General features: G+C 41.7%; 57 protein-coding genes and 1 other RNA gene (1 of these 58 running past the window's edge). 49 read left to right on the top strand and 9 right to left on the bottom strand.

The features are described 5' to 3' along the window. The 3 genes in view from smc to ilvA are tightly spaced (at most 36 nt apart) and all read left to right on the top strand, a layout consistent with a single transcriptional unit that may run on beyond the window. Positions 1-684: the 3' portion of a chromosome segregation protein SMC gene (smc, locus tag RCH61_RS03035; RefSeq protein ID WP_306479839.1), read on the top strand. Its footprint begins 2877 nt before the window's first position; only the last 684 of its 3561 coding nucleotides appear in the window; the start codon falls outside the window, past its left edge; it ends in the stop codon at positions 682-684. 36 nt (positions 685-720) lie between these two features. After that, positions 721-1659, top strand: coding sequence for a signal recognition particle-docking protein FtsY (gene ftsY / locus RCH61_RS03030; protein ID WP_178007421.1), 939 nt, complete (start codon positions 721-723; stop codon positions 1657-1659). After that, positions 1656-2870 (top strand): threonine ammonia-lyase, encoded by a 1215-nt coding sequence (gene ilvA, locus RCH61_RS03025; RefSeq protein ID WP_178007423.1) that lies wholly within the window; start codon positions 1656-1658, stop codon positions 2868-2870. The genes ftsY and ilvA overlap by 4 nt, the downstream gene beginning before the upstream one ends. Positions 2871-3034: 164 nt before the next feature. On the opposite strand, the gene RCH61_RS03020 is transcribed toward ilvA, so the two are convergent. Beyond that, the gene (locus tag RCH61_RS03020) at positions 3035-4216 is read right to left on the bottom strand and encodes a ribose-phosphate pyrophosphokinase (RefSeq protein ID WP_178007426.1); all 1182 of its coding nucleotides are present in this window, start codon (positions 4214-4216) and stop codon (positions 3035-3037) included. A gap of 219 nt (positions 4217-4435) precedes the next feature. Between RCH61_RS03020 and RCH61_RS03015 the strand changes: the two genes are divergently transcribed. The 12 genes from RCH61_RS03015 to RCH61_RS02960 all read left to right on the top strand — a co-directional run bounded on the left by RCH61_RS03015 (position 4436) and on the right by RCH61_RS02960 (position 15818). Next, complete coding sequence (locus tag RCH61_RS03015; protein WP_306479838.1) at positions 4436-5758, top strand: DUF512 domain-containing protein; 1323 nt, start codon at positions 4436-4438, stop codon at positions 5756-5758. A gap of 80 nt (positions 5759-5838) precedes the next feature. Continuing rightward, positions 5839-7164, top strand: coding sequence for a ribosome biogenesis GTPase Der (gene der, locus RCH61_RS03010; RefSeq protein ID WP_306479837.1), 1326 nt, complete (start codon positions 5839-5841; stop codon positions 7162-7164). Between the two features lie 5 nt (positions 7165-7169). Beyond that, on the top strand, positions 7170-7829 hold the full coding sequence (gene plsY / locus RCH61_RS03005) for a glycerol-3-phosphate 1-O-acyltransferase PlsY (protein WP_178007799.1): 660 nt from the start codon (positions 7170-7172) through the stop codon (positions 7827-7829). A gap of 3 nt (positions 7830-7832) precedes the next feature. After that, positions 7833-8846 (top strand): NAD(P)H-dependent glycerol-3-phosphate dehydrogenase, encoded by a 1014-nt coding sequence (locus RCH61_RS03000; RefSeq protein ID WP_178007801.1) that lies wholly within the window; start codon positions 7833-7835, stop codon positions 8844-8846. 58 nt (positions 8847-8904) lie between these two features. After that, on the top strand, positions 8905-10377 hold the full coding sequence (gene spoIVA, locus RCH61_RS02995) for a stage IV sporulation protein A (RefSeq protein WP_178007803.1): 1473 nt from the start codon (positions 8905-8907) through the stop codon (positions 10375-10377). 74 nt (positions 10378-10451) lie between these two features. After that, positions 10452-11279, top strand: a complete 828-nt coding sequence (locus RCH61_RS02990; protein WP_178007805.1) for a purine-nucleoside phosphorylase — start codon at positions 10452-10454, stop codon at positions 11277-11279. 24 nt (positions 11280-11303) lie between these two features. Further along, positions 11304-12614, top strand: a complete 1311-nt coding sequence (locus tag RCH61_RS02985; RefSeq protein ID WP_306479836.1) for an amidohydrolase family protein — start codon at positions 11304-11306, stop codon at positions 12612-12614. A gap of 54 nt (positions 12615-12668) precedes the next feature. Continuing rightward, positions 12669-13133, top strand: coding sequence for a MogA/MoaB family molybdenum cofactor biosynthesis protein (locus tag RCH61_RS02980; RefSeq protein WP_306479835.1), 465 nt, complete (start codon positions 12669-12671; stop codon positions 13131-13133). Beyond that, complete coding sequence (locus tag RCH61_RS02975; RefSeq protein ID WP_178006610.1) at positions 13130-13831, top strand: MBL fold metallo-hydrolase; 702 nt, start codon at positions 13130-13132, stop codon at positions 13829-13831. The genes RCH61_RS02980 and RCH61_RS02975 overlap by 4 nt, the downstream gene beginning before the upstream one ends. Beyond that, entirely contained in the window at positions 13822-14301 is a 480-nt protein-coding gene (gene rnhA / locus RCH61_RS02970; RefSeq protein ID WP_178006609.1) for a ribonuclease HI, read from the top strand. The genes RCH61_RS02975 and rnhA overlap by 10 nt, the downstream gene beginning before the upstream one ends. Before the next feature lie 18 nt (positions 14302-14319). Then, positions 14320-14680: RNase P RNA component class A (rnpB, locus tag RCH61_RS02965), an RNA gene on the top strand. Positions 14681-14786: 106 nt separating this feature from the next. Continuing rightward, complete coding sequence (locus tag RCH61_RS02960; protein ID WP_306479834.1) at positions 14787-15818, top strand: 3-deoxy-7-phosphoheptulonate synthase; 1032 nt, start codon at positions 14787-14789, stop codon at positions 15816-15818. A 113-nt stretch (positions 15819-15931) separates the two neighbouring features. On the opposite strand, the gene RCH61_RS02955 is transcribed toward RCH61_RS02960, so the two are convergent. Then, entirely contained in the window at positions 15932-16375 is a 444-nt protein-coding gene (locus RCH61_RS02955; protein ID WP_306479833.1) for an aspartate carbamoyltransferase regulatory subunit, read from the bottom strand. Between the two features lie 20 nt (positions 16376-16395). Next, positions 16396-17316: an aspartate carbamoyltransferase gene (gene pyrB, locus RCH61_RS02950; RefSeq protein ID WP_306479832.1), complete on the bottom strand. Its 921-nt coding sequence runs from the start codon at positions 17314-17316 to the stop codon at positions 16396-16398. A gap of 233 nt (positions 17317-17549) precedes the next feature. Between pyrB and RCH61_RS02945 the strand changes: the two genes are divergently transcribed. Together RCH61_RS02945 and RCH61_RS02940 are read left to right on the top strand one after the other, a co-directional pair. Continuing rightward, on the top strand, positions 17550-18680 hold the full coding sequence (locus tag RCH61_RS02945; protein WP_306479831.1) for a bifunctional chorismate mutase/prephenate dehydratase: 1131 nt from the start codon (positions 17550-17552) through the stop codon (positions 18678-18680). Between the two features lie 43 nt (positions 18681-18723). Continuing rightward, the gene (locus RCH61_RS02940; RefSeq protein WP_306479830.1) at positions 18724-20016 is read left to right on the top strand and encodes an ATP-binding protein; all 1293 of its coding nucleotides are present in this window, start codon (positions 18724-18726) and stop codon (positions 20014-20016) included. Between the two features lie 135 nt (positions 20017-20151). On the opposite strand, the gene RCH61_RS02935 is transcribed toward RCH61_RS02940, so the two are convergent. Next, positions 20152-21894 carry an Rqc2 family fibronectin-binding protein gene (locus RCH61_RS02935; RefSeq protein WP_306479829.1) on the bottom strand — a complete coding sequence of 581 codons (1743 nt, stop codon included), beginning with the start codon at positions 21892-21894 and terminating at the stop codon, positions 20152-20154. A 227-nt stretch (positions 21895-22121) separates the two neighbouring features. Here RCH61_RS02935 and RCH61_RS02930 point away from each other — a divergent pair, with 227 nt between their 5' ends. The 8 genes from RCH61_RS02930 (at position 22122) to RCH61_RS02895 (ending at position 28349) form a co-directional block, all read left to right on the top strand. Beyond that, positions 22122-23000 (top strand): YicC/YloC family endoribonuclease, encoded by an 879-nt coding sequence (locus RCH61_RS02930; protein ID WP_306479828.1) that lies wholly within the window; start codon positions 22122-22124, stop codon positions 22998-23000. An 11-nt stretch (positions 23001-23011) separates the two neighbouring features. After that, entirely contained in the window at positions 23012-23647 is a 636-nt protein-coding gene (gene gmk, locus RCH61_RS02925) for a guanylate kinase (RefSeq protein ID WP_306479827.1), read from the top strand. Positions 23648-23649: 2 nt separating this feature from the next. Beyond that, positions 23650-23898, top strand: coding sequence for a DNA-directed RNA polymerase subunit omega (gene rpoZ, locus RCH61_RS02920; protein ID WP_306479826.1), 249 nt, complete (start codon positions 23650-23652; stop codon positions 23896-23898). A 142-nt stretch (positions 23899-24040) separates the two neighbouring features. Then, a complete protein-coding gene (gene rimO / locus RCH61_RS02915; RefSeq protein WP_306479880.1) occupies positions 24041-25363 on the top strand; it encodes a 30S ribosomal protein S12 methylthiotransferase RimO in 1323 nt (440 codons plus the stop codon). After that, positions 25360-25902: a CDP-diacylglycerol--glycerol-3-phosphate 3-phosphatidyltransferase gene (gene pgsA / locus RCH61_RS02910; RefSeq protein WP_306479825.1), complete on the top strand. Its 543-nt coding sequence runs from the start codon at positions 25360-25362 to the stop codon at positions 25900-25902. The genes rimO and pgsA overlap by 4 nt, the downstream gene beginning before the upstream one ends. A gap of 2 nt (positions 25903-25904) precedes the next feature. Continuing rightward, positions 25905-26420 (top strand): CinA family protein, encoded by a 516-nt coding sequence (locus RCH61_RS02905; protein WP_306479824.1) that lies wholly within the window; start codon positions 25905-25907, stop codon positions 26418-26420. 177 nt (positions 26421-26597) lie between these two features. Then, positions 26598-27290, top strand: coding sequence for an iron-sulfur cluster assembly scaffold protein (locus tag RCH61_RS02900; RefSeq protein WP_306479823.1), 693 nt, complete (start codon positions 26598-26600; stop codon positions 27288-27290). A 48-nt stretch (positions 27291-27338) separates the two neighbouring features. Continuing rightward, positions 27339-28349 (top strand): GGGtGRT protein, encoded by a 1011-nt coding sequence (locus RCH61_RS02895; protein WP_306479822.1) that lies wholly within the window; start codon positions 27339-27341, stop codon positions 28347-28349. A gap of 82 nt (positions 28350-28431) precedes the next feature. Here the strand turns inward: RCH61_RS02895 and RCH61_RS02890 are convergent, their stop codons facing one another. Genes RCH61_RS02890 through RCH61_RS02880 form a run of 3 tightly spaced genes read right to left on the bottom strand, consistent with a single transcriptional unit; the run spans position 28432 to position 30380 of the window. Next, on the bottom strand, positions 28432-29154 hold the full coding sequence (locus RCH61_RS02890; RefSeq protein WP_306479821.1) for a hypothetical protein: 723 nt from the start codon (positions 29152-29154) through the stop codon (positions 28432-28434). 1 nt (position 29155) lies between these two features. After that, positions 29156-30016 carry an ABC transporter ATP-binding protein gene (locus tag RCH61_RS02885; protein WP_306479820.1) on the bottom strand — a complete coding sequence of 287 codons (861 nt, stop codon included), beginning with the start codon at positions 30014-30016 and terminating at the stop codon, positions 29156-29158. Further along, positions 29997-30380, bottom strand: a complete 384-nt coding sequence (locus tag RCH61_RS02880; RefSeq protein ID WP_306479819.1) for a GntR family transcriptional regulator — start codon at positions 30378-30380, stop codon at positions 29997-29999. Before RCH61_RS02880 ends, RCH61_RS02885 begins: the two co-directional genes overlap by 20 nt. A 190-nt stretch (positions 30381-30570) precedes the next feature. On the opposite strand from RCH61_RS02880, the gene RCH61_RS02875 reads away from it, so the two are divergent. The 4 genes from RCH61_RS02875 to RCH61_RS02860 all read left to right on the top strand — a co-directional run bounded on the left by RCH61_RS02875 (position 30571) and on the right by RCH61_RS02860 (position 33257). Then, on the top strand, positions 30571-31587 hold the full coding sequence (locus tag RCH61_RS02875) for an SPFH domain-containing protein (RefSeq protein ID WP_306479818.1): 1017 nt from the start codon (positions 30571-30573) through the stop codon (positions 31585-31587). Positions 31588-31589: 2 nt separating this feature from the next. Further along, positions 31590-31793 (top strand): PTS ascorbate transporter subunit IIC, encoded by a 204-nt coding sequence (locus RCH61_RS02870; RefSeq protein WP_306479817.1) that lies wholly within the window; start codon positions 31590-31592, stop codon positions 31791-31793. A gap of 172 nt (positions 31794-31965) precedes the next feature. Next, on the top strand, positions 31966-32196 hold the full coding sequence (locus RCH61_RS02865) for a hypothetical protein (protein WP_306479816.1): 231 nt from the start codon (positions 31966-31968) through the stop codon (positions 32194-32196). Between the two features lie 104 nt (positions 32197-32300). Continuing rightward, positions 32301-33257, top strand: coding sequence for a tyrosine-type recombinase/integrase (locus RCH61_RS02860; RefSeq protein ID WP_306479815.1), 957 nt, complete (start codon positions 32301-32303; stop codon positions 33255-33257). A gap of 21 nt (positions 33258-33278) precedes the next feature. On the opposite strand, the gene RCH61_RS02855 is transcribed toward RCH61_RS02860, so the two are convergent. Further along, positions 33279-34052, bottom strand: coding sequence for a hypothetical protein (locus RCH61_RS02855; protein WP_306479814.1), 774 nt, complete (start codon positions 34050-34052; stop codon positions 33279-33281). Between the two features lie 471 nt (positions 34053-34523). Between RCH61_RS02855 and RCH61_RS02850 the strand changes: the two genes are divergently transcribed. The 6 genes from RCH61_RS02850 to ilvC all read left to right on the top strand — a co-directional run bounded on the left by RCH61_RS02850 (position 34524) and on the right by ilvC (position 40999). Continuing rightward, complete coding sequence (locus RCH61_RS02850) at positions 34524-35540, top strand: glycosyltransferase family 2 protein (protein ID WP_306479813.1); 1017 nt, start codon at positions 34524-34526, stop codon at positions 35538-35540. 100 nt (positions 35541-35640) lie between these two features. Then, positions 35641-36318, top strand: a complete 678-nt coding sequence (locus RCH61_RS02845; RefSeq protein ID WP_306479812.1) for a hypothetical protein — start codon at positions 35641-35643, stop codon at positions 36316-36318. After that, positions 36308-37345 (top strand): lysylphosphatidylglycerol synthase transmembrane domain-containing protein, encoded by a 1038-nt coding sequence (locus RCH61_RS02840; protein ID WP_306479811.1) that lies wholly within the window; start codon positions 36308-36310, stop codon positions 37343-37345. The genes RCH61_RS02845 and RCH61_RS02840 overlap by 11 nt, the downstream gene beginning before the upstream one ends. Before the next feature lie 97 nt (positions 37346-37442). Next, positions 37443-39251 (top strand): ABC-F family ATP-binding cassette domain-containing protein, encoded by a 1809-nt coding sequence (locus RCH61_RS02835; protein ID WP_178006431.1) that lies wholly within the window; start codon positions 37443-37445, stop codon positions 39249-39251. Positions 39252-39458: 207 nt separating this feature from the next. Continuing rightward, the gene (gene ilvN, locus RCH61_RS02830; protein WP_178006430.1) at positions 39459-39956 is read left to right on the top strand and encodes an acetolactate synthase small subunit; all 498 of its coding nucleotides are present in this window, start codon (positions 39459-39461) and stop codon (positions 39954-39956) included. A 23-nt stretch (positions 39957-39979) separates the two neighbouring features. Beyond that, a complete protein-coding gene (gene ilvC / locus RCH61_RS02825) occupies positions 39980-40999 on the top strand; it encodes a ketol-acid reductoisomerase (RefSeq protein WP_178006429.1) in 1020 nt (339 codons plus the stop codon). 237 nt (positions 41000-41236) lie between these two features. Here the strand turns inward: ilvC and rpsT are convergent, their stop codons facing one another. Further along, a complete protein-coding gene (rpsT, locus tag RCH61_RS02820) occupies positions 41237-41500 on the bottom strand; it encodes a 30S ribosomal protein S20 (RefSeq protein ID WP_178006428.1) in 264 nt (87 codons plus the stop codon). Positions 41501-41731: 231 nt separating this feature from the next. Here rpsT and gpr point away from each other — a divergent pair, with 231 nt between their 5' ends. The 14 genes from gpr to rpsO all read left to right on the top strand — a co-directional run bounded on the left by gpr (position 41732) and on the right by rpsO (position 57526). Then, complete coding sequence (gpr, locus tag RCH61_RS02815) at positions 41732-42718, top strand: GPR endopeptidase (RefSeq protein ID WP_178006427.1); 987 nt, start codon at positions 41732-41734, stop codon at positions 42716-42718. Positions 42719-42775: 57 nt separating this feature from the next. Further along, positions 42776-43984: a stage II sporulation protein P gene (locus tag RCH61_RS02810; protein ID WP_178006426.1), complete on the top strand. Its 1209-nt coding sequence runs from the start codon at positions 42776-42778 to the stop codon at positions 43982-43984. A gap of 238 nt (positions 43985-44222) precedes the next feature. Further along, positions 44223-46145: a DNA gyrase/topoisomerase IV subunit B gene (locus RCH61_RS02805; protein ID WP_178006425.1), complete on the top strand. Its 1923-nt coding sequence runs from the start codon at positions 44223-44225 to the stop codon at positions 46143-46145. Between the two features lie 51 nt (positions 46146-46196). Further along, positions 46197-48440 carry a DNA gyrase/topoisomerase IV subunit A gene (locus tag RCH61_RS02800; RefSeq protein WP_178006424.1) on the top strand — a complete coding sequence of 748 codons (2244 nt, stop codon included), beginning with the start codon at positions 46197-46199 and terminating at the stop codon, positions 48438-48440. 219 nt (positions 48441-48659) lie between these two features. Then, the gene (gene rimP, locus RCH61_RS02795) at positions 48660-49127 is read left to right on the top strand and encodes a ribosome maturation factor RimP (RefSeq protein ID WP_178006423.1); all 468 of its coding nucleotides are present in this window, start codon (positions 48660-48662) and stop codon (positions 49125-49127) included. Positions 49128-49148: 21 nt separating this feature from the next. Then, the gene (gene nusA / locus RCH61_RS02790; protein ID WP_306479810.1) at positions 49149-50363 is read left to right on the top strand and encodes a transcription termination factor NusA; all 1215 of its coding nucleotides are present in this window, start codon (positions 49149-49151) and stop codon (positions 50361-50363) included. 44 nt (positions 50364-50407) lie between these two features. Then, on the top strand, positions 50408-50656 hold the full coding sequence (rnpM, locus tag RCH61_RS02785) for an RNase P modulator RnpM (protein ID WP_442920443.1): 249 nt from the start codon (positions 50408-50410) through the stop codon (positions 50654-50656). Further along, positions 50649-50972 (top strand): L7Ae/L30e/S12e/Gadd45 family ribosomal protein, encoded by a 324-nt coding sequence (locus tag RCH61_RS02780; protein WP_178006420.1) that lies wholly within the window; start codon positions 50649-50651, stop codon positions 50970-50972. Before rnpM ends, RCH61_RS02780 begins: the two co-directional genes overlap by 8 nt. Positions 50973-50987: 15 nt before the next feature. Further along, positions 50988-53750, top strand: coding sequence for a translation initiation factor IF-2 (gene infB / locus RCH61_RS02775; protein ID WP_178006419.1), 2763 nt, complete (start codon positions 50988-50990; stop codon positions 53748-53750). Positions 53751-53803: 53 nt separating this feature from the next. Continuing rightward, positions 53804-54190: a 30S ribosome-binding factor RbfA gene (rbfA, locus tag RCH61_RS02770; RefSeq protein ID WP_178006418.1), complete on the top strand. Its 387-nt coding sequence runs from the start codon at positions 53804-53806 to the stop codon at positions 54188-54190. Beyond that, a complete protein-coding gene (locus RCH61_RS02765) occupies positions 54180-55196 on the top strand; it encodes a DHH family phosphoesterase (RefSeq protein WP_306479809.1) in 1017 nt (338 codons plus the stop codon). Before rbfA ends, RCH61_RS02765 begins: the two co-directional genes overlap by 11 nt. Positions 55197-55200: 4 nt before the next feature. Next, positions 55201-56133, top strand: coding sequence for a tRNA pseudouridine(55) synthase TruB (gene truB / locus RCH61_RS02760; protein WP_306479808.1), 933 nt, complete (start codon positions 55201-55203; stop codon positions 56131-56133). A gap of 51 nt (positions 56134-56184) precedes the next feature. Next, positions 56185-57087, top strand: coding sequence for a bifunctional riboflavin kinase/FAD synthetase (locus tag RCH61_RS02755; RefSeq protein ID WP_306479807.1), 903 nt, complete (start codon positions 56185-56187; stop codon positions 57085-57087). A 172-nt stretch (positions 57088-57259) separates the two neighbouring features. Next, positions 57260-57526 carry a 30S ribosomal protein S15 gene (rpsO, locus tag RCH61_RS02750; protein WP_306479806.1) on the top strand — a complete coding sequence of 89 codons (267 nt, stop codon included), beginning with the start codon at positions 57260-57262 and terminating at the stop codon, positions 57524-57526. Positions 57527-57671 lie beyond the last annotated feature (145 nt).

The following is a 57671-nucleotide window of genomic DNA, read 5'->3' as shown; positions in this document are numbered from 1 at the left end:
CGAGATGTGAACTTAACAGATCTTGCTTATATGAAGCGTCAGATACAGGAATTGAAAAATGAGATCCGAAAACTTGGAACGGTCAATGTGAACGCTATTGAGGATTTTAAAAGTGTTTCCGAAAGATACACTTTTTTGAAAAATCAGCATGATGATCTTGTTGAAGCGGAACAGACGCTTGTTCAAATTATAGAAGAATTAGACGCTGCAATGCGCAAACAGTTTGCCGAGCAGTTCGGAAAAATAAAAGAAGAGTTTAATACGGTGTTCAGACAGTTGTTCGGAGGCGGAAAAGGAACGCTGGAATTGATGGAAGATGAGGATATTTTGGAGGCAGGAATTCGGATTATTGCGCAGCCTCCAGGGAAAAAGCTTCAAAATATGATGCAGCTTTCAGGCGGAGAAAAAGCACTGACAGCGATTTCCTTGTTGTTTGCAATTCAGAACTTAAAGCCTTCTCCGTTCTGTCTTCTTGATGAGATTGAGGCGGCGCTGGATGACAATAATGTAACTAGATTTGCGCAGTACCTTCATAAATTGACCGAGAATACGCAGTTTATTGTAATTACGCACCGAAGAGGAACGATGACGGCGGCGGACAGGCTGTATGGAATTACGATGCAGGAGAAAGGTGTCTCAACACTTGTGTCAGTTGATCTTTTAGAAGATAAGCTGGATAATTAAATGAAAAAGGGATCAGAGAAAGGAAGTGGAAGATAAATGGAAGAAAAAAAGGGGTTTTTCAGACGTCTGGTATCAGGATTGGCAAAGACGAGAGATAATATTGTATCCGGGATGGACAGTATTTTTCATGGATTTTCCAAGATTGACGAGGACTTTTATGAGGAATTGGAAGAGACATTGATCATGGGAGATCTTGGTGTTCGTGCGACAATGGAAATATTAGAAGACCTTCGGACGAAAGTAAAAGAAAACCATATTAAAGAGCCGATTGAATGCAGGCAGCTATTGATCGACAGTATCCGGGAGCAGATGGATGTAGGAGAAACAGCATATGAGTTTGAGAACCGTACCTCGGTTGTATTTGTGATCGGTGTCAATGGAGTGGGAAAGACAACTACGATCGGAAAGTTGGCAGGAAAGCTGAAAGGACAAGGAAAAAAGGTTGTTCTTGCAGCGGCCGATACATTCCGTGCTGCGGCAGGGGAACAGCTTCGAGAGTGGGCAAACCGCGCGGATGTAGATATGATCGGCGGCCAGGAAGGAGCAGATCCGGCAGCGGTGATCTATGACGCGGTAGCTGCGGCAAAGGCAAGACGTGCAGACGTCCTTTTATGCGATACGGCAGGACGGCTTCATAATAAGAAGAATTTGATGGAAGAATTAAAGAAGATCAATCGGGTGATCGACAGGGAATATCCGGAAGCTTTTCGGGAAACGCTCGTTGTCCTGGATGCAACAACCGGGCAAAACGCATTAGCGCAGGCAAAAGAATTTAACGAGGCGGCAGATATTACAGGCGTTATTCTTACAAAGATGGACGGAACGGCAAAGGGAGGCATTGCAGTTGCAATTCAGGCGGAACTTGGAATTCCGGTAAAATATATTGGAGTTGGAGAGACGATAGATGATCTCCAGAAATTTGATGCAGATGAGTTTGTAAAGGCGTTGTTTTACAGAGAGGATGAAGAAAAATGATGACGTTGGAGAAATTTGAAGAGGCCAGTGAACTTGTAAAGAAAGTGACGAATCCGACAAAGCTTGTGTTCAGTGATTATCTGAGTGAGCAAAGCGGAGGGAAGGTTTATTTGAAACCGGAGAATATGCAGCATACCGGAGCATATAAGATCCGGGGAGCATATTATAAAATCAGCACTTTGTCCGAGGAAGAAAGAAGCAGGGGATTAATTACGGCATCTGCAGGAAATCATGCCCAGGGTGTTGCATTTGCCGCAAAAAAATTCGGTTGTAAAGCTGTGATTGTCATGCCTACCGTTACACCGCTGATCAAGGTGAACCGGACAAAAAGTTATGGGGCGGAAGTGATTCTTCACGGAGATGTCTATGACGATGCTTATGCTTATGCGTGTGAGCTGGCAGAAAAAGAAGGTTATACGTTTGTACATCCTTTTAATGATACGGATGTAGCAACTGGGCAGGGTACGATTGCCATGGAAATTGTACAGGAACTTCCGACGGTTGATTATATTCTTGTACCGATTGGCGGCGGCGGACTTGTTTCAGGAGTGGCAACTTTGGCAAAAATGCTGAATCCGAAAATAAAAGTGATCGGTGTGGAGCCGGCAGAGGCGGCAAGCATGAAAGCGGCGCTTGCAGCAGGAGAAGTTGTGCAGCTTGAAAGTGCCAACACGATCGCAGACGGAACTGCGGTGAAAGCGGTAGGAGATAAAATTCTTCCGTATGTTATGGAAAATGTAGATGATATTCTTCTTGTAGAAGATGATGAATTGATCGGTGCATTTCTTGATATGGTAGAAAATCACAAGATGATCGTAGAAAATTCAGGTCTTCTGACGGTGGCTGCTTTAAAACAGCTTGACTGCAGAGGGAAAAAGGTCGTTTGCGTATTAAGCGGAGGAAATATGGATGTCATTACGATGTCATCTATTGTACAGCATGGTCTGATCCAGCGCGACAGGATCTTCTCTGTATCTGTACTTCTTCCTGATAAACCGGGTGAACTTGTACAGGTTGCCCAGACGATCGCAGAGGCGCAGGGCAATGTGATCAAGCTTGAACACAATCAGTTTGTAAGTACAAACCGAAACGCAGCAGTAGAGCTTCGAATTACGATGGAAGCATTTGGTTCAGAGCATAAACATGAGATACTGCAGGCATTGGAAAAGAAGGGATATCGTCCAAGACTGATCGGAGCGAAGCTGTATTAGTATAAAAGTGCATATAATTTCGACATAAAACAGAGATGAAAAAGGAAGAAAGAACTTTCCGAAAAAGATCGATAAAGATAGAAGCGATAGGGACAGAAAAAAGGATGAACACAAAAGATTTCGTGCTCATCCTTTTTGGCTGTTATGATGCAGTGTCAAAACCGTTAAATCTGTTCGCCTCTGGCATGTTTTTCCAAAAGTGCATGGATTTTATCTGTCGGATTCATTACGGAACCGATTGTAATATCGTGGTTCAGAGAATCGATAATCAATGCAAGGAATTTACTCATGTCAGCTTTGACAAAATATGGTTTTTCGTACAATTCTGCCGGAAGATATGTGAGGTTTGTTGTAATGACTTTATTGATATATCCTTTTTCGTAGTATTCATCAAATTTTTCAAAACCTTCTGTGAACAATCCGAAAGTTGTACATACGAAAACACGGCCGGCATTTCGTTCTTTTAACTGTTTGGCAACATCAAGCATACTTCCGCCTGAAGCGATCATATCGTCTACGATAATGACGTCTTTTCCCGAAACATCGTCTCCGAGGAATTCGTGAGCCACGATCGGGTTCTTGCCGTTGATGATCGTAGAGTAATCACGGCGTTTATAGAACATTCCCATGTCTACTCCGAGAACATTCGAAAAATAAACGGCGCGGTGCATCGCTCCTTCATCAGGACTGATGATCATCAGATGGTCTTTGTCCGGAATGAGATCCGGGACAGCGCGAAACAGCGCTTTCATAAACTGATACGGCGGGTTGAAGCTGTCAAATCCGCTTAGAGGAATGGCATTTTGTACGCGGGGGTCATGCGCGTCAAACGTAATGATATTTGAAACGCCCATTGCGTTTAATTCTTCCAAAGCGAGCGCACAGTCAAGAGACTCACGTTTTGTACGTTTGTGCTGGCGGCTTTCATAGAGGAATGGCATGATGACGTTGATACGTTTTGCTTTTCCGGTTGCAGCGGAGATGATACGTTTCAGATCCTGAAAATGATCATCAGGGGACATGTGATTCAACTGACCGCTGACAGTATAAGTCAGGTTGTGGTTGCATACGTCCGTCATGATGAAAAGATCTGTTCCGCGAATCGTTTCTTTGAGAAGGCCTTTTGCCTCTCCGGTGCCGAAACGGGGACAGCAGCAATCTACAAGATAGTTGTTAGATTTGTAATTTACATACAGGGGAGACTCGGATACTTCGTTGATCGTATTTTCACGGAAAGAAACAATATAATCATTTACTTTCTGTCCGAGCTCACGGCAGCTCTCCATCGCAACGAGCTTTAACGGTGCGGCAGGAAGAGTTTTTTCTAAAAGTTCGATGTTTGACATAGTATTCTCCTGTTGAATATAGTATAAATTGAGTTTTAAGTACGAGTGCAGGAAAACTGCACATGACTTTACAGCATTAGAATCATACCATTTTTTACTTGGAAATTCAAGCATCGCTTCGGTCGTGCAGACGCTTTATCATGAAGTACGGTCTTTGCGCCGAGCCCGAAGTGTGCTATAGTATGTGTTAGAATGAACAGAAAATAAGAGGAATTGCAGATGGCAAGGAAAAAACATGAACATATTATAAAATCGGTCGTGCAGGGGAGTATTGCGGAAGAATTAGGAATTGAACCCGGAGATAAACTTCTTGCGATCGATGGTCAGGAGATTGAAGATATTTTTGATTATCAGTTTTATGTGGAAGATGAAGAAATCGTTGTCCTGATCGAGAAAGAAAATGGAGAACAATGGGAATTAGAAATTGAAAAAGATGCAGATGAGCAGCTCGGACTCGAGTTTGGTCAGGGATTGATGGATGAGTACCGTTCCTGCCGGAATAAATGTATGTTCTGCTTTATCGATCAGATGCCGGAAGGGATGCGGGATACGCTTTATTTTAAAGATGATGATTCACGGCTGTCCTTTTTGCAGGGCAATTATGTGACGCTTACGAATATGAGCGAGCATGATATTGAGCGTATTATCCGATACAGGTTAGAGCCGATCAATATTTCATTTCAGACAACGAATCCACAGCTTCGCTGTAAGATGCTTCATAACCGTTTCGCGGGAGATGCGCTGAAGAAGGTGGACAGGCTTTTTGAAGGCGGCATTGAAATGAACGGACAGATTGTATTGTGTAAAGGAGAAAATGACGGGGAGGAGCTGGAACGTTCGATCAAAGATCTGACAGCGTATATTCCGCTTCTTCGGAGTGTTTCAGTCGTACCGGTAGGGCTTACCAAATTTCGGGACGGGTTGTATCCGCTAGAACCGTTTACGAAGGAAGATGCCAAAGAAGTTTTATCTGTTATCCATAAATGGCAGGATCGTATTTATGAAGAGTACGGGATCCATTTTATTCATGCAGGAGATGAGTGGTATCTTCTTGCCGATGAGGAAGTGCCGGAAGAGGAACGTTATGATGGGTATCTTCAATTAGAAAACGGAGTCGGAATGCTTCGTCTTCTTTTTGAGGAATTTACCGAAGGATATCAGCAGCTTGTTGGAGATTCCCGCAGAGAGGAATTGTCGATTGCGACAGGAAAGCTGGCATATCCTTATATAAGCGCTATGGCAGAAAAGATAGAAGAAAAATTCCCCAATGTGAAAATTCATGTTTTCTGTATCCGAAATGATTTTTTTGGAGAACGGATTACGGTTTCAGGATTGATTACCGGGCAGGATCTGATGGCGCAGCTTCAAGGAGAAACACTTGGAAGCAGACTGCTTTTACCATGTAATATGTTGAAAACAGACGAAGATGTGTTTCTTGATGATTTTACGGTAAGACAAGTATCCGATGCTTTACAAGTTCCCATTGATATTGTAAAATCAAGCGGGCAGGATTTTATTGACGCAGTACTTGGAGAAGGATAGCGGATCATATTATATGACGCGGGAAAACACAAATACAGTAAAACAGTAAAATAGAAAGATCAGATTGAAAGGAAAATAGTATGAGTAAACCAGTAGTTGCGATTGTCGGCCGTCCGAATGTCGGAAAGTCAACTCTTTTTAATGCGTTGGCAGGGGAGATGATCTCCATTGTTAAAGATACTCCGGGCGTAACAAGAGACCGGATCTATGCGGATGTGACATGGCTTGATAAAGAATTTACAATGATCGATACAGGCGGTATCGAACCGGACAGCAAAGATATTATTTTATCACAGATGAGAGAGCAGGCACAGATTGCGATCGATACGGCAGATGTTATTATTTTTATAACGGATGTGAAGCAGGGACTTGTAGACGCGGATTCCAAGGTGGCGGATATGTTGCGCCGTTCTGGAAAGCCGGTTGTTCTTGTTGTAAATAAAGTAGATAATTTTGACAAATATATGGCAGATGTCTATGAGTTTTATAATCTTGGAATCGGCGATCCGATTCCGATTTCAGCGGCATCCAGACTCGGATTGGGAGATATGCTGGATGTTGTGGCAGGGAACTTTCCGGAAGGAAGCGCGCAGGCAGAAGACGACGATCGCCCGCGGGTTGCAATCGTAGGAAAACCGAATGTCGGAAAGTCATCCATTATCAATAAGCTGCTTGGAGAGAATCGTGTGATTGTTTCGGATGTGGCGGGTACGACGAGGGATGCGATCGATACCGAGATTGTTCATAACGGAAAGGAATATGTTTTTATTGATACGGCAGGTCTTCGAAGAAAGAATAAGATTAAAGAGGAACTGGAACGGTACAGTATTATCCGTACGGTAACAGCCGTAGAGCGGGCAGATGTCGTGCTTATGGTCATCGATGCGACAGAAGGTGTGACGGAGCAGGATGCAAAGATTGCAGGAATTGCTCATGAGCGCGGAAAAGGTGTGATCATTGTCGTAAATAAATGGGATGCCATTGAGAAAAATGACAAAACGATGCGGGAGTATGAAAGTGATATCCGACAGGTGCTTTCCTATATGCCGTATGCTGAAATCATGTATGTATCGGCAGCTACAGGTCAGAGATTGAATCGTTTGTACGATATGATCGATATGGTTATCGAGAATCAGACGCTTCGGATCGCAACCGGTGTTCTGAACGAAATTATGACCGAAGCCGTGGCAATGCAGCAGCCGCCGTCAGATAAAGGAAAGAGATTGAAGCTTTACTATATTACACAGGTTGCTGTCAAGCCGCCGACGTTTGTTATTTTTGTTAATGATAAAGAACTGATGCATTTTTCCTATACACGATATTTAGAAAATAAGATCAGAGAGGCGTTTGGTTTCAGAGGGACTTCCCTGAAATTCTTTATAAGAGAACGGAAAGAAAAGGGGTAAAAAAGATGGAGCGATTGATCTGTCTTGCGGTTGGATATGTGTGCGGTCTTTTTCAGACCGGATATTTGGTCGGCAAGATGAACCATATAGATATCAGGAAGGAAGGCAGCGGTAATTCAGGAACAACGAACGCCTTGCGTGTGCTCGGTTGGAAAGCCGGACTCCTTACATTTTTCGGAGATGTTTTGAAATGTGTGGCAGCGTTTCTTTTTGTACGGCTTATGTATCGTGGAAGCGACTGTCTGCCGCTTCTTGTGATGTATGCAGGGGCCGGGGTGACTCTCGGACATAATTTTCCGTTCTATATGAACTTTAAAGGCGGGAAGGGCATTGCGGTAATGGCAGGACTGGTAGTAATAAACAGCGGGTGGCATATGCCGAAAAGTATTCTTCTTCTCCTTGTTACAGCATTGTTTTTTCTCATTCCGGTGATCGTAACGAGATACATATCGGTTGGTTCTCTTTGTGCATATACTGCATTTTTGATTGAGATGATCTTGTTTGGGCAGTGGGGCTGGTTCGATATGGAGACCGGATATTGTTATGAGTTATATGGACTTGTATTTCTTTTGACTGTACTGGCATGGTATCGTCACAGAGAAAATATAAAACGTCTGATTAAAGGAACTGAAAATAAATTCGGTTCAAAAAGAAAGGGGCATTGATTTATGGCAAAAGTTGGGGTGATCGGCGCCGGAAGCTGGGGAACGGCATTATCCGTTCTTTTGGCAGATAACGGGCATCAGGTGACAATCTGGTCGATTGATGAAAATGAAGTGAAAATGCTTGATGAGAAGAGAGAGCATTTAATGAAGCTTCCGGGTGTAAAGCTTTCCGACAGTATGAAGATTACGGGAGATTTGAAAGCTGCTGTTACGGGGAAAGATTTTTTGGTGCTTGCAGTGCCGTCCCCGTTTACAAGAGCAACTGCGAAGAAAATGTCGGCGTATGTAGTTAAAGGTCAGATCATAGTTGATGTGGCGAAAGGAATTGAGGAGAGCACCTTGCTGACGTTGTCTTCCCAGATTGAAGAGGAGATTCCGCAGGCAGATGTGGCGGTTCTTTCAGGACCAAGTCACGCAGAAGAAGTTGGAAGGAGACTTCCTACAACATGTGTGATCGGAGCCAGAACACAGAAGACGGCAGAATATTTACAGTCAATGTTTATAAACCGGGTGTTTCGTGTTTACACAAGCCCGGATATTCTGGGAATTGAGCTTGGTGGTTCTTTGAAAAATGTGATTGCTCTTGCGGCCGGTATCGCGGACGGACTTGGATATGGAGATAACACAAAGGCGGCGCTGATTACCCGCGGAATTGCGGAGATCGCGCGGCTTGGGGTGAAGATGGGCGGAAAGATTGAGACGTTCACCGGATTGACGGGGATCGGCGATCTGATCGTTACATGTGCAAGTGTTCACAGCAGGAACCGCAAAGCAGGATATCTTATCGGTCAGGGAAAATCAATGCAGGAAGCAATGGACGAAGTTCAGATGGTTGTTGAAGGCGTTTATTCGGCGAAAGCGGCGGCAAAATTGTCGGAAAAATATGATATCCCGATGCCGATCGTAGAAGAAGTGAATAAGGTACTGTTTGAAGGAAAGTCACCGTCAGAGGCGGTAGATGATCTGATGCTTCGGGAATCACGTTCCGAGCATATGTCTCTTCAATGGGAAAAATAGTGTCATACCCCCTTTTGCAGATGCATACATTGTATCAGCAGAACAAGGGGGTATTTTTATGGAATCATTTCAAGTATACAAAGATATGAAAGCACGGACGAACGGAGAGATCTATATCGGTGTAGTCGGACCGGTTCGGACAGGCAAATCGACATTTATCAAAAGGTTTATGGATCTTTTAGTTCTGCCTAACATGACAGATTCTCATGCGAGGGAACGCACGCAGGATGAATTGCCACAGTCTGCGTCAGGAACGACAATCATGACGACAGAACCGAAATTTGTTCCGAAAGAGGCGGCGGGAGTGAAATTGTCAGATGATTTGGAAGTGAAGATTCGAATGATTGACTGTGTCGGATACATGACGGAAGGAGCATCCGGGCATATTGAAAAGGATGAAGAACGACAAGTAAAGACTCCGTGGTTTGAGTATGAGATTCCGTTTACGAAAGCAGCGGCGATCGGAACGCAGAAGGTGATACGAGATCACGCGACAATCGGATTTGTCGTGACAACGGATGGAAGTGTTACAGATTTGCCCAGAGAGAATTATATTCAGGCGGAAGAAAGAACGGTAAAAGAGTTAAAAACAATCGGGAAACCGTTTATTATCTTACTGAATTGTCAGAAACCGTATACAGAAGAGGCAAGAAAACTGTCTGCGGAACTTCGTGAAAAATATGAGGCGGCAGTAATGGCTGTGAATTGTGAACAACTGAAGGAAGAAGACATCCATGAAATTATGAGGCAGGTTCTCTATGAATTTCCGGTTACCGAAGTTGAGTTTTATGTTCCCAAATGGGTGGAGATGCTTTCAAGAGAACATAAGATCAAACAGAATCTCATGGAACATGTGCGCGGAATCATGGAAACAATGGATGATATTCGAAGTGTGGCGGCGAAAACATTCGAGGCGGAAGGTCCGTACATAGAACGCATTCTGACGGAAAAAATCGAGATGGATACGGGAAAAGTGCGGATAAAGATTGAATTTGCGGAATCTTATTATTATGAAGTGATCAGCGAAGTAACAGGAGAAGAAATTCACGGGGAATATGAATTGATGACCGCAATGAAAGAATTATCAAAGATGCGGGAAGAATTTTCAAGGATCAAAGACGCTTTTGCCGATGTGAAGATGAAAGGCTACGGTGTCGTAAGTCCGGCGAGGGAAGATATCCGTCTGGAAGATCCGGTAATTATTAAACAGGGAAGCAAATACGGTGTGAAAATCCGTTCTGAGGCTCCGTCAATCCATATGATCCGTGCGAATATCGAAACCGAGATCGCTCCGATTGTCGGAAATGAGAAGCAGGCAGAAGATCTTGCGGGATATATTAAAAAGGAAAGTGAGACGCCGGGCGGAGTATGGGGAACAAATATTTTCGGAAAAACAGTAGAAGAACTTGTGATGGATGGAATGCGGAATAAAATTGCGATGATTAATGATGAAAGCCAGATAAAACTGCAGGATTCGATGCAGAAAATCGTAAATGACTCAAACGGAGGCATGGTGTGCATTATTATCTGACAGCAGTCCTTGACAAGGAAATAAAAATAGTCTAGGCTTTCAGTATGACAAAAGAATTCAATAGGAGGCGTAAGATGAGTACGCAGTTTGATAAACTTGAGAAATGTTATGAATATTGCAGAACAGTGACAGATTTTATCCCCCGTGTCGGTCTGATCTTAGGATCCGGACTCGGGGGATACGCGAAAAATATGACGGTTGTAAAAGAGATTCCTTATAATAAAATACCGGAATTTCCGGTTTCAACGGTGCAGGGACATGACGGGAAGTTTTTGCTTGGATACATAGGAACAGTTCCTGCGATGGTTATGAAGGGACGCGTTCATTATTATGAAGGCTACACCCCTCAGGAAGTCATTCTTCCGGTTCGTCTGATGAAACGGATGGGGGTGGATATCCTTTTTCTGACCAATGCTGCCGGAGGAATCAATCTTGATTTTCAGGTGGGAGATTTTATGATGATCACAGATCATATTTCTTCGTTTGTTCCGTCCCCGCTGATCGGGGAGAATGTATCGGAATTAGGGGAGCGTTTTCCGGATATGACGCAGATTTACGATCGCGAATTGGCACAGATCATCGAGCAGACTGCTTTGGAAGAAAGCGTCGGTTTGAAAAAGGGCGTGTATTTGCAGACGTCAGGACCGAATTTTGAAAGTCCGGCAGAAGTCCGTATGTATGGACTTTTGGGAGCCGATGCAGTGGGAATGAGTACGGCATGCGAGGCTATGGCTGCCCGTCATGCGGGAATAAGAGTCTGTGGGATTTCGTGTATTTCTAATATGGCAAGCGGACTTGCACAAGAGGAGTTAAGCCATCTTGATGTACAGGCTGTGGCAGATCAAAGAGCAGAGGAATTTGAACGTCTTGTGACACGATCGATTGAAAAGATGTGCGAATAAGAGAAACAAAAGCAGGAGAAGAGGATGAAGACGAGAATATACAATGCAAGAATATTGACAATGGAAGAGAACCGTCCGATTTTTAGAGGGGAAATCCATATCAGGGACGGTAAGATTTCCTGTATAAAAGAAGCCGGAAGCAAAGAAAGGGAACGGGTGTGCGGACTGCTTTTGGGTGAAGAAAAGGAATGGGATGAAGAAATAGATGCGGCGGGAAATTTGATCATGCCGGGATTTAAAAATGCGCATACTCATTCAGCAATGACATTTTTACGGTCTTATGCAGATGATATGAAGCTGCAGGAATGGCTTTTTGACAAGGTGTTTCCGGCAGAGGCGAAACTGACTCGGGACGATGTGTATTATCTGACAAAACTTGCGATTTTAGAATATTTAACGAGCGGCATTACGGCGGCATTTGATATGTATAAGCTGAAAGCGGACAGTGCGCGGGCAGCGAGGGAATTGGGATTCCGAATGGTTTTCTGCGGAGATATCAATGATTTTGGAGGTACGTTGAAAGAGATGGAAGACGATTATCTTCGCTATCGACAGGAGGATCCTCTTTTATCTTATCAGTTTGGATTTCATGCAGAATATACAACGGGGCGCAGTTTGATGGAACAGATTGCACAGCTTGCAGGAAAATATAAAAAGCCGGTTTATGTACATTGTTCAGAGACGAAAAGGGAAGTGGAGGAATGCCGGGAAAAAAGCGGAATGACGCCTGTTGCATATATGGCATCTCTTGGCCTTTTTGAAAACGGAGGCGGATTATTCCACGGCGTTCATATGGATGAAGCTGACTTTGACCTTATGAAAGAGAAAAAAATAACTGTCATTACCAATCCGGCTTCAAACTTAAAGCTTGCAAGCGGAATTGCACCGATCAAAACCTATCTTGAGAAAGGAATTCCGGTTGCCATTGGAACAGACGGACCTGCAAGTAATAATTGTCTTGATATGTTTAAAGAGATGTTTCTTGTTACAGGACTTCAGAAAGCCATTCACAATGATCCGGAGGCGGTCCCGGCGGCAGAAGTTCTAAAAATGGCGACGGTAAACGGAGCGCATGCAATGGGACTTGACAACTGTGATATACTGGCAGAAGGAAAATGCGCAGATTTGATTATGATAAATCTCATGCAGCCGAATATGCAGCCTATTCAGAATATTGAGAAAAATATTGTGTACAGTGCAAGTAAGATGAATGTGAAAATGACGATGATAAACGGGAAAATCGTTTATCGGGACGGTATATTTGAAATAGGGGAAGACGTAGAAGGAATCTATGAACAGGCAAACCGGATTGCAGAAAGGATATTGTCAGATTGATACGGATGCCGGTCATTCATTTAGAGGGAAACAAAAGAAAGGGGTTACGAAAAGATGAGAGCAGCAATATTTACGATCGATACAGAAAGTTATGAAGCAAAGAAAAAAAGTGCGGCCGGAGAGGCGTTAAAGCGTATGTTGGAACAAAACAGGCTGGAAGTAAAGGCGGCGGGGGTACTTCCGAGAGACCAGGAGGTCCTTTCTACCGTTTTCCGCCAGTTGGCAGATTCAGGTTCCATTGAATTGATCATAACAACGGGAGCAACAGGGTATTTAGAACAGGATTGTGCTCCAAGGGCAGTAAAGGAGGTTTCAGAGCAGCTTTTGCCGGGAATACCTGAAGCGCTTAGAGCATATAATCTCAGATACTCTAAAAAAGCGATGCTTGACTGTATGGCAGCAGGCATTCGGAAACATACGCTGATTGTGAATCTGCCGGAAAGTGCCAAAACGGCAAAAGAAGATATGGAATATATCTTATCTGAAGTTGTACAAGTTGTGGAGAGTATTAATTTATGATGAAGGTAACATATATCGGACACAGTGGTTTCCTTGTGGAGACAGCGGACGCGCTTTTTCTGTTTGATTACTATAAAGGAACGATTCCGCAAATGAATCCGGAAAAAAAGCTTTTTGTTTTTGTAAGCCATCGGCATCACGATCATTATAATGAGGATATTTTCAGATTGAAAGAAATCGTTTCCCAATCCCGGTATATTCTTTCTTCAGACGTGCGTGGATCAGTTACGAGGCAGGAAGATGAGGAAAATGTCATATATATGTCTGCGGGAGAAGAACAGAAGATAGATGGATGTTATGTGCGGACGCTTCGCTCGAACGATGAAGGAGTTGCGTTTCTGGTTCGTTATGGCGATCAGACGATGTACCATGCGGGAGATCTGAATTGGTGGCATTGGGAAGGAGAATCCGAGGATTATAACAAGAAGATGCGCCGTTCCTATCAGACGGAAATCAATAAAATCTGTGGAGAAAAGATCGACGCGGCATTTGTTCCGGTTGATCCGAGGCTGGGCGAACAGTATTGCTTTGGAATAGATTGTTTTATGAAGCGGACGGAAACAAAACAGGTGTTTCCGATGCATTTTTGGGGAAATTATGATGTGTGCGGCCGCCTGATGCTTGAAGAGTGTACGAAAGATTATCAGGACAGGATCGTAAAGATCGAACAGGAAGGACAGACATTTATATGCAGGTGAAAATATATACAGATGGAGCCGCGAGAGGCAATCCTGACGGCCCGGGAGGGTATGGGACTGTTTTGGAGTATATTGATACGAAGGGAGTTCTCCATACAAAGGAGTTGTCTCAAGGATACGTCAGAACGACAAATAACAGGATGGAACTGATGGCGGTGATCGCAGGACTAGAGGCGCTGAATCGTCCGTGTGAGGTGGAAGTTTATTCAGATTCACAGTATGTAGTAAACGCGTTTAACCAGCATTGGGTAGACGGATGGATTAAAAAAGGATGGAAGCGCGGGAAAAATGAACCGGTGAAGAATCCGGATCTTTGGAAACGGCTTTTGGCGGCGAAAGAAAAACATGAGGTATCTTTTCATTGGGTAAAAGGACATGACGGACACCCGCAAAATGAAAGATGTGATCTGCTTGCTACCTCGGCGGCAGATGGAGATACACTTCTTGTTGACGAAGGAGTGGGAAAATAGTATAATCAAATACTGTGTTAAGTAAGACAGACAATCGCGGATGCAGATGCCGAAAGGCGGCAGACGAGGAAAGTCCGGGCTTCATAGGGCAGGATGCCGGATAACGTCCGGTGGAGGTGACTCCCAGGCCAGTGCAACAGAAATATACCGCGTCAGCAATGCGTTTCATTGCCGGCGTAAGGGTGGAAAGGCAGTGTAAGAGACTACCGCCTCTGCGGTAACGGAGAGGGCACATGTAAACCCCATTCGAAGCAAGACCGGATAGAAGCAATGTGGCGGCCCGTCACGCTTCAGGTAGGTCGCTTGAGCACGGCGGCAACGTCGTGCCTAGATAGATGATTGTCCACGACATAACCCGGCTTATCGTTTTGCTTAACACATTTTATTTCCCCTTTCTACTTTAGCAGTATAAAGCTGTAATTCGGTAAAATTATTTGCAGTCAGTTGAAAGGATGATTATTTTATAATAGACAGGAGAGAAAGCAATGGGTATGAAAATAAACGCGCATCTTCCGATTCCGGCAGATTTGAAAGCAGAATATCCGATTCCTTCGGAAATTCTCAGGATCAAAGAAGAAAGAGATAAGGAAATACGGCAGATTTTTGAAGGAAAGTCAGACAAGTTTCTTGTAATTGTCGGTCCGTGTTCGGCGGATAATGAAGATTCAGTATGTGAATATGTATCAAGATTAGCAAAAGTGAATGAAAAAGTATCAGATCGTTTGATGATCGTTCCGAGAATTTATACGAATAAGCCGCGAACAACAGGCGAGGGATATAAAGGGATGCTGCATCAGCCAAAGCCGGATGAAGCGCCGGATCTTTTGGCCGGGATCATTGCCATTCGAAAGATGCATATCAGAGCAATCGAGGAAAGTGAACTTACAGGGGCAGACGAGATGTTATATCCTGAAAACAGAAGTTATCTCGATGATATTTTGTCATATGAGGCAATCGGTGCCAGATCTGTGGAAAATCAGCAGCATCGTCTGACAGCCAGTTCAATGGATATTCCGGTCGGAATGAAAAATCCGACGAGTGGAGATTTTTCTGTGATGCTTAATTCCGTAGTGGCAGCGCAGAGTTCTCATTCTTTTATTTACAGAGGAATGGATGTGACGACTGACGGAAATGATCTTGCACATGTAATTTTGCGCGGTGGAGTCGATAAATACGGAACATGTATTCCGAACTATCATTATGAAGATCTGATCCGTCTTTCTGACATGTATCAGCAAAGAGATTTGAAAAATCCGGCGGCGATCATTGACGCGAACCATTCAAATTCCAATAAACAGTTTAAAGAGCAGATTCGAATTGTCAGCGAGGTGCTGCATAGCAGAAATTATAACAGCGAATTAAAAAAATTGATCAAAGGTGTTATGATCGAGAGTTATTTGGAAGAAGGCTGTCAAAAAATCGAGGAAAACCGCATCTATGGAAAATCGATCACAGATCCGTGTCTTGGATGGGAAGATACGGAAAGATTGATCTATAAGATCGCAGAAGAGTGTTAGTACTAAAGATAGTAAAAGCGTTGAATAAGTTTTTGAGAAATAGAAAAGGAAATGAACGGGGAGTCAAGTGTGTTTGGCAGCCATTCATTTCCTTTTTTGAATACAGGGGAAGTTTATCTTTGTCTGCGGTATTTTTCTTCGCAGTATTTGCAGCGATAGATTTGGTTTTCTTCATCTGTCAGGACGAAAACGTGATCCAGTTCCTGTTCGATCGAAGTAATGCAGCGTGGATTCTTACAGCGAATAACATTTCGGATCTCTTTTGGAAGGGTAAGCTGTTTCTTGCTGACAATCTGCTCGTTTTCGATAATATTTACCGTGATATTATGATCGATAAATCCTAAGATATCAAGATCCATAAAATCAATGGGACATTCGATCTTCATAATGTCTTTTTTCCCCATTTTATTGCTGCGGGCATTTTTGATAATCGCGACGCAGCAGTCCAGTTTATCAAGATGGAGATATTTGTAGATCTCCATACTTTTTCCGGCTTCAATGTGATCAAGTACGAAGCCTTCTGTAATGCTTCCGACATTCAATGTGTTTTTAACCATGATCTGTTCCTTTTCCTTTCTCAGTCAACATGAATTTCAAGCAGTGTGAGAATCAGTGCCATACGTACATATACGCCGTATTGAACCTGGCGGAAATAAGCGGCGCGAGGGTCGTTGTCGACTTCCGTTGAAATTTCGTTTACTCGCGGAAGAGGATGGAGCACATACATATCTTCCGGCGCAAGTTTCATTTTTGCTTTGTCAAGTATGTAGAAATCTTTCATGCGGACATAATCTTCTTCGTTAAAAAAACGTTCTTTCTGAACCCTTGTCATATAGAGAATATCCAGATTCGGCATTGCATCTTCTAAGCGAACGACTTCTTCATAAGGAATATTTTTTCGGTCAAGCACTTCGTGGCGAATGTATTCGGGAAGTCTTAATTCCTCAGGAGAAATCAGAATAAACCGGATACCTTCATATCTCACAAGTGCGTTGATCAAAGAGTGAACGGTACGTCCGAACTTTAAGTCGCCGCACAGACCGATCGTCATATTTCCAAGACGCCCTTTTACATTGCGGATTGTAAGCAGGTCGGTCAATGTCTGTGTCGGATGCTGATGTCCGCCGTCCCCTGCGTTGATGACCGGAATCGAGGAGTGCTGACAGGCAACCATAGGAGCTCCTTCTTTCGGATGTCTCATGGCGCAGATGTCGGCATAACAGGAAATGGTGCGGATCGTGTCTGATACACTTTCTCCTTTTGCCGCGGAGCTGGAATCAGCGGAAGAAAAGCCCATAATGCTTCCGCCTAAATTCAACATAGCTGCCTCATGACTCAACCGGGTTCTTGTGCTCGGTTCATAAAATAGTGTTGCAAGTTTCTTCCCTGCACAGGCATGTGCATATTTTGCCGGATGTGCTTCGATATCCTGAGCAAGATCCAGCAGTTTGTCAAGTTCTTCCACTGAAAAGTCCAGCGGACTCATTAAATGTCTCATACAAAACCTCCTAAAATCTTTATTTATAATATACTAAAATCTGTTCCTTTTCAACTGTAAACTTCCCCGGAGTATGTTTGGAAGAGGGATGCCGGAATCTGTGTTATAAACGGTCTTGGGAATCGTGGGATTCTGCTTTTATATTTAGATATTTTTACAGAAATGTAGATTTTGAGAAAAAAATATACTATACTGTTGAGAAAAGAAAAATTTGGGGGCATCGGAGGAAAAAAATGACAGCGCTGGATGAGTTAAGAGGAAAACTGGATAAGATAGATGATGAGATCGCAAGACTTTATGAAGATCGAATGGAAGTTTGCCGGAAAGTCGGAGAATATAAAGTAAAATCAGGAAAAAAAGTGTTTGACAGACAACGGGAGAGAGAAAAACTTTCAGATGTTATGTCGAAAGTGGACGGTGAGTTTAATAAGAAAGGGATACAGGAGCTGTATCAGCAGCTTATGTCTATGAGCCGCAAACTTCAATACAGTCAGCTTGTGGAGGCGGGAGCGCTTGGACGTCTTCCGTTTATCAGGGTTGATGATTTGGATCGGGAGAATGCACGCGTTGTATTTCAGGGGACGGAGGGAGCTTACTCTCAGGCTGCGATGTACCAGTTCTTTGGACAGGGCGTAAACAGCTTCCATGTAAGAACGTTTCGGGAGGCAATGGAAGCGATAGAGGAAGGTTCGGCTGACTATGCAGTGCTTCCGATTGAGAATTCTACGGCAGGTGCGGTGAATGAAATGTATGATCTGCTTGATGAATTTGAAAATTATATTGTGGCAGAGACGATCCTTCCGATCGTGCATACATTATCAGGGCTGCCTGGGGCGGCACTTTCGGACATAAAAAAAGTGTATTCGAAAACCGAGGCTCTCATGCAGACGTCAGATTTTTTAGATGAGCATGGAGATTGGCAGAAGATCAGTGTTGTCAATACTGCCATCGCAGCGAAAAAAGTGATTGAGGAGCAGGATATTTCACAGGCTGCGGTATGCAGCTCCTATGCGGCGAAAGTACATGGGCTGGAAATTCTTGTTGATGGGATCAATAATGATGAAGACAATTCCACACGTTTTATTGTTGTGACGAATCAGAAAATCTTTTTGAAAGAAGCTTCCAAAATCAGTATTCGGTTTGAATCACCGCATCAAAGCGGATCGCTGTACGGAATTTTATCTCATTTTATATACAATGATCTGAATATGACAAAGATTGCCTCGCGTCCAATCAAAGGACGTCCGTGGGAATATTGCTTCTTTGTTGATTTTGAGGGGAATTTGGAAGATCCTGCTGTAAAAAATGCGATCAGGGGACTTCGGGAAGAGGCAATGAATCTGAAAATACTCGGAAATTATTGATAGAAGTGCCAAGATATAAGAGGGCGGAAGGAGAGAGCAGAAAATGCGTACAAATGAACTGATGCTGTATAAAAATATGGAGCATGGCGAGATCTTGCAGGATATGACATTTCTTATGGAAAACTGTGAGAATGAATATTATAACAGGGAGGATTTAAGAAGTCTTCTTTACGAATGTATGAATGAAATATTGGAGCTTTCCGTAAGTCATGGGTTTGAGGGAAATCTTTGGCATACATATCTGACATTTCTTCTTGTTAACGATGAAAATGCTTACAGTACATCATGTGAGATCGTTGGGGAAATTGACGGAAGCATTAATGAAATTGCCCTTCATGATTTTCAGATTTTTAAAGAATTGTTTGATTACGATTTTCAGAAAATGGAGCGACAACTTTCGGCAGAATGTATGCAGATCCTTTTTGATTATAAGAATACAAGCAATGCAGGGAAAGTCTTTAATCGACGGGTTCGGGACCGGATCTGTACTCTTTCGCAGGGACTTGGCTCATCCGGGGATGCAGTTGATTTTAAGAGAAAGATGACACAGTTTTACAAAGAATTCGGCGTTGGAAAGCTGGGACTTCACAAAGCGTTTCGGATCGATCATCCAGAAGGCCAAGAGATGTCTGTGGAACCGATCACAAATATTGCACATGTGCATCTTGACGATCTTGTAGGTTATGAGATCGCGAAAAAGAAACTGACGGATAATACAGAAGCTTTTGTAAAAGGAAAAAAGGCGAATAATTGCCTGTTATTCGGAGATGCCGGTACAGGAAAGTCTTCTTCGATCAAAGCGATCTTGAATCAATATTATGATCAGGGACTTCGGATGATCGAGGTGTATAAACATCAATTTCAAGATTTAAATGATGTGATCGCACAGATTAAAAATCGTAATTACAAATTCATCATCTATATGGACGATCTGTCTTTTGAAGAGTTCGAGATCGAATATAAATATTTAAAAGCGGTGATTGAAGGCGGATTGGAGAGAAAACCGGATAATGTTTTGATTTATGCGACCTCAAACAGGCGTCATCTGATCCGTGAGACGTTCCGGGATAAGGCTGACAGAGATGAAGATTTACATACGAACGATACGGTTCAGGAAAAATTATCGCTTGTGGCAAGGTTCGGTGTGACAATTTATTTTGGCTCTCCTGACAAGAAGGAGTTCCGGCAGATCGTCCGTGCGCTTGCACAGAAGAATAAAATAGACATGCCGGAAGAAGAACTGTTTTTGGAAGCAAATAAATGGGAACTGGCTCACGGCGGCCTTTCAGGAAGGACGGCGCAGCAGTTTATTGATTATCTTTTGGGGCAGAATTAACGGCGCAGAAGTGTATTGAGTATCTTTCAAGAGAGAATGAAACAGGCGTCAGACATTCATCAGTGTTTTGAGAATGTCTGACGCCTGAAATTTTATAGATCTGAAGTTTTAGATATTCTTTAGATATCCGAAATTTTATACGCCTGAAATCTTCTGGAGATCACGGATGTCGCTGTCGATGATCAGAGAATAATTTGTGTAGTAAACAACAAATCCGGGTTTTGCCCCTTTTGGTTTTTTGACATGCTTTTTTTCCACATAGTCGATTTCCACTTTTTCGCTTCCGCGCATACTTGAATAATAAGCGGCAAGCCGTCCGGCTTCTTCAAAAGTACGGTCAGGAAGTTCTTCTCCGTTTGTCTTTACGATTACATGGGAGCCGGGAGCTTGTTTTGCATGAAACCACCAGTCGTTGCCGGCAGCAAAATCAAATGTAAGCGCATCGTTTTGCAAGTTGTTTTTTCCTACATACATATGAAAACCGTCGCTTGAAAGGTAATGAAGCGGTTCGTTTTTCAGTTTTATTTTTTTGCGGACTGCTTTGCGGCGGATATATCCGGTTTCAGACAGTTCTTCCTTAATGGCGGCAAGGTCATCTTCTGTCATTGCGATATCAAGAGCTGTCTGTATCGATTCGAGATATGTGATCTCATCTTTTGTTTCCTGACTTAATTGAGTAAGCGCTTCAAAGGTTCGTTTTTGTTTGTTGTATTTTGCAAAAAAACGTTGTGCATTTTCCTGTGGAGTTTTTGTCGGATCTAAAGGGATCGTGACGGTTTCATTTGTGTAATAATTCAGCGCTTCCATCTGTTTTGCCCCTTCGGGAACACCATATCCGTAGGCGTTGATCAGTTCGCCGTAAACTTTGTATTTGTCTCTGTTTTCCGTGTCTTTTAGCTGACGCGTCTGCAGATCATATTTCTTTCGATTCCTTTCAAGCGCAATCTGTATAATGTGTCTGAGATCGACGGATTTTTGACGAATCCGTGTGATTTGACTTCTTTCCGAATAGTAGGTGAGAAGAACTTCGCACACAGAAGGCAAGAGTTTCTTTTCATATCCGGTAAGATGGGTGAGTGCAAGAGCTGAAAATTCTTTCGGTTCTTGCTTGTCATAGTAGATCGCTGGTTCGAATTTTCCTTCTTTTACCGCAGATAAATAGATGGTGAACTGGGTATACAGATGAAAGAGGATGTCGTGGTCATATTCTTTCGCCGGAATGTCTGAGTCGATACCTGAAAGAAAGCAGATCTCTTCGGCCGTAACCGGACTGATACCTGTAAAACTTGTATATAGAGCTTTTGCCACCGGCATCGGTTTTTCACAGATAAGCGGGAAAAATTCTTCCCATTCTGTTGCAATAGGATCTTTTTTGTGCATCGTATCCGGAATAAAATATTCCCGTCCGGGCAGAACTTCCCTGACAGAACTCATCTGGGCAGGAACGTGTTTGATACTGTCTATGATCAGTCCGTCCTCGGAACAGAAAATGATATTACTGTGTTTTCCCATAATCTCAACGATAAGTTTTTTTCTGCAAAGGTCTCCAAGCTCGTCAAAATGTTCGATCGTAAAACAAATGATCCGTTCCAGTTTTGGCTGCGAGATTTCGACAATGCGTCCGTTGCTGATATGCTTTCTTAAAAGCATACAAAAATTCGGCGCAGTGATGGGGCTTGGTTTATTTGTGTCTGTAAGGTAAACAAGCGGAAGAGAAGCGTTTGCAGAGATCAGAAGGCGGTGCTGTCCGCGGGGGGATTTGACCGTAAGAAGCAGCTCGTCTGTTTCGGGCTGAGCAATTTTCGCAATTCGTCCGTCTGTTAAATTTTCTTTGAGTTCGTGGACAAGTGCTGCCACGACGATTCCGTCAAAAGCCATGATAAATTCTCCATATCTTAGATTGTTCGGAAGAAAGAATAAAACGATTTTTCTTTTCAATCCGAATATAAAAGAAAGTATACCATAATCAGAGGAATGAAAAAAGACCTGTTGACCATTTGCACGCCTTAGAGGTATAATAACTAAAATTACAGCTATCGTCAGCATAACAGTATCTGAAAGATAATATGCCTGTTGACGAAATGAAAAATACGAGGAACAGCAAGATGATAAAAAGCATGACAGGGTTTGGAAGATGTGAAGTTCTGAAGGACTCAAGAAAATTTACAGTAGAATTGAAAAGTGTGAACCACAGGTATCTTGATGTGAATATTCGGATGCCGAAGAAATTGAACTTTTTTGAAACATCGATTAGGACGCTTCTGAAATCTTATGCAGACAGAGGAAAAGTAGATATTTTTATTACATACGAAGATTTGTCGCAGTCACAGGTTTCTGTAAAATATAACGCGGCGCTTGCGGCTGAATATTTGAACTATCTGAATCAGATGGCGGAACAATTTTCTTTGGAAAATGACATCCGTGTCAGTACGTTGTCTAAATATCCGGAAGTATTTACGATGGAAGAGCACAGTGAGGATGAGGAAGAACTCTGGAACGGATTGAAAGAAGCTTTGGAAAGTGCATTTCGTCAATTTGTGGAGATGAGGACGAAAGAGGGAGAACGGCTGAAAAAAGATATTTTGTCTAAGTTGGATTTCCTCAGCGGTCAGATTACATTTATCGAACAACGGTCTCCGCAGATTGTTGCGGAATATAAGGAAAAGTTGGAAGAGAAGATGAGGGAATTGTTGTCGGATACACAGATCGACGATAATCGGATTGCAGCAGAAGTGATTCTTTTTGCAGATAAGATCTGTACGGATGAGGAAGTGGTGAGACTGAAAAGTCATATTCAACATATGAAAGAAACATTGGATGAATCAAACGGAATCGGAAGGAAGCTTGATTTTATTGCTCAGGAAATGAATCGGGAGGCGAATACGATCTTGTCGAAAGCAAATGATTTGGAAGTGTCGAACTGTGCGATCAGTCTTAAGACAGAGATTGAGAAGATCAGAGAACAGATACAGAATATCGAATAGGAGGGAATACTGTGGACAGAAAAGGAATTTTGATCGTTGTATCGGGATTTTCAGGATCGGGAAAAGGAACGCTGATGAAAGAACTTCTGTCAAGATATCCTGATACATATGCGTTGTCTGTCTCGGCGACAACGAGGCGGCCAAGAGACGGAGAACAAGATGGAAGAGAATATTTTTTCATAACAGAAGATGAATTTGAAAAAATGATTGCCAAAGAGGAATTGATAGAGTATGCTAGATATGTGAAAAATTATTATGGTACTCCGAAGGAGTATGTAAGAAAGCAATTAGATGCGGGGAAAGATGTAATTCTTGAAATAGAAATACAGGGGGCTTTGAAAGTAAAAGAAGCGTTTCCCGATACATTGCTTTTATTTGTGACACCACCGAATGCCGAAGAACTGAAAAAAAGGCTGGTAGGCAGAGGAACGGAAACGATGGATGTGATCGAGTCCAGAATGAACCGCGCCTGTGAAGAAGCAGAGGGAATGGGACATTATGATTACCTTGTCGTTAATGATGATTTGGAGTTGTGCGTAGAAGAGATGCACACGATTATCCAAGGTGAGCACCGCAGAAGTTTTCGGAATGAAGCATTCATGAAGACGATAAAAGAAGATTTGGAAAGATTGAAAGGAGAAAATTAAATATGCTGCATCCGTCTTATACAGATTTGATGAAAGTTGTAAACAAAGATGTCGAAGAAGGGGAAACAAAAATTGTCAACAGTCGTTATTCGATCGTGATGGCAACATCAAAGCGCGCCAGACAGTTGATCGCCGGAGACATTCCGCTTGTTGATGTGAAAGAAGGAGAAAAGCCGCTGTCGATTGCGATTGAAGAGCTGAATAAAGGCGAGTTGAAGATCATGGCCGAAAGTGCGGCAGAAGAAGAGTAAGAACAATGAGGCAGAACCAAAAGGTATCTGCCTTTTTCATGTTAGCAGGAGAAATCTTGCCGCGCTAAAGTGGAAAAGTATTTGAAAATGTGAGAAATCTGAATAATAAGAAGTAAGAAGGAAGATGAGGTATGAAACAGATATGAAAATATTGTTTATCTCTCTGGGATGTGACAAGAATCTCGTAGATACGGAAGTGATGCTTGGACTTTTGGCGTCAAGAGGATATGAGATGACAGATGATGAAAGTCAGGCGGATATTATTGTAATTAATACATGCTGCTTTATTCATGATGCAAAGGAAGAGAGTATTCAAAACATCCTTGAGATGGCGGAATATAAAAAATCGGGACAGCTTAAAGCATTGATCGTGACAGGGTGTTTGGCACAAAGATACAGACAGGAAATTCTAGATGAGATTCCGGAAGTGGATGAAGTGCTTGGAACAACAGCGTACGATAAGATTTTAGATGCGGTCGATCAGGCGCTGAAAGGGAAAAGCGGAGTGATTCTTTCTGATCTTAATGCACTGCCTGTTTTGGAGACGACGCGTCTTGTGACAACAGGAGGGCATTTTGCATATCTGAAAATCGCGGAAGGTTGTGATAAGCATTGCACTTATTGTATTATCCCGAAAATACGCGGGAATTTTAGAAGCGTTCCGATGGAGAGACTTGTGAAAGAGGCAGAGCAGCTTGCAGAACAAGGCGTCAAAGAACTGATCCTCGTGGCGCAGGAGACAACGCTTTACGGAAAGGATCTGTATGGAGAGAAGTGTCTTCATAAACTTGTGGAAGAATTGTGTAAAATTGCCGGAATTCGGTGGATTCGTATCTTATACTGCTATCCGGAAGAAATTACAAATGAGTTGATCGAAGTGATGAAAAGAGAACCAAAAGTATGTCATTATCTTGATCTTCCGATTCAGCATGCGAGTGATGGTATTTTAAAAAGAATGGGCAGAAGGACGTCAAAACAGGAATTGATCGATATCGTGAAAAAGCTGAGAAAAGAAATTCCTGATATTTGTCTTCGCACAACATTGATTACCGGATTTCCGGGGGAAACACAGGAACAGCATGAGGAATTGATTCAGTTTGTTGATGAAATGGAATTTGACCGTTTGGGAGTCTTTACTTACTCGCCGGAAGAGGATACTCCGGCAGCCGTTATGCCGGATCAGATAGAGGAAGAAGTAAAAGAAGATCGGCAGGCGGATTTGATGGAACTTCAGCAGGAGATTGCGTTTGACAATGCGGAGAAGATGATCGGCAGAGAAATGCTTGTTATGATCGAAGGAAAAGTAGCGGATGAGAATGCTTATGTGGGCAGGACATACCGCGATGCTCCGAATGTGGACGGATTGATTTTTATTAACACGGAGGAAGAACTGCTTTCCGGTGATTTTGCAAAAGTGAAAATAACCGGAGCGTTAGAATATGATCTGATAGGAGAATTATTATGAATTTACCAAATAAATTAACAGTATTGCGCGTTATCATGGTACCTTTTTTTGTGTTTTTTATGCTTACAGATGTAGGAGGGGCAGCGAATAAGTGGATCGCCCTTGGGATTTTTGCGGTTGCAAGCCTGACGGATCTTTTGGACGGAAAAATTGCAAGAAAGTATAATCTTGTCACAAATTTCGGGAAATTTATGGATCCTTTGGCGGATAAACTGCTTGTTTGTTCGGCAATGATCTGCCTGATCCCTTCCGGAAAATTAACTGCAGCGATTGTGATCATCATTATTGCAAGAGAGTTTATTATCAGCGGCTTTCGTCTTGTGGCCTCTGACAACGGGATCGTGATCGCGGCAAGCTACTGGGGCAAATTCAAAACAGTATTCCAGATGGCAATGATCATTGTACTTATCGCAGATTTAGGAGGCGTCTTTGATCTGATCGGGGAAATCCTTATTTGGGTAGCAGTGGCGCTTACGATCATTTCTTTGATTGATTATGTGTGGAAAAATAAACAGGTACTTACACAGGGTGGGATGTAATTATGTATCTTGAATGGTATTTAAAAGAAAAAACAGCATATGAAAAAACTTTGGAAGAAACGGTAGTAGAACTCTTATCTGAGAAACAGCTTCATGTGACGACAGCAGAATCCTGTACAGGAGGATTGATTGCAGGAACACTCGTAAATGCAGCAGGAGCGTCAGCCGTGCTAAATGAAGGATACGTCACTTACTCAAATGAAGCGAAAGAACGTCTTCTTGGAGTATCTCATGAGACGCTTGAAACTTATGGTGCAGTCAGCGAACAGACCGCGAAAGAGATGGCGAAGGGAGCGGCAAAGGCAGCGAATGCCGAGGCGGCTCTTAGCGCAACCGGAATTGCGGGACCGGGCGGAGGAACAGAAGACAAGCCTGTAGGACTTGTGTATATCGGATGTTATCTGAATGGGAAGATAACGGTAAAAGAATGTCGTTTTCATGGAAATCGGATGGAAAACAGAGTTCATACAGTTGAGACTGCACTTGAGATGTTGAAAGAAGCGTTGCTGAGAGAGTAGAAATCCCGAAAACAAAACGATATCAAAAATTCTAAATAATATCATAAAAATTTTAAGTGAAAACTTTGTCAAAGTTTGATTGACGAATGAAGCAATTTATGAGAAAATAAGATAGGTATGGCACGAGTATGTGTTCGTATGCAGAAGAAAATCATAGATATTGAAAGGAGTTTTAACATGATTTATTCACATGAAGTAGAAATGATGTGTCCGGTAGCGCAGGGCGCAAATCACGGACCGGCTCCGATCCCGGAAGAAGCAAAATGGGTGAAAGCGAAAGAAGTAAAGGATATTTCCGGTTTGACACATGGCATTGGCTGGTGTGCTCCGCAGCAGGGTACATGTAAATTGACTCTGAACGTGAAAGACGGTATTATTCAGGAAGCGCTTGTAGAGACAATCGGATGTTCGGGAATGACACATTCCGCAGCTATGGCATCTGAGATCCTCCCGGGCAAAACAATCTTAGAGGCACTTAACACAGACCTTGTCTGTGATGCGATCAATACAGCAATGAGAGAACTTTTCCTTCAGATCGTATACGGAAGAACTCAGAGTGCATTCTCTGAAGACGGACTTCCGATTGGAGCAGGACTTGAGGATCTTGGAAAAGGACTTCGTTCTCAGGTTGGTACAATGTACGGAACACTTGCAAAAGGTCCTCGTTACCTTGAGATGGCAGAGGGTTATGTAACAGGAATCGCTCTTGACGAAGACAATGAGATTATCGGATACCAGTTCGTAAGCCTTGGGAAATTCACAGATTTCATCAAAGCAGGCGATACACCGAACGATGCTTGGGAGAAAGCAAAAGGACAGTACGGACGTGTTGATGACGCAGCGAAGATCATCGACCCGCGTAAGGAGTAATCGGGATTTAGCGACATATTAAGGTAAATAAATCAGGAGGATACATAAATGGCTTTATTTGAATCATATGAAAGAAGAATTGATAAAATCAATGAAGTTTTAAACAGCTACGGTATCGCTTCTCTTGAAGAAGCAGAGAAGATCACAAAGGATGCCGGACTGGACGTATACAATCAGATCAAAGGCATTCAGCCGATCTGTTTTGAAAATGCATGCTGGGCTTATATTACAGGTGCAGCAATCGCGATCAAAAAAGGATGTACAAGAGCAGCAGACGCAGCAGCAGCAATCGGAGAAGGTCTTCAGGCATTCTGTATTCCGGGTTCTGTAGCAGATCAGCGTAAAGTAGGTCTTGGTCACGGAAATCTCGGAAAGATGCTTCTTGAAGAAGAGACAGACTGCTTTGCATTCCTTGCAGGACATGAGTCATTCGCAGCAGCAGAAGGTGCGATCGGTATCGCAGAGAAAGCAAACAAAGTTCGTAAAAAACCGCTTCGTGTTATCCTGAACGGTCTTGGAAAAGATGCTGCTAAGATCATTTCCAGAATTAACGGATTTACATATGTTCAGACAGAATATGATTATTACACAGGTGAACTCAAAGAAGTTTCCAGAACAGCTTACTCTGACGGACTTCGTTCTAAAGTAAACTGCTACGGAGCAAATGATGTTCGTGAAGGTGTTGCAATCATGTGGAAAGAGGGCGTTGATGTTTCTATCACAGGAAACTCTACAAACCCGACACGTTTCCAGCATCCGGTTGCAGGTACATACAAAAAAGAATGTATCGAGCAGGGCAAAAAATATTTCTCAGTTGCTTCAGGCGGTGGTACAGGACGTACACTTCACCCGGACAACATGGCTGCAGGACCGGCTTCTTACGGTATGACAGATACACTTGGACGTATGCATTCTGACGCTCAGTTCGCAGGATCTTCTTCCGTACCGGCTCACGTAGAGATGATGGGTCTGATCGGAGCAGGTAACAACCCGATGGTTGGTATGACTGTTGCAGTTGCGGTTTCTATCGAGGAAGCAGCGAAAGAAGGCAAATTCTAATCACCGGTCATTATTTTAAATGTGAATAGAAAAAATTAGTGGAGAAGAGAAATCTTCTCCACTTTTTACTGTTGTAAATGGATCATTTAAGTTCGGTTCGACGGATAACCGCAAAAGACGCAGTTCCTAAAATGCTAATAACTATCAATAAAGTAAAAGCAGGATAGAAATGATTGATTGTTCCATCTGTCATAAATCCGACTGCTTTCATGAAAAAGTCTAAAATGCTTTTTACCAGTTCAGCAGAAAACACATATCTGAATAATGCAATGACAAGTAATATGCATCCGATTAAAAGGACACCAAAATAGACTGATACGGTTTTGCCAACTTTATTGATTATAAGTATCGTTAAATACAGCAGACAGCAAAATACTACATAAACAAGGAACAGCCAGATCCAGTTCATAACTGCATTGCCGTATCCGTAGATTCCGCTGTAGAGAGAAGTGTAAGAGTGATTAAAATAGTGAAGAAGATTTCCTACTATCGTATCTACGAACGCCATGATCCCGGACATAAAACCAAATAAAGAAAGAACGGCAATGAAAATGTATTTGCGTGTAAAACCATTTTGTATTAATGTCTTAAAATCTTCTTTAAATCCTAATACTCCTAAAATGCTTACAAAAAATAAGGTATTGATTTCCAAACAATTTGTTCCGACATTTTCAAAACTTCCTACAACAATGCCGATGATCAGAGTGATAAGTCCGACGATCGCATATTGTATCGCATAGAAGATCCAAATATATTTAAACGAAGTTACACATTCGTATTGAATGACAGATTTTAATTTATTCATATTATTTACCGCCTTTCTCTGTTAATTTTACGAACAGTTTTTGCAAATTCACAGATGAAAAATGAAGGCTGCTGTTTTGTGGAAAGGATGTTTTTTCATCTAACACATAGGCAATTTTCATACCACCTAATTCGTCATAGCCGATTACATTTTTACCTGAGCAATAGCGATCAACTTCTTGAGCAATTCCTGAGACACTGTACCCTGTTTCTAAAAGATTTTCGACAGTATCCTGCAATATGATTTGACCATGGTCGATTAAGACAACTTCTTCAATAATATTTGCCACTTCTTCGATCAGGTGCGTAGCGACAATGATTGTTCGTTCGTTATTTTCATAGTCTTGTAAAAGCAGATCATAAAATAGTTCTCTGTGATTTGCATCCAATCCTAAAACTGGTTCGTCAAAAATCACATAAGGGACGTTTAATGACAGAGCTGCCGTTAATTTAAAAATTGATTGATAACCTTTAGATAATGATCTGAATTTTTTGTTGATGTCAAGTTCAAACTTTTCGGCAATAGTCAAGGCTTTATTTAAATCAAAACAATCATAAAACCGATCGATCCATTTGAAATGTTCTTTTATTTTTAAGTCTTTATCATATAAATCAGCTTCGCTCATGCAAAAGATTTTCTCATGTACCTGCATATTTTCTTTTGCAGGAATGTCATCGATAAGGATCGTCCCATGGTCAGCAAAAATCCGGTTTGCAATTATATTGATAAGAGTGGATTTACCGGCGCCGTTTCGTCCTAAAAGTCCGTAAATCTTTCCGAATTCAAAGGAAAAAGAAACATTGTCAAGAGCTGTTAAGTCGTTGTATTTCTTAGTGATATTTTTAATTTGAATTTCGTTCATGATCAAATCCCCTTTCTATTAATGAAATAACTTCCTCTTTTGTCATTTGCAGTTTAGATGCTTCCTGAATTAATGAGGCAACATATTGCTCATAAAACTGACTTTGTCGTTTTAATCTGATCTTGTTGACTGCCCCCTCTTTGACAAACATGCCCAACCCTCTTTTCTTGTATATAATTTCTTCGTCTACCAAAAGATTCATTCCTTTTAAAACAGTATGAGGATTGATGTTCAGCAAAGCAGATAATTCATTTGTTGACGGAATTTTTGTTTCTTCAGGGAAGACTCCTGTAAAAATAGAGTCTTCAAGTTGTTCGGCTATTTGAATAAAAATTGGCTTTTCTATATTAGGATTGATATTCAATGTATCACCACCTTATATGTTAGTTTGATAGTTGAGTAACTAACTAGCTTTCATGTATAGTATATGTGTAGTGGAATCTATTGTCAATATTTTTTGGAAAATAAAATGAAATATTTGTAATTACTATTTACAAACAGAAAACAAAATGATATCATAAAGATATCAAAAAGAAACGAATGGAGGGATAACGATGAAAGAGAAGATACTGAATAATAAGAAAAATGGAATGCTTGTTTTGATTTTGACAACATTGTTGTATTTATTGTCGATTGCGGTCTGTGTTGCAGGGGCGATGATCGGGAATCCGTTTTTACTCGGTATCAGTATTTTTTGGATGTGTGTAGGATGGTTTCCATATTGTGGACTGCGTGTATTGAAGCCGCAGGAAGCACTTGTTTTGACATTGTTCGGAAAATATACAGGTACATTGAAAGGAGAAGGGTTTTATGCGGTAAATCCGTTTTCTGCAAGTGTGAATCCGGCGGCGGATACACATTTGAATCAGAGCGGTGACGTTGATAACAGCGCAAGAAAATCATCTCTGTCAGGATTGCTTGCCGGTACTTCAGAAAAATCTAGTGCAGAGTCATCAGGAAAGAAAATTTCTTTAAAGATTATGACTTTGAATAATAGTCGTCAAAAGATCAACGATTGTCTCGGAAATCCTGTAGAAATCGGTATTGCGGTCATGTGGCGTGTTGTGGATACGTCAAAAGCGGTATTTAATGTAGATAATTATAAAGAATATCTTTCTCTTCAGTGTGATACGGCGCTTCGAAATATTGTGCGTATTTATCCTTATGATGTTTCCCCGAATGTAGACACAACCGGGGATGGAGTGGCAGATGAAGGCAGTCTTAGAGGATCCAGCGAGGTAGTAGCTGCAAGAATTCGTGATGAGATTCAAAAACGAGTCAGTGAAGCAGGTTTGGAAATTTTGGAAGCAAGGATCACATATCTTGCCTATGCGCCGGAGATCGCAGCAGTCATGCTTCAGAGACAGCAGGCATCAGCGATCATAGATGCGAGAAAAATGATCGTAGACGGAGCGGTCGGAATGGTGGAAATGGCGCTTGACCGGCTTAGTGAAAAGGAAGTCGTAGAACTGGATGAAGAAAGAAAAGCTGCAATGGTTTCTAATCTGCTTGTCGTTTTGTGCGGAAACAGAGACGCGCAGCCGATCGTAAATTCAGGAAGTTTGTATTAATCATGGCAGAGCAGAAAAAGAAACAGATTCCGCTTCGGCTTTCTGCAAAATTGTATGATGCCGTGGCAGCTTGGGCAGAAGACGATTTTCGCTCAGTCAACGGGCAGATTGAATATTTGCTGACCGAGTGCGTAAGGCAGAGGAAGAAAAATGGAAAATATGTATCAGAACATTTAGATGAACATCCTGAATTTGATATAAAATAAAAGTATTGTAAAAAGAAAACTGTATTGCAAAAGGGAACAAAAGACAATGACTCTTCAGCAATACAGTTTTTCTATAAGAAAAGCTTTTAAAAATCTGATTTTATGATATACTGACAAGCGGAAAGAAGCAGGAACAACAGGCAGTAAAAGATAGAAGAGGAGTAGAAAAAACATGCGGGAAATGGAGTTTACGATCGAGGATACAGAAGCTTTAAAGCCAGGGATGGAAGTAGGTGTGACAGAAGGCGTTCTTCCGACATCTTATTATTATACGATTGAACATGCACTTGGGATGAGTGCGAATTTTAAACAGGCGGAGCGGCTGAAAACAAGGAAAGGTGTTGTAAAAGAATTAAAAGAAACACCGCAGTTTCATATCGCAGTATTAGAGTTTGATGAGTAGCAATGCAAATGTTACTTGTCAAAAAAAGAATAAAATGTTATAGTATGAATTAAACTAATAACATTTAAAAAGCTTGATACAAACAAGGCAGGAGAGGTGAATCGATGAGCCAAAACGCAGAACCTGAATATGTCAATACAAAAAGTGAAAAATTTGATTTTTTTAAAAATTGTATAGAACAAGAAGAGTGGGATTCATTTCGCAGAAGATTTCGAAGTTCGGTGACAGAGGCATCATATCGATCGGATCTATCTGAATTTTGCCGTTTTACCGGAAAGCGTTTTTTGCAGACAATGCCATCAGACGTAGAAAAATATCATGCGTATATGAAGACAAATATTCAAAATGGGAAAATCGCTCCATTGACAGTAACGAAAAAGTTCCGGGAACTTCATTCTTTTGCACAATTTTTTCAAGAGGAATGCTCTGAAGAAAAAATTGTCGAAACGGATTCAATATTGCGTGAGGATTATTTTGCGCCCTATCTAAAACGACTGGCAAAAGAAAAAGATTTGGCTCGTATGATCCCGGTGGAACATGTGGATCAACTGCTGAGAGCGGCTTCGGAGAATCGGATGGTATATACTATTTTAACACTGATGTATCGTGTGGGGCTTTCTTCTACAGAGATTACAGCATTGAAAGGACCGGAAGATTTTGCGCAATATGAAGAGGATCTGTATGTATTTTTAAGTGGACGAAACGAGCCATGCTATATTCCGGAAGACGCGAAAATAATCTTGTTTTCTTATTTGGAAGAGTGGGAGGGAGAAACTTCGCTTTTTTATAATCGAAATAAAAATCCATTGAATACGATGTATATTAGTCGGATGATGAAAAAATATTGTGAAAAAGCTAAAATTCCATCATACAGTGCAGAAGCGCTTAGAAATTGTTGTGCATTTAATCTGTTTGCGTATGGCGCAACAGAAGAGCAGGTGTCTGATCAAATGGGCAGAACTGTATGTCAGATTAAGAGATACCGGGGTATCGGATATAAAAAGGATTTGAAAAAACGCTCGGCAAATCTCGTTAAGATCCGAATCGAGCGTCCGATTTAGAACGAGTTAGTTATGATTCTTTTAAAGATATTTACGAATCAGACAAGAAATGATTCCGGCAGCGCAAAGGCCGAATAACACATTGTGCATAGAACCATATACTTCAAGTCCACCCTTTAGTCCGTAGAGGATTTCCGGTGTTTCAGGAAGAAATCGATTGAATAAAAATGCGGCGTATGAGGAGAGGAATACAAACAGAAATGAATTTAGTCCTCTGCCGGTGTCTTCTTTATGAACACCCCATTGATCTCGTACTCTTACTTTTGTCATTGACCAAAGAAGTGCGATGAGTTCGCTTAAGAGAAAGATTACAGCGATACATAAATAAGCGGCAAGGGTCATGGAAATTGTTTGTGTATTTACCGCTTCTGCAATGTCGCCGTAAGGAGCGCTGGCACGAAGAAAAGTCCATGAGGCAAATCCCATAATCGCTAAGATCAAAAGCGCAGTCAGACTACGGACTAATGAAGCGGAAATGCGGGAAAGAATGCGGCCGCCTTTTCTAATTGGTGCGGCAAGCGGTACTTTGGAACTTCTTTTTCGTCTCTTTTTTTTGGAGCGGTCATAATCAACGTATTCATCATCAATATAATGTTCTTCATCATTTTCTTCGTCGAAATCATCCTCACTGTCATCCTCGTCGTCAAGGAAATCTTCCTCGAAATAATTTGTGTCATCTTCCTCATCATAATTGTACGGGTCGGAATGACCGTTCCTCTTATCGTCATAGTCATCTTCGTATTTAACTTCAAAATCGTCATCAAAATAATCTTCAAATCTAGGGTTTTCACTCATAAATAAAACTCCTTTTCCTGATCGCTGAATGCAAAATTATTTTCTTATGTTATAACTTTTCCCAGACTGATACAAGTCATGGAGAAGAATTTAAGAAATTTTTCATTGTTTTTTCTCTGTCTTACGAAAGTGTAAGATATATACCTTGAAATGTAAGCTTTTCAATATGGAAAAAAATTTCGGCTTTTTTAAAATAAAAGGAGACAGAGACGGAGGAGGCAAGGTCAATGAGATTATCTATAAGCAGACTGATCGGACAGGTGGTGGGGTGGCTGATCATTTTATTTATTATTTTAATTGTAGTACCACTTGGGATAGTTTCTTCGGTATTTTCATATTGTTTAAAAAATCTTTCCCAAATCTTAAGAAATACCTCGATGTTATCTTAAGAAGGAGTGCGTAATATTTAAGCTGATTAAGATTTGTACTTTAAATGCAGGAAATGTGAGGATACTTTGAGGAGGAAAAATTATGAAATACATTACGTTTGCAGTTCCGTGCTACAACTCGGAAGATTATATGAGAAGATGTGTAGATTCGCTTTTGATCGGAGGTCAGGATGTTGAGATCATTTTGATCAACGACGGTTCTTCCGACCATACAGCAGAGATTGCTGATGAATATGCCGCCGCATATCCAGATCTTGTGCGTGTCGTACATAAAGAAAACGGAGGACATGGTTCGGGTGTAAATAAGGGATTGGAATTGGCAAATGGAATCTACTATAAAGTTGTGGATTCAGACGATTGGTTTGATAAAGATGCGTATCAAAAGCTTCTTTCCAGTCTGAAAATGTTTGACACAGAGAAACCGGATCTGATCGTATGCAATTATGTATATGATCACCTCGAAGAAGGAACTAAGAAATCGATGGATTATAGAAATGTTTTTCCGAAGGAAAAGCAGTGTACATGGGATGAGATTGGAAAATTTCATCCGTCTCAGTATTTAATCATGCATTCGCTTATGTTTCGGACAGAGGTGCTTAGAGTATCCGGTGTAAAGCTTCCTGAGCATACGTTTTATGTAGATAATCTGTTTTCATATAAACCGCTGCCGTATGCGAAGACGATTTATTACATGGATATTGATCTGTATCATTATTATCTCGGAAGAGACGATCAGTCTGTAAATGAAAAAGTACTTATGAAAAGAATTGATCAGCAGATACGTGTAACGGATCTTGTGGCGCGAAGTGTTGATCTTGAAGAAGTAAAAAAGATTCATCCGAAACTGGAGGCATATATGGTGAGAAATATTTCGATCATGCTTACAATCTCATCCATTCATCTGCTTCTTATAAATACAGAGGAGTCTTATAAAAAACGCAAAGATATGTGGGAACATGTAAAAGAATACAATGAAGCTCTCTATTATCGTCTGCGTTTCCGCACTTTAAGCGGCTTCACTTATTTACCAGGAAAGATTGGGGGAAGCCTGACGATCGTCGGGTATCGGCTTGCAAAGAAAGTATATCGTTTTCAGTAAATGTCTAGTTATGGCAGGAATGGGTTGCTTTAGAAAAAGATTGAAAAGAGGGTGAAGTTTCTTTTTTTAATCGATATTACAATGAAAAAGGATGAGGATTATGGCAGAAATATACATAGCATTTGTGGATACACCGGGAATTTTCGCTTCAATTATCCGCAGAGTGATTAAACAGAAATACATCCATGTAGCAATCGGGTTAGATGAAAATTTAGAGGAGGCGTACAGTATCGGGAGACGGCATCCGTCAATTCCACTGATTGCAGGATTTGAAAAAGAAGAAAAAAGAAAAATTTTAAGGGCATTTCCGGGAGCGGATTATATGATCTGTTCGATTCAATGTACGGAAGCACAAAAAAGATTTATTCAGGAAGAGCTTCATGAGGCGATGCGTAACAGATATCGTTATCATTATACGATTATAGGACTTCCGTTTTTGCTTTTCGGAAAACCATTTTATCAGAAAAATCATTATACATGTTCATCTTATGCTGCAAAACTATTGGAACGTGCAGGGGTTTGTAAGTGGGGAAAACATTTTTCACTTGTTACTCCAAAAGATTTCTTTGAGTATGAAAAGAAAAAGGTTATTTTTGAAGGAAGCTTAAAAGAACTGACAGATCAAAAGGAAAGAGAAGGACGAAGAGAAGGAAAAATTCTGTTTCCGGTTCCGCAGCCGGCATATGCTCCTGCAATGGGAAGTTATATAGCTCTTTCACAGATGCATTCTGTTAGGAAACAAGTGGAAACAGAACGGAGGAACGGATATGAGCGTTAAAAAGAGAATTCTTGAAATTGCCGTTTTCCTCCTTGTGATGTTTCTGACGTTTTATACGTTGTTCAGTGGGAAAAACCTTGGCGAAATTGCGCATGCTCTTACAAAAATGTCGTTTTGGCATCTTCTTTTGGCAGCCGCGCTTGCGTTGTTTTTTGTCTGCGCAGAAGGATATATGATTTGGTATTTGCTTCAGGCAATGAAGGCAAACAGAGTAAAAACAGAAGGCTGCTCTCTGGGGAGATGTGTTCAGTATTCTTTTATTGGATTTTTTTATTCCGGCATCACTCCTTCCGCGACAGGCGGGCAGCCTGTGCAGCTTTACTATATGAGCAAGGACGGAAACAGAGGATCGGACAGTACAGTTGTTCTTATGACGGTGGCTGTTGTATATAAGTTTGTTCTTGTGATTTTAGGAGCTGGGATCTTGATTTGTTGGCATAGTCCGCTTCAGATGGAATTAGGAAAATTTTTCCCGCTTTATTTGTTCGGACTTTTTCTGAATGTAATTTTAGTGGTGATCATAACCGGCGTTATGCTGTTTCCAAATATTATGCTTCGATGTGCGCTGTTTTTTGAAAAACTGCTTGTTCGCATGAGGATTCTTAAACGATCGGATCAGCGGGCAGGAAAAATCCATGAATTTATCGGCAGTTATCAAAAGGCTGTGGAATGGCTGCGTATGCATAAGGGGAAACTTCTGTTTGTCATATTTGTTACATTTTTACAAAGATGCAGTGTGTTTCTTTTAACGTACATGGTATATCTTGGATTTGGTCTCCATGGAACGGCGATGATGAAAGTGATCCTTCTCCAGGCTGCGGTTTATATTGCAGTAGATATGCTTCCACTCCCAGGAGCACAGGGGATTACAGAGCTGATGTATCAAACAGTATTCGCTCATGTGTTTACCGGAGCATATCTGATCCCTTCCATGCTTGTGAGCAGAGGAATCAATTTTTATTTTTTGCTGATCGTTAGTCTTGGTGTTGTTTTGATTAATAAAGTACGATATCGAGCAGCGGCATAACAGGAAAAAAACAGAAATAAGACGGATAAAATTCACTTGACAACTCCTTACAGACAACTCACAATAATGAGAGAAAATGGTTTGTAAGGAGTTTTTCATGAATATTATCAATATAGAACATATTTGTAAAATTTACGGAGAAAAAACGATATTTGAAGATGCATCGTTCGGGATTCAAAAAGGAGACAAAATCGGAGTCGTAGGAATTAACGGAACCGGAAAATCAACGCTGCTTAAAATGATTGCCGGGGAAGAAGTGCCGGATGAGGGACAGATCGTCAGGCAAAACGGACTTAAGATTGCTTATGTGCCTCAAAATCCGATCTTTCCGAAAGAAAGTACAATTCGTTCCTTTGCATTGAAAGAAGCGTCAGAAGAAGCGTGGAAGGTTGAAAGTAACTTAACTGAATTAAAGATTACGCAGTTCGATGAGAAAATAGAACATTTGTCAGGAGGGCAGAAAAGGCGGGTTGTACTTGCTAAAATCCTGGCGGCTGAGTTTGATGTTCTTTTGCTGGATGAGCCGACGAATCATTTAGATGAAACAATGATCGAGTGGTTAGAAGAATATCTTCGCTCTTATCGTGGAACTGTAGTCATGGTGACACATGACCGATATTTTCTCGACAGAGTTACGAATCGTATTTTAGAGATCAGCAGGGGGAAAATGTATAGTTACCAGTCTGATTATTCAGGGTTCCTTGAATTGAAAGCGCAAAGAGAAGAAATGGAGTCTGCTTCTGAGCGGAAGAGACAAAGTGTTTTGAGAATGGAATTAGAGTGGGCAAAACGTGGTTGTCGGGCGAGGACGACAAAACAAAAGGCAAGACTGGAACGTTTAGAAGCGTTGAAAAACGGAAAATCTCCGGTGAAAGATCAGACAGTGGAACTGGACTCAGTAGAGACAAGAATGGGAAAGAAAACGATCGAACTTCATCATGTGAGTAAGAAGTATGGAGAAAAAATCATACTGGATGATTTTAGTTATATTGTATTAAAAAATCAGCGTCTTGGGATTATCGGACCGAACGGATGCGGAAAATCTACTCTGATGAAAATGATCGCAGGACAGGTTCTTCCGGACAGTGGAGAGATCGAAATCGGAGAGACTGTTAAGATTGGATATTTTGCTCAGGAAGAACAACATATGGATGATTCTCAAAGAGTAATTGATTATGTAAAAGAGATTGCAGAATATATTACGACGAAAGAAGGAAAGATCAGCGCGTCATCGCTTTTGGAGCGGTTTTTATTTACTCCGGATATGCAGTATGCTCCTATAGGAAAACTTTCAGGCGGTGAGAAAAGGAGACTGTATCTTCTTGGGGTTCTGGCAGAAAATGCAAACGTTCTTTTGTTTGATGAGGCGGGGAATAATCTTGATATCCCAACTCTTACTATACTGGAAGATTATTTAAATTCTTTTTCGGGGATCGTGATTACTGTATCTCATGACCGTTATTTTTTAGATAATGTTGCAGATCGTATTTTTGAGCTGGACGGAAATGGGAAGATCCGCCAGTTTGAAGGCGGATATACGGATTATCTGAACGTAAAGAAAAAGGAATCAACAGAAAGTCAGCCCACAGTTCAGAACAGAGATTCTTCTGGAACTTTAGAGAAAGATACTGAGGAAGGTCAGAAAAAAAGCTGGAAGCAGAATGTTCCCCGGAAATTAAAATTTTCGTATAAAGAACAGAGGGAATTTGAAACGATTGATGCGGACTTGGCAGCTTTAGAAGAAAAGCTGAACGAGATTGAAAAGCAGATTGAGAAAAATGCGACAAATTCTGTGAAATTAAAAGAACTGTTTGAAGAACAGGAAAAAATACAGACACAGCTTGATGAAAAAACCGAGAGATGGTTTTATTTAAATGAACTGGCAGAAAAAATCGGATGTGTATAGTTTTAAATTCGGCTGTCATTTCTGCTGCCAAACAGACGAATTTCCGAAAGTAAGAAAAGAAGCAGCCAATCCGGACTGTCATGGATGAACTGTTACAATATGTAAAAAAATCCGGTCAACATCTTGACAAAGAATAATGGAGTTGGTAATATTATAAAATATAAAAACAGAACGCACTCTGTTTTTAATAAAAAAGGAGAGAACCACATGAGAAGTCAGGTATTTTCATTGCTTGTAGACAATAATCCGGGAGTGTTAAGCCGTATCGCAGGATTGTTCAGCCGGCGAGGTTATAGTATTGACAGTATTACTGCCGGTGCGACGACTGATACACGATTTACGAGACTTACAGTTGTTGCGTCAGGAGACGAGCTGATCTTATCTCAGATTGAAAAACAGGTAAGAAAGCTGGAAGATGTCGTAGATATAAAAGTTCTGAAAGACGGCGAATCGGTCTACCGTGAATTGATTATGATAAAACTTCGGGCGAATGCGGCTCAAAGAGGTGAGATCATATCTGTTGCGGATATTTTCAGAGCAAAAATTGTTGATGTGGAAGAGGATTCCCTCATTATTGAGCTTACCGGAACTCAAAGTAAACTGGAAGCTTTCCTTAATCTTCTTCAGGGATATGAGATACTGGAACTTGCAAGAACCGGTATCACAGGACTTTCCAGAGGAAGTAAGGATGTAGCATATTTTTAATTATCATTTAGGAGGAATGTAAAATGGCAGCAAAAATTTATTATCAGGAAGACTGTAACCTTTCCCTTCTCGAAGGAAAGACGATCGCAATTATTGGTTATGGAAGTCAGGGGCATGCTCATGCGCTGAACTTAAAAGAATCTGGATGTAATGTCGTAATCGGACTTTATGAAGGAAGCAGGTCATGGGCGAAAGCCGAAGAGCAGGGATTTGAAGTATATACAGCAGCAGAAGCGGCAAAGAAAGCAGATATCATCATGATCCTGATCAATGACGAAAAACAGGCTGCTTTATATAAAAACGATATTGAGCCGAACCTGGAAGAAGGTAATATGCTGATGTTTGCACATGGCTTTAATATTCATTTCGGACAGATTGTTCCGCCGGCAAATGTTGACGTTACGATGATTGCTCCGAAAGCTCCGGGACATACGGTAAGAAGTGAGTATCAGGCAGGAAAAGGAACTCCGTGCCTCGTGGCAGTAGAGCAGGACTATACAGGAAAAGCATTGGATAAAGCGCTTGCATATGGACTTGCAATCGGTGGAGCAAGAGCAGGTATTCTCGAAACAACATTCCGTACAGAGACAGAGACAGATCTTTTCGGTGAGCAGGCAGTTCTCTGCGGCGGTGTATGTGCTTTGATGCAGGCAGGTTTTGAGACACTAGTAGAAGCAGGATACGACTCGAGAAACGCATATTTTGAATGTATCCACGAAATGAAACTGATCGTAGATCTGATCTATCAGTCCGGTTTTGCAGGAATGAGATATTCTATCTCCAATACAGCAGAATATGGTGATTACATAACAGGTCCGAAGATCATCACAGATGAGACGAAGAAAGCGATGAAACAGATCCTTACAGATATTCAGGATGGTACATTTGCAAAAGACTTCCTTCTTGATATGTCTGAAGCAGGCGGTCAGGCACACTTCCGTGCAATGAGAAAACTTGCATCAGAACATCCGTCAGAGAAAGTGGGAGCAGAGATCAGAAAACTTTATAGCTGGAGTGATGAAGATAAATTGATCAATAACTAATCGAAAGAGAAGTTTTGTTTTGAAACGGGATGCACCGCAGATGCAGTGCATCCCGTTTTTTGCTGACAACGAGCCAAAATCCGGGTTTGCCCGAGACCTTGGCGACCGCTTATAATCCCGGAATGTGCCTTTTGGTATTTCCGATGATTGGCAATGGTGAATTTAATCGAAACAAAAAAGACATCTGCCTGACGGGAGCAGATGTCTTTTACGTTTCTATAAATTTTATGAATAAGATTAAGCAATGCTGCTTACAGCTTTGGAAAGACGAGAGATCTTTCTGGAAACTGTTTTTTTGTGGTAAACACCTTTTGTTCCAGCTTTGGAAATCTCGACAATCGCTGCGTGAAGAGCAGTCTTAGCAGTTTCAACATCTTTAGCAGCAACTGCAGCTTCTACTTTCTTTACAGCAGTTTTTACTTTAGATTTAATTGCTTTGTTTCTTGCAGCTTTAGTCTCGTTTACTAAAATTCTTTTCTTAGCAGACTTAATGTTAGCCAATGCGTACACCTCCATATATATCTATGATTTCAAATGTAATTTGAGTTTCCGCAGACTCGGACACGGACGTTCTGCTGAAACATACTCATTTATTTTATGCCAAGTCGAAAAGCTTGTCAATACATATTTTAAGAAATATTGGGAATTATGGAACTTATATATGGGAAAATTGTATTTTGATATGAAGTTATACGGATATGACGACTAGAACAGAGGAAGTGAGGATGAGATATGATTAGAAATTATAGTGTGCGTACAGATCTTGCGCTGGAAGAAAAAGAACGGTTCGAATCGGATAATGTTGAAATTTCAGGGGTGGTTCTTGAAGAAGATTATGACGAAGAAACAGAGCTTCGTATTACGAGAGTTGAAATCAAAACAGAAAACGGAGCTAAGGCGATGGGGAAACCTGTTGGAACGTATCTGACGGTTGAAACACCGGATTTGGCAATGCCTGATGCGGAAAATCAAATGCTGATTGCGGAAAAAATTTGTTCCTATATAAAAGAATTGATCCGAAAGCTTGAGCTGAGAAGCAAAGATATATCTATTCTTGTAGTAGGTTTAGGAAACAGAGAAGTAACTCCTGATTCTCTCGGGCCTTGTGTAGCGGATCATTTGTCCGTAACCCGTCATATCGTGAAAGAGTATGGTAAGTATGCAATGGGAACGGACGATGCGCCAATGATCAGTGCGATTGTTCCTGGAGTCATGGGACAGACCGGAATGGAAAGTGCGGAAATTGTACGAGGAATTGTTTCAGAGACAAACCCTGATGTTGTGATAGCAGTTGATGCTTTGGCAGCAAGAAACAGTAAGCGGCTGAATCGGACGATACAGATCGCAGATACGGGAATCCATCCCGGCAGCGGCGTCGGAAACCATCGGAATGGAATGACAAAGGAAACGCTGGGTGTACCGGTCATAGGGATCGGCGTTCCGACAGTTGTCGATGCGGCAACCATTGTAAATGATACAATGGAAAATTTTATTTTAGCGCTTGAATCATCAGAGTCTCTGAAAGGAGTAGGAGAAGTGCTTCGATCTTATAACGCCGGAGAAAAATATGAATTTGTAAAAGAATTGATCTCCCCTCATTTAAACGGGATGTTCGTAACGCCGAAAGATGTTGACGAAATGGTTCATCATATCAGCCATACGTTGGCGGAAGCAATTAATATGCTCTTTTCGGGATGTGGAGACGGTCAGGAAGCATAAGAAGAGAAAACAGGGCATACACTGTCAGAAGTAATAGAAAGACGAGGGCGATGTCAGATGGCAGATCGATTTCGAATCATGGAAAAAGAGAGAGAACGGAAGAATCGGATAATACGTTTTGTATTTTTTGTGATGGCAGCTCTCTGTTTTATTTCAAAGGAGGCATGGTCAGCACGGCTGTATGGCATCCAGACTCATATTTTTTCGAATGCTGAGGAAATGTACATGCCGGGACTTGCGTATTTGAACCGGAAACCTCAAAAAACGGTTCATGAGTTTTTCATAGAGCAGTCATATCTTTTTCTGCCAACGGCGGGATATGCGATCAGTCATAAAAGAGAAGGATTTCCTGTGGAAGACAAAGAAACTGCTGCCAAAATATTAGAAGCACAGGCGAATGATGAAAATCGGATCGATGAAAATGGAAATCTTGTCGGAGAAGCAATTCCGGAAACGGTACAAAACTCCCAGACGTCTGCCGGAACAAACGGATCTGTCATCGATATGTCGATTGAAAAATTGAGAGATTTTGATTATTTGCTCGGCAATTTTTATACGGTGGACAGCTCTACTATGATCGGACCGGAACAGTTGAATGCAGATGATCTTCTTGGCAGAAGCATGAAAATCAACTCTGCAAAGAACGGTCCGAAAGTACTCATCTTTCACACACATTCTCAGGAAGAATTTGTTGATTCGATCCCAGGAGATCCTGCAACGAGTATTGTCGGAGTGGGAGAGTATTTATGTGAACTTCTGAACAAGCGCGGAGTGGAAACGATTCATGATACCGGTGTATATGATATTATTAACGGACAGCTTGACAGAAGTAATGCATATGAAAATGCCGAGGCATCCGTTCGTCCGATCCTTGAGGCGAATCCGACGATCGAAGTAGCGATTGATCTCCACAGAGACGGCGTTGCGGAAGGAACGCATTTAGTTACGGAAGTCAACGGAAAACCGACGGCGAAAATTATGTATTTTAATGGATTGAGCCGTTCACGGACAAATGGAGATATTGACTATCTTTATAATCCATACATACAAGATAATCTGGCATTTTCCCTTCAAATGCAGCTTGCATCAGAACGGATGTACCCCGGGTTTGCAAGACATATTTATTTACGGGCATATAGATATAATCTGCATCTGCTTCCAAAATCTCTTTTGATCGAGGCGGGAGCACAGACAAATACGGTAGGAGAAATGAAAAACGCAATGGAAGTTTTGGCAGATACGCTGTGTGAAGTGATATTGGAATAATGGAAGGAACTGGCTTTTTTGACAGAGGCATTTGCTTTGAAAAATGCTATTTACAAGAACTATAACGAGTGGTATCATTAAAAATAATACCCTCAGATGAACAGGATGATGAAATCCTTCGTCTGAGGGTACAATCTCGTTATAATGTGAAAGAGAATATTCATATCCGGCGCAAAGTATATGGAACCGGTGAATACAGCACAAATAGAACGGGAATGAGCGATAAAGGAGAAAGTAAATGGCGGGAAATCATACATATGATGCAGGGAGTATCTCTGTATTAGAAGGTCTGGAGGCAGTGCGGAAACGCCCCGGAATGTATATAGGAAGTGTGTCTACGAAAGGATTGAACCATCTTATCTATGAAATTGTAGACAATTCAGTGGACGAGCATTTGGCGGGATTTTGTACGGAGATCAGCGTTACGTTAGAGAAGGACGGCACAGCAACCGTGACGGATAATGGAAGAGGAATACCGGTTGATATGCATCAAAAAGGAGTTTCTGCGGCAAGACTCGTGTTTACGACGCTTCATGCAGGAGGCAAGTTTGATGATTCAGCCTACAAGACAAGCGGAGGACTTCATGGCGTCGGTTCTTCGGTTGTAAACGCCCTTTCAGCCTTTATGGATGTGAAGATCAGCCGTGACGGTGCGGTGTATCATGACAGATATGAGCGAGGAATTCCGGTGATTGATTTGGAAGACGGACTTCTTCCGAAAATTGCCAAGACAAGAAAGACAGGGACAACGATTAATTTCCTGCCGGACGATACGATCTTCGAAAAAACAAAATTTCGTGCGGAGGAAGTAAAGAGCAGACTGCACGAGACAGCATATTTGAATCCGGAACTGACAATTATCTTTGAGGATAAAAGGGGCGAGCAGACGGAACATATCGAGTATCATGAGCCGGAAGGAATCACAGGATTTATCCGGGATCTTAATAAGAAAAAAGAGGCGCTTCATGAACCTGTTTATTTTCACGGGGACGCAGATGGGATCGAAGTGGAAGCAGCATTTCAGTATGTCAATGAATTTCATGAAAATGTACTTGGATTCTGCAACAATATATATAATGCCGAAGGTGGTACGCATCTGACCGGATTTAAAACGACATTTACAACGGTGATGAATCAATATGCCAGAGAAATCGGAATTTTGAAAGATAAAGATCCCAATTTTACCGGAGCGGATATCCGAAACGGAATGACCGCGATCATTTCGATCAAGCATCCTGACCCTAGATTTGAAGGTCAGACAAAAACAAAGCTTGATAATCCGGATGCTGCGAAAGCAGTAAGCAAAGTTGCCGGAGATGAAGTTGTTCTTTATTTTGATCGTAACCTTGATGTCTTGAAGACCGTATTGTCAAGCGCGGAAAAAGCTGCCAAAATCCGTAAGACAGAAGAAAAGGCAAAAACGAATCTTCTGACAAAACAGAAATATTCCTTTGATAGTAATGGAAAGCTTGCAAATTGTGAGAGCAGAGATCCGAAAAAATGTGAGATCTTTATCGTAGAGGGAGATTCTGCCGGCGGTTCTGCAAAGACGGCGCGGAACAGGAATTTTCAAGCGATCCTGCCTATTCGTGGGAAAATATTGAATGTGGAAAAAGCAAGTATTGATAAAGTTTTGGCAAATGCAGAGATCAAAACAATGATCAATGCGTTTGGATGTGGGTTTTCTGAAGGGTACGGAAATGATTTTGATATTACGAAACTTCGTTATGACAAAATTATAATCATGGCGGATGCAGACGTAGACGGCGCGCATATATCGACACTTTTACTAACTTTATTCTATCGTTTTATGCCGGAACTGATTTATGAGGGACATGTATATATTGCCATGCCTCCCCTTTATAAAGCTATGCCGAAAAACGGGAAAGAAGAATATCTTTATGATGATAAAGCGCTTGAAAGATATCGGAAAACACAGAAAGGTTCCTTCACTCTTCAACGATATAAAGGTCTTGGGGAAATGGATGCAGAACAGTTGTGGGAGACAACTTTGGATCCTGAACGCCGGCTTTTGAAATTGGTGGAGATTGAAGACGCAAGGATGGCCTCCAGTGTGACAGAGATGCTTATGGGAACGGAAGTACCGCCGCGGCGCGCATTTATTTATGAAAACGCAACAGAGGCGGAACTGGATGTCTGACGGAAAATAAAAATCCTGTCCTGTGTATAAGTGGAAGGAAGGAGACGAGAAATGAACAGTGAATCACAGATCATAAGAACCGAATATTCAGATCTTATGAAGAAATCATATATTGATTATGCAATGAGCGTAATCATCTCCCGGGCGCTTCCGGATGTGCGAGACGGACTTAAGCCGGTACAGCGACGTACACTTTATGATATGTACGAACTCGGGATCCGTTATGACAAGCCATATCGAAAATGTGCTCGTATTGTGGGAGATACTATGGGTAAATACCATCCCCACGGAGACAGTTCGATCTATGAAGCGCTTGTAGTGATGGCGCAGGAATTTAAAAAAGGGATAACGCTTGTGGACGGGCATGGAAATTTTGGCTCTATAGAAGGAGACGGCGCCGCTGCAATGCGTTATACAGAAGCAAGGCTGACGAAATTTACTCAAGAAGTATGTCTTGCTGATTTGGATAAAGATGTGGTAGATTTCGGTCCGAATTTTGATGAGACAGAAAAAGAACCAATGGTATTGCCGATTCGCGTTCCTAATTTGCTTGTAAATGGAGCGGAGGGAATTGCTGTCGGTATGGCTACAAGTATTCCGCCTCATAATCTTGGCGAAGTGATTGATGCTGTAAAAGCATATATCAAGAATGATTCGATCAGTACGAAACAACTGATGAAATATATAAAAGGTCCTGATTTTCCGACAGGTGGAATTGTTGTCAATAAAGATGACCTGCTTTCTATTTACGAAACAGGTCAGGGAAAGATCCGGATTCGTGGAAAAGTGGAAGCAGAAGAGATAAAGGGCGGTAAAAAACAGCTTGTGATCAGTGAAATTCCTTACACGATGATCGGGACAGGGATCGGAAAATTTCTGAATGATGTGGCAGGACTTATCGAGTCAAAGAAAACGACGGATATCACAGATATTTCGAACCAGTCTTCTAAAGAAGGAATCCGTATCGTTCTGGAGCTGAAAAAGGGGGCAGATGTAGAAAATCTGAAAAATATGCTCTATAAAAAGACACGCCTTGAAGACACATTCGGTGTAAATATGCTTGCAGTTGCAGACGGCAGACCGGAAACGCTTGGACTGAAAAAGATAATTGAACATCATGTGGATTTTCGATTTGAATTAGCGACAAGAAAGTATCGAACACTTCTTGGAAGGGAAAAGGAAAAAAGTGAAGTCCAGGAAGGATTGATCAAAGCATGCGATGTGATCGATCTTATCATTGAGATTCTTCGGGGAAGTAAATCAGTAAAAGATGCGAAAGCATGTCTTGTAAACGGGGTGACCGACAATATTACGTTTAAGTCCTCAATTTCGAAAAAGATGGCAGTTCTTCTTCGGTTTACCGAACGGCAGGCAACAGCGATCCTGGAAATGCGGCTGTATCGTCTGATCGGTTTGGAAGTGCAGGCGTTGATTGCAGAACATGAGCAGACTTTGAAAAATATCGCCCGCTATGAAGATATTCTTAATCATTATGATTCTATGGCAGAGGTAATCATTGAAGAATTAAATGCGTTTAAAAAAGAGTATGCGAAACCGCGCCGTACAGTTGTTGAAAATGCAGAAGAAGCTGTGTTTGAAGAAAAGAAAATCGAAGAGCAGGAAGTTGTCTTTTTAATGGATCGTTTCGGATACGCGAGAACAGTGGATACTGCTGTTTATGAGCGGAATAAAGAAGCGGCAGACAGCGAGAATAAATATGTAGTACATTGTATGAATACAGGGAAAATATGTATTTTTACAAACAAAGGGAAAATGCATCAGGTGAAAGTTCTTGATCTCCCGCATGGAAAATTCCGGGATAAAGGAGTTCCGATCGATAATATCAGTAACTATTCCAGTGCAGATGAGCAGATCGTCTCTGTATACGATTCTGAACAGATGCGTTTTGCAATGTTTTTGTTTACGACAGCGCAAGGAATGATAAAGAAAGTAGACGGCAGCGAATTTCAAGTGTCTAAAAGGACGATTGCCGCAACGAAACTTCAGGAAGAAGATTTTCTGCTAAGCGTGCAGGTGATCAATGAAAATAAGCATGTTGTTCTTCAGACAAAAAGCGGTTATTTCCTCAGATTCCCTGCTTCAGATGTTCCGGTGAAGAAGAAAGCCGCAGTAGGTGTAAGAGGAATCCGGCTTCAGAAAAAGGATGAGTTGGACAATGTTTACCTTTTTGAAGAGGGAACGGAGACAAAGATTACATATAATGAAAAAGAAGTGACTCTAAACAGACTGAAGACGGCAAAACGGGATGGAACAGGAACAAAAGCGCGAAAATAAAGCGAAAATAGTGCAGAAACCTTGCATTATTAAAAAAACAGTGCTATACTGATAGCAGTTACATAGAAATCCGGCAGAAGAGTGAACGAAAGTTCACTCTTCTTTGTTGCTATGCATACAACAGAAATATCCTGCAGATATTTTTAGTTGTGACCCCATTGAAAAACAGAAGTGGATAGGCAGAACGATTCTGCTGATCAGGAAGAAAGGAAGTATCGCGTGTCAAGAAGAGAAGAATACGAACAGAAAACAGAAGAACTTTTAGACCCTATCGTGTCGGAACTTGGATTTGAACTGGTAGATGTAGAATATGTCAAAGAAGCAGGAACATGGTATCTTCGGGCATATATTGACAAACCGGGAGGGATTACGGTAGACGACTGTGAGGCAGTCAGCAGAAGATTTTCAGATGTTCTCGATGAGAAAGATTATATTTCGGATTCTTATGTGTTTGAAGTAAGTTCACCGGGACTTGGAAGACCATTAAAAAAGGAAAAGGATTTTAAACGAAGTATCGGAGAAGAAGTGGAAATACGCACTTATCGGGCAATCGACCGACAGAAAGAATTTACCGGTATTTTGAAAGAGTTTGATGAGGACACTGTGACCATTGAATATGAGGACGGGACAGAACAGGTATTTGAACGGTCAGAGATAGCTTTAATCCGTCTTGCTTTGGATTTTTAAATTTTAGGAGGAAATGAAAAAATGAACACAGAGTTAAAAGAAGCGTTGACAATTCTTGAGAAAGAAAAAAATATCAGCAAAGATGTTATGATGGATGCGATTGAAAATTCACTGATCAGCGCATGTAAGAATCATTTTGGAACGTCAGACAATATTAAAGTGATCATGGATCGTGACACTTGCGATTATTCTGTATATGCAGAGAAGACGGTAGTGGAAGAAGTATTTGATCCGGCAATGGAAATCAGTCTTGAAGAAGCTGAAAAACTGGATTCGGCACTGCAGATCGGAGATATCGCACAGATCCCTGTACATTCAAAAGAGTTTGGGCGTATTGCAACACAGAATGCGAAGAATCTGATTCTTCAGAAGATCCGTGAAGAAGAGCGTAAAGTAGTGTTTGACCAGTATTTTGAGAAAGAAAAAGATATTGTAACGGGTGTTGTTCAGCGTTATGTCGGCAAAAATATTAGTATCAACCTTGGAAGAGCTGACGCAATGCTCACAGAAAATGAGCAGGTGAAAGGGGAACACTTTAAGCCGACGGAACGTATCAAACTTTATATCGTTGAAGTGAAGAATACACCGAAAGGTCCGAAGATCCTTGTGTCCCGTACACATCCGGAACTTGTGAAACGTCTTTTCGAGGCAGAAGTAGCGGAAGTAAGAGACGGTACGGTAGAAATTAAAAGTATTGCAAGAGAGGCCGGTTCCCGTACGAAGATGGCTGTATGGTCAAATGATCCAAACGTAGATCCGGTAGGCGCGTGTGTGGGAATGAACGGCGCAAGAGTCAACGCGGTTGTTCAGGAACTTCGCGGGGAAAAGATTGATATCATCAACTGGGATGAAAATCCGGCGCTGCTGATCGAAAATTCTCTTAGTCCTGCAAAAGTGATTTCTGTAATGGCTGATCCGGAAGAAAAGATCGCAAGCGTAATCGTTCCTGATTATCAGCTTTCACTTGCAATCGGAAAAGAAGGACAGAACGCGCGTCTTGCGGCAAGACTTACAGGATATAAGATTGATATTAAGAGTGAGACTCAGGCAATCGAGGCAGGAGAACTTCCGGAAAATTATATGGAACAGATGGGACTTGTAGGTGAGGAAGGTTATACCGGAGACTACGAAGAAGAGTATGACGAGGAATATAAAGAGGAGTTCACTGAGGAAGAAGGAAATGATGAAGGCAATGAGCCGGAAGAAATTGAATTTGTTGAGACGGATAATGAGTAAGAACTAAAGGAGTGGGTTATTTGGCAGTCAATAAAAAAATCCCTATGCGTAAATGCGTAGGCTGTGGAGAAATGAAACCTAAAAAAGAACTGCTGCGGATACTCAGGACAGAAACCGGAGAATTCGTCGTGGATGCGCTTGGGAAAGCGAACGGCAGAGGCGCTTACTTATGCCGAAGTGTAGAATGTTTTCAAAAAGCGGTAAAGAACCGCGGATTGGAACGATCATTTAAGCAGGCAATACCGCCGGAAGTATACGAGAGAATGGAAAAGGAGATGGGCGAGATTGAGTAAAAGAGATAAAGTCCTTTCCTTGATCGGACTGGCGATGAAGGCTGGAAAATGTGTAAGCGGCGAGACGATGACGGAAAGCGAGACGAAATCAGGCAGAGCGAAGCTTGTCATTGTCGCAGGTGACGCATCAGAGAACACGAAGAAAAATTTTCGGGATATGTGTAAGTTTTATAAAGTTCCATTTTGTTTCTACGGAGATAAAGATACCTTAGGGCATGCAATGGGAAAAGAATTCCGTGCATCTCTGGCGATACTTGACGAAGGATTTGCAGATGGAATTCAAAGAGAGCTGAAAAACCGAGAGGATATTGCATAAGGAGGTAGTTGTAATATGACAAAAATGAGGGTACATGAACTTGCGAAAGAGCTTGGAATGGAGAATAAAGAGCTTATCGATTTACTGCATAAAAAGAATGTGGAGGTGTCAAACCATATGAGTTCTATTGAGGACAGCATGGCAGATGAAATCCGAAAAGAAAGAACGGCAAAAGCAGAATCAAAAACAGCGGGAGAGGACGCGCCGAAAAAGAAAAATCTGGCATTTGTGATCCGTCCTCAGAATTCAAAAAACAGCAGCCGGATTCAGGGAAAACGCCCGGCTCAAAAACCGGCACGTCCGCAGCAAAACACCCGTCCGAACGAGGGAAAGACAGCAGAGCGTCAGACGGCAAAAGAAACGCGTTTGGAGAAACCATCGGCGGTAAAACCGACAGCGGAAAAGCCGGCAGCTGTGCGTCCGAATACGGAGGCGAAAACAGAAAAACCGGCAGAGCGCCAGGCGGCAGAGAAACCGCAGACAGTACGTCAGGAAAAAGCGGCGCCGGTACAGAATGAAAAAGCATCTGATAAAGAAAGAAAATCTGACAATACTCGTCCGGTAAGAGAAAATCGAGACGCAAGACCGTCATCAGACCGTCCGGTAAGAGAAAATCGGGAGAACCGGGGAGAAAGACAGGGAAGAGACGGAAAATCTTCTGAAAGACAGGGAAGATTTGACCGAGGATCAAATGATCGTCCGCGTCAGGACAGAGGTCAGGGAGGCCGTTCTTTTGGAGATGGACGACAGGGTCAGGGACGCAATGACAGAGACCGCAGACAGAGCGGACAGAATGGTCGTCAGGACAGGGAAAAAAGAGAATCCCGCCGAGATGATGTTGCAGCTTCAATCGTAGAGCAGCAGAAGAGTCAGCGCAATAAAGCGAAAGATAAAGAACGTGACAATAAGAAAAAAGAATACAGAGACGAAGCATTTGACGGAAAAGGAAAGAAAGGCAAGAAACAGAAGCAGGTAGCCGAAGTAAAAAGACCGCAGCCAAAAGAAGAGAAAAAAGAAGAAAAGATCAAACAGATCGTAATTCCGGAAGTGCTTACAATCAAGGAACTTGCTGACAAAATGAAGATTGTTCCGTCTGTGATCGTGAAAAAACTGTTCCTTCAGGGAAAAGTTGTAACAGTGAATCAGGAGATTGATTACGATACTGCAGAGGAGATTGCAATGGAGTTTGAAGTTCTCTGTGAAAAAGAAGAAGTTGTGGATGTGATTGAAGAACTTCTCAAAGAAGAGGATGAGGATGAAAATCTGATGACAAAACGTCCTCCGGTCGTATGCGTAATGGGGCATGTAGACCACGGTAAAACGTCTCTTCTTGATGCGATCCGCCATTCAAATGTGATCGACCGCGAAGCAGGCGGTATTACGCAGCATATCGGAGCGTATGTTGTGGAGGCAAACGGAGAAAAAATTACGTTCCTTGATACACCGGGACACGAAGCGTTTACAGCAATGCGTATGAGAGGAGCAAGTTCTACAGATATTGCTATCCTTGTTGTAGCAGCGGATGACGGTGTAATGCCACAGACAGTGGAAGCAATCAATCATGCGAAAGCTGCCGGAATTGAGATTATAGTTGCAATTAATAAGATTGATAAACCGAGCGCAAATATTGAGCGTGTGAAACAGGAATTGACAGAATATGAATTGATTCCGGAAGATTGGGGCGGAAGCACAATTTTTGTTCCGGTATCCGCGCATACAAAAGAAGGAATTCCTGAGCTTCTTGAAATGGTACTTCTGACGGCAGAAGTTATGGAATTGAAAGCAAATCCGAATCGTGCGGCGAGAGGTCTTGTGATCGAGGCAGAGCTTGATAAAGGAAAAGGATCTGTTGCGACAGTTCTCGTTCAGAAAGGTACGCTTCATGTAGGAGATGCGATCGCGGCAGGAAGCGCACATGGCCGTGTTCGTGCGATGATGGATGATAAAGGACGAAGAGTAAAAGAGGCAGGTCCGTCTCAGCCGGTAGAGATTCTTGGATTAAATGACGTTCCGAACGCAGGAGAAGTGTTTGTAGGATGTGATTCTGAAAAAGACGCCAGAAGCTTTGCGGAAACATTTATCGCTCAGAATAAAGTGAAACTTCTCGATGAGACAAAATCAAGAATGTCTCTTGACGATCTGTTCAGCCAGATCCAGGAAGGTAATTTGAAAGAACTGAACATCATTGTAAAAGCAGACGTTCAAGGTTCTGTAGAAGCAATCAAGCAGAGTCTTTTGAAACTTTCGAATGATGAAGTTGTAATTAAGATCATTCACGGCGGTGTAGGAGCAATTAATGAATCAGATGTCAGCCTTGCTTCAGCTTCTAATGCGATCATTATCGGATTTAACGTTCGTCCTGATGCGACGGCAAAAGAGATTGCAGACAGAGAAGGCGTTGATCTGAGACTTTACAGAGTCATTTACAATGCGATTGAAGATGTGGAAGCGGCAATGAAGGGAATGCTTGATCCGGTATTTGAAGAGAAAGTTCTCGGCCATGCAGAAGTTCGTCAGACATTCAAAGCATCCGGAGTCGGAACAATCGCGGGATCCTATGTTCAGGATGGTATTTTTGAGAGAAATTGTTCGGTACGTTTGATCCGTGACGGAATTGTTGTATTTGACGGACCGCTTGCATCTTTGAAACGATTTAAAGACGATGTGAAAGAAGTAAGAGCCGGATATGAGTGCGGTTTTGTATTCGAAAATTATAATGACATCAAAGAAGGAGATCAGGTGGAAGCTTATAAAATGGTCGAGACTGAGAGAAAATAAATTTGATTGAGAAACAGGACAATTAATTTCGCAGATGAAAAGAGGGAACATCAATGAGAAAAAACAGCATAAAAAATACCCGTGTAAATGCGGAAGTTCAAAGAGAACTGAGTAAGATACTGCGTGGCGGGATCAAAGATCCGAGAGTGTCGCCCATGACATCTGTGGTGGCAGTGGAAGTAGCGCCGGATCTGAAGACATGTAAAGCATATGTCAGCGTACTGGGTGATGAAAAGGCGCGTCAGGATACGATCAAAGGACTGCAAAGCGCGGAAGGTTATATACGCCGTGAACTTGCCCGTACGATTAATATGAGAAATACTCCGGAGATAAAGTTTATTGTAGATCAATCAATCGAGTATGGCGTAAATATAAGCAAGAAGATTGATGAAGTCACAAAGGATTTGAAAGATGAGGCCGGTGATTCCGATGAAGAATGAAAAATTTGATTTAAACCAACTTTTAAAAGATAAAAAGAAAGTTGCCCTGGGCGGACATGTCCGCCCGGATGGCGATTGTATTGGTTCTGTGATGGGGCTGTATCATTATCTGAAGCAGGAATATCCAGAGATCCAAACCGACGTTTATCTGGAAAAAATTCCGGAAGCCTTTCGTTTAATAAAAGGAACGGACGAAGTTTACTCTGAGTTGAGAGATGAGGAGACGTTGTACGATTTGTTTCTTTGTTTAGACTGCGGAGATCCGATGCGTCTTGGATTTTCACGTCCGCTTTTCGAAAATGCAAAAGAATCTGTATGTATTGATCATCATATCAGCAATGAGGCATTTGCAGATTTGAATTATATTGTACCTGATGCAAGCTCGACTTCAGAACTTGTCGTTACGCTTTTGGATGAGGAGCGTATCCCACAGGAATCGGCGGAAGCACTCTATATGGGAATTGTTCATGATACAGGAGTGTTCCGATATTCTTGTACATCACCGGAAACGATGGAAAATGCAGCAAAGCTCATGCGAAAAGGAATCAATGGAAATGAGATCATTGAAAAGACTTTCTATGAGAAAACATATGTCCAAAATCAGATTCTGGGAAGAGCGCTTCTTGAGAGTATGCTTATTATGGATCGAAAGTGTATTGTGTCGGTAATTCGGAAGAATTCTATGGAGTTCTTTCATGCAGAACCGTCTGATCTGGAAGGAATTGTAAGTGTTCTTCGCCAGACAAAAGGGGTAGAGGTTGCTATCTTCTTACATGAGATTGAACCACATAAATATAAAGTGAGCATGCGTTCAAAAGATCTGATAGATGTCAGTGTGATTGCAAAGCATTTTGGCGGCGGAGGACATGTGCGGGCGGCAGGCGTTACGATGGCTGGTTCGGCACATGATGTGATCAACAATATTACAGAACAGATTGCCCGTCAATTTGAAGTTTTAGAGCAAAAAGAAAAAAATTCCATGGTTCAGGAATTCGGTAAGGAATAGGATCATGATAAACGGAATTTTAAATATTTATAAAGAAAAAGGTTATACTTCGCATGATGTCGTTGCCCGTTTGCGTGGAATTGTCGGACAGCGGAAGATCGGTCATACAGGAACGCTTGATCCGGATGCGGAAGGAGTGCTCCCTGTTTGTCTTGGGCGGGCAACAAAAGTGTGTGATTTATTGACTGATAAAGATAAAACATACGAAGCTGTACTTTTGCTTGGTAAAACAACAGATACACAGGATATTAGCGGAACGGTTTTGGAAGAACATGATCTGATGGAACTTGCGGAAGAGAGGGTAAAAGACTGCATAATTCATTTTGTCGGAGAATACGATCAGATTCCTCCGATGTATTCTGCCTTAAAGGTGAACGGAAAAAAGCTGTATGAACTGGCGCGGGAAGGAAAAGTCATAGAACGCAAAAGCAGAAAGGTACAGATCTACGATATTCAGGTGAAGGAAATCAGTCTTCCGCGTGTGAGGATGGAAGTTTCCTGTTCAAAGGGAACATATATCCGCACACTGTGTAATGACATTGGGGATCAGCTTGGAGTCGGAGGATGTATGGAATCGCTTCTGCGTACGAAAGTGAGCCGATTTGAACTGAAAGACAGTGTGAAGATTTCAGAGGTAGAAAAAGCAAAAGAAGAAGGAAGATTAGAAAAAATTTTACTTCCGTTAGACGAAGTTTTTGCAGAATATCCGAAAGTGATCATAAAGGGGCGCTTGGCTTTGCTTGCATATAACGGAAATCCCCTTCCGGGAGAAATTGTGAAAGAAAGACAGACGGCAGAATTTTCAGGCGTGCCGGATGAGTGTAAGAAAATCAGGGTTTATGATGAACAGGGACGGTTTATTGCAATCTACCGTTATCAAAAACAAAAACAAGTATTCCGAATTGAGAAGATGTTTTTTGATCCGGATGAAAAATAGAAGAAATTTTCATTTCATGTAATGTGGAACAATTAAGAGAAAGAGGAGATCATGGAGTACATTACGGGGATTGAACAATATAATGGAAAAGGGAAAACGGCAGTAACGCTCGGGAAATTTGATGGACTTCACAAAGGGCATCAAAAACTGATCGAGAAAATATGCAGTTACTCAAATAAAGATTGTAAAAGTGTTCTCTGTGCGTTCGATATGCATCGAGAAGCGTTAATGACTAAAAGAGAAAGACGGGAATATCTTGACGGAAAGATCGATTTTCTGATTGAATATCCGTTTACAAAAGAACTGCGGGAAATGGAGGCAGAAGTTTTTATTGAACGCATTTTATGCAAAAAACTTCACGCCTCTCATATTGTAGTAGGAAGTGATTTCGCTTTTGGATATGGGAAACGCGGCAGCATAGAGATGCTGGAGAAGTTTTCGGCAAAAAAAGGATATACGCTGGATGTTATTGAAAAAGAGCGTTATGATAAAGCGGTGATCAGCAGTACTTACATCAGAGAGGCTCTTTCGCAAGGTGATATGGATCTTGCTGCTGCATTGTTGGGGTATCCGTACTCTGTTACAGGAATTGTTCAGCATGGCAGACAACTGGGGCGCACACTCGGATTTCCGACAATGAATATCGAGCCGGAACAAGAGAAGATCCTGCCAAGGTTTGGCGTATATGCTTGCCGCATAAAAATGGATGGAAGATGGTATAACGGCGTTGGAAACGTAGGAGTGAAGCCGACGGTTACAGAAGAACATAAGCGTTTAGTTGAAGTATTTGTTTATGATTATGAAGGCGACGCCTATGGAAAGGAGATTACCGTGCAGTTTTGCGGTTTTGAAAGACCGGAAACGAAATTCTCTTCGATAGACGAATTAAGAGAACAAGTGATGCAAGATCTGTCTTACGGAAAAGAATTTTTCCAAATTCATCTATATTCCTAAAAAATGCAGCAATAGTTCGAAAAATATTTGAATAATAGAATCTTTACATTATCAGTAGTCTGTGATATACTACTTGAGGTTAGAAAACCAGCCGATGTTCGGTAATTGGATCACTCCGACCGTTACTTAATGTCAGGCGTTTATAAAAGTATTTTAAGGAGGATTTAACAACATGATCGCAAAAGAAAAAAAACAGGCAATCATCAAAGAGTATGGAAGAAGCGAAGGTGATACAGGATCACCGGAAGTACAGATCGCAATTCTTACAGCAAGAATCAACGAGCTGACAGATCACTTCAAAGCAAACCCGAAAGATCACCATTCAAGAAGAGGACTTCTTAAGATGGTAGGTCAGAGAAGAGGACTTCTTGCATATCTTAAAAAAGTAGATATCGAAAGATATCGTGCGCTGATCGAGAAACTCGGACTTAGAAAATAATCCGGGACTTTGGAAAAGTGAGAGAAGAGAGAGTTATTTTGGCTCTCTCTTTTTTGTGGCATTCAATAATTATCTGCCATTGCCAAAAAAACAGAGGGTGTCGCAAAATCATCAGATTAGATGATTGAGCGATGCCCTCGCTCTA

Origin of the sequence: Mediterraneibacter sp. (assembly GCF_030825015.1) — a bacterium.
In the GTDB taxonomy this organism is placed as follows: Bacteria; Bacillota; Clostridia; order Lachnospirales; family Lachnospiraceae; genus Mediterraneibacter.
Note: the sequence above shows the minus strand (reverse complement) of the source record. Positions and strands in the feature narration are given on the sequence as shown.

Excerpts from the sequence above, each read along its gene's own strand:
- pgsA (WP_306479825.1), top strand. The coding sequence starts at position 25,360 with ATGAATTTACCAAATAAATTAACAGTATTGCGCGTTATCATGGTACCT.
- RCH61_RS02895 (WP_306479822.1), top strand. The coding sequence starts at position 27,339 with ATGGCTTTATTTGAATCATATGAAAGAAGAATTGATAAAATCAATGAA.
- rnpM (WP_442920443.1), top strand. The coding sequence starts at position 50,408 with ATGCGTAAATGCGTAGGCTGTGGAGAAATGAAACCTAAAAAAGAACTG.
- nusA (WP_306479810.1), top strand. The coding sequence starts at position 49,149 with ATGAACACAGAGTTAAAAGAAGCGTTGACAATTCTTGAGAAAGAAAAA.
- RCH61_RS02810 (WP_178006426.1), top strand. The coding sequence starts at position 42,776 with ATGGCAGATCGATTTCGAATCATGGAAAAAGAGAGAGAACGGAAGAAT.
- der (WP_306479837.1), top strand. The coding sequence starts at position 5,839 with ATGAGTAAACCAGTAGTTGCGATTGTCGGCCGTCCGAATGTCGGAAAG.
- rimO (WP_306479880.1), top strand. The coding sequence starts at position 24,041 with ATGAAAATATTGTTTATCTCTCTGGGATGTGACAAGAATCTCGTAGAT.
- RCH61_RS02985 (WP_306479836.1), top strand. The coding sequence starts at position 11,304 with ATGAAGACGAGAATATACAATGCAAGAATATTGACAATGGAAGAGAAC.
- ilvA (WP_178007423.1), top strand. The coding sequence starts at position 1,656 with ATGATGACGTTGGAGAAATTTGAAGAGGCCAGTGAACTTGTAAAGAAA.
- RCH61_RS02850 (WP_306479813.1), top strand. The coding sequence starts at position 34,524 with ATGAAATACATTACGTTTGCAGTTCCGTGCTACAACTCGGAAGATTAT.
- RCH61_RS02860 (WP_306479815.1), top strand. The coding sequence starts at position 32,301 with ATGAGCCAAAACGCAGAACCTGAATATGTCAATACAAAAAGTGAAAAA.
- RCH61_RS02870 (WP_306479817.1), top strand. The coding sequence starts at position 31,590 with ATGGCAGAGCAGAAAAAGAAACAGATTCCGCTTCGGCTTTCTGCAAAA.
- RCH61_RS02755 (WP_306479807.1), top strand. The coding sequence starts at position 56,185 with ATGGAGTACATTACGGGGATTGAACAATATAATGGAAAAGGGAAAACG.
- RCH61_RS02800 (WP_178006424.1), top strand. The coding sequence starts at position 46,197 with ATGAACAGTGAATCACAGATCATAAGAACCGAATATTCAGATCTTATG.
- infB (WP_178006419.1), top strand. The coding sequence starts at position 50,988 with ATGACAAAAATGAGGGTACATGAACTTGCGAAAGAGCTTGGAATGGAG.
- RCH61_RS02990 (WP_178007805.1), top strand. The coding sequence starts at position 10,452 with ATGAGTACGCAGTTTGATAAACTTGAGAAATGTTATGAATATTGCAGA.
- RCH61_RS02840 (WP_306479811.1), top strand. The coding sequence starts at position 36,308 with ATGAGCGTTAAAAAGAGAATTCTTGAAATTGCCGTTTTCCTCCTTGTG.
- RCH61_RS02845 (WP_306479812.1), top strand. The coding sequence starts at position 35,641 with ATGGCAGAAATATACATAGCATTTGTGGATACACCGGGAATTTTCGCT.
- RCH61_RS02930 (WP_306479828.1), top strand. The coding sequence starts at position 22,122 with ATGATAAAAAGCATGACAGGGTTTGGAAGATGTGAAGTTCTGAAGGAC.
- RCH61_RS02980 (WP_306479835.1), top strand. The coding sequence starts at position 12,669 with ATGAGAGCAGCAATATTTACGATCGATACAGAAAGTTATGAAGCAAAG.
- RCH61_RS02805 (WP_178006425.1), top strand. The coding sequence starts at position 44,223 with ATGGCGGGAAATCATACATATGATGCAGGGAGTATCTCTGTATTAGAA.
- RCH61_RS02935 (WP_306479829.1), bottom strand. The coding sequence starts at position 21,894 with ATGGCTTTTGACGGAATCGTCGTGGCAGCACTTGTCCACGAACTCAAA.
- RCH61_RS03000 (WP_178007801.1), top strand. The coding sequence starts at position 7,833 with ATGGCAAAAGTTGGGGTGATCGGCGCCGGAAGCTGGGGAACGGCATTA.
- ilvC (WP_178006429.1), top strand. The coding sequence starts at position 39,980 with ATGGCAGCAAAAATTTATTATCAGGAAGACTGTAACCTTTCCCTTCTC.
- RCH61_RS02885 (WP_306479820.1), bottom strand. The coding sequence starts at position 30,016 with ATGAACGAAATTCAAATTAAAAATATCACTAAGAAATACAACGACTTA.
- RCH61_RS02865 (WP_306479816.1), top strand. The coding sequence starts at position 31,966 with ATGCGGGAAATGGAGTTTACGATCGAGGATACAGAAGCTTTAAAGCCA.
- RCH61_RS02855 (WP_306479814.1), bottom strand. The coding sequence starts at position 34,052 with ATGAGTGAAAACCCTAGATTTGAAGATTATTTTGATGACGATTTTGAA.
- RCH61_RS02960 (WP_306479834.1), top strand. The coding sequence starts at position 14,787 with ATGGGTATGAAAATAAACGCGCATCTTCCGATTCCGGCAGATTTGAAA.
- pyrB (WP_306479832.1), bottom strand. The coding sequence starts at position 17,316 with ATGAGACATTTAATGAGTCCGCTGGACTTTTCAGTGGAAGAACTTGAC.
- RCH61_RS02875 (WP_306479818.1), top strand. The coding sequence starts at position 30,571 with ATGAAAGAGAAGATACTGAATAATAAGAAAAATGGAATGCTTGTTTTG.
- RCH61_RS02890 (WP_306479821.1), bottom strand. The coding sequence starts at position 29,154 with ATGAATAAATTAAAATCTGTCATTCAATACGAATGTGTAACTTCGTTT.
- rpoZ (WP_306479826.1), top strand. The coding sequence starts at position 23,650 with ATGCTGCATCCGTCTTATACAGATTTGATGAAAGTTGTAAACAAAGAT.
- ftsY (WP_178007421.1), top strand. The coding sequence starts at position 721 with ATGGAAGAAAAAAAGGGGTTTTTCAGACGTCTGGTATCAGGATTGGCA.
- RCH61_RS02955 (WP_306479833.1), bottom strand. The coding sequence starts at position 16,375 with ATGGTTAAAAACACATTGAATGTCGGAAGCATTACAGAAGGCTTCGTA.
- rbfA (WP_178006418.1), top strand. The coding sequence starts at position 53,804 with ATGAGAAAAAACAGCATAAAAAATACCCGTGTAAATGCGGAAGTTCAA.
- RCH61_RS03020 (WP_178007426.1), bottom strand. The coding sequence starts at position 4,216 with ATGTCAAACATCGAACTTTTAGAAAAAACTCTTCCTGCCGCACCGTTA.
- RCH61_RS02900 (WP_306479823.1), top strand. The coding sequence starts at position 26,598 with ATGATTTATTCACATGAAGTAGAAATGATGTGTCCGGTAGCGCAGGGC.
- RCH61_RS02975 (WP_178006610.1), top strand. The coding sequence starts at position 13,130 with ATGATGAAGGTAACATATATCGGACACAGTGGTTTCCTTGTGGAGACA.
- RCH61_RS02945 (WP_306479831.1), top strand. The coding sequence starts at position 17,550 with ATGACAGCGCTGGATGAGTTAAGAGGAAAACTGGATAAGATAGATGAT.
- RCH61_RS03015 (WP_306479838.1), top strand. The coding sequence starts at position 4,436 with ATGGCAAGGAAAAAACATGAACATATTATAAAATCGGTCGTGCAGGGG.
- RCH61_RS02940 (WP_306479830.1), top strand. The coding sequence starts at position 18,724 with ATGCGTACAAATGAACTGATGCTGTATAAAAATATGGAGCATGGCGAG.
- RCH61_RS02835 (WP_178006431.1), top strand. The coding sequence starts at position 37,443 with ATGAATATTATCAATATAGAACATATTTGTAAAATTTACGGAGAAAAA.
- plsY (WP_178007799.1), top strand. The coding sequence starts at position 7,170 with ATGGAGCGATTGATCTGTCTTGCGGTTGGATATGTGTGCGGTCTTTTT.
- spoIVA (WP_178007803.1), top strand. The coding sequence starts at position 8,905 with ATGGAATCATTTCAAGTATACAAAGATATGAAAGCACGGACGAACGGA.
- rnhA (WP_178006609.1), top strand. The coding sequence starts at position 13,822 with ATGCAGGTGAAAATATATACAGATGGAGCCGCGAGAGGCAATCCTGAC.
- RCH61_RS02905 (WP_306479824.1), top strand. The coding sequence starts at position 25,905 with ATGTATCTTGAATGGTATTTAAAAGAAAAAACAGCATATGAAAAAACT.
- ilvN (WP_178006430.1), top strand. The coding sequence starts at position 39,459 with ATGAGAAGTCAGGTATTTTCATTGCTTGTAGACAATAATCCGGGAGTG.
- truB (WP_306479808.1), top strand. The coding sequence starts at position 55,201 with ATGATAAACGGAATTTTAAATATTTATAAAGAAAAAGGTTATACTTCG.
- rpsO (WP_306479806.1), top strand. The coding sequence starts at position 57,260 with ATGATCGCAAAAGAAAAAAAACAGGCAATCATCAAAGAGTATGGAAGA.
- RCH61_RS02765 (WP_306479809.1), top strand. The coding sequence starts at position 54,180 with ATGAAGAATGAAAAATTTGATTTAAACCAACTTTTAAAAGATAAAAAG.
- gpr (WP_178006427.1), top strand. The coding sequence starts at position 41,732 with ATGATTAGAAATTATAGTGTGCGTACAGATCTTGCGCTGGAAGAAAAA.